This is a genomic window from Marinirhabdus gelatinilytica (assembly GCF_003353425.1).
Lineage (GTDB): Bacteria > Bacteroidota > Bacteroidia > Flavobacteriales > Flavobacteriaceae > Marinirhabdus > Marinirhabdus gelatinilytica.
The window spans coordinates 1-46362 of sequence record NZ_QRAO01000002.1; the positions used below are offsets into that span (position 1 = coordinate 1).

At 42.4% G+C, this 46362-nt stretch carries 42 protein-coding genes and 1 pseudogene; 22 read left to right on the forward strand and 21 right to left on the reverse strand.

Annotated elements, in window-relative coordinates; translation table 11 throughout:
* The coding region (locus tag C8D94_RS15405) for a hypothetical protein (protein WP_211308900.1) at window positions 1-204 on the forward strand (204 nt) is incomplete at its 5' end.
* Between the two features lie 30 nt (window positions 205-234).
* A complete protein-coding gene (locus tag C8D94_RS06100) occupies window positions 235-3546 on the forward strand; it encodes a VCBS repeat-containing protein (protein WP_115123057.1) in 3312 nt (1103 codons plus the stop codon).
* 8 nt (window positions 3547-3554) lie between these two features.
* Here C8D94_RS06100 and C8D94_RS06105 read toward each other — a convergent pair whose 3' ends face one another.
* From C8D94_RS06105 to C8D94_RS06170, 14 genes are all read right to left on the reverse strand, one after another.
* Window positions 3555-3791 carry a DUF6095 family protein gene (locus tag C8D94_RS06105; protein WP_115123058.1) on the reverse strand — a complete coding sequence of 79 codons (237 nt, stop codon included), beginning with the start codon at window positions 3789-3791 and terminating at the stop codon, window positions 3555-3557.
* Window positions 3778-4599, reverse strand: coding sequence for an N-acetylmuramic acid 6-phosphate etherase (gene murQ, locus C8D94_RS06110; RefSeq protein ID WP_115123059.1), 822 nt, complete (start codon window positions 4597-4599; stop codon window positions 3778-3780). The genes C8D94_RS06105 and murQ overlap by 14 nt, the downstream gene beginning before the upstream one ends.
* 36 nt (window positions 4600-4635) lie before the next feature.
* Entirely contained in the window at window positions 4636-5445 is an 810-nt protein-coding gene (locus C8D94_RS06115; RefSeq protein ID WP_245946208.1) for a DUF4249 domain-containing protein, read from the reverse strand.
* 2 nt (window positions 5446-5447) lie between these two features.
* On the reverse strand, window positions 5448-7838 hold the full coding sequence (locus tag C8D94_RS06120) for a TonB-dependent receptor (RefSeq protein ID WP_115123060.1): 2391 nt from the start codon (window positions 7836-7838) through the stop codon (window positions 5448-5450).
* Window positions 7839-7880: 42 nt separating this feature from the next.
* The gene (locus tag C8D94_RS06125; RefSeq protein ID WP_115123061.1) at window positions 7881-10109 is read right to left on the reverse strand and encodes an NADP-dependent isocitrate dehydrogenase; all 2229 of its coding nucleotides are present in this window, start codon (window positions 10107-10109) and stop codon (window positions 7881-7883) included.
* Between the two features lie 649 nt (window positions 10110-10758).
* The gene (rplS, locus tag C8D94_RS06130) at window positions 10759-11109 is read right to left on the reverse strand and encodes a 50S ribosomal protein L19 (RefSeq protein WP_115123062.1); all 351 of its coding nucleotides are present in this window, start codon (window positions 11107-11109) and stop codon (window positions 10759-10761) included.
* Window positions 11110-11227: 118 nt separating this feature from the next.
* Window positions 11228-12334: an alpha/beta hydrolase family protein gene (locus tag C8D94_RS06135; RefSeq protein ID WP_115123063.1), complete on the reverse strand. Its 1107-nt coding sequence runs from the start codon at window positions 12332-12334 to the stop codon at window positions 11228-11230.
* 49 nt (window positions 12335-12383) lie between these two features.
* Window positions 12384-13061, reverse strand: a complete 678-nt coding sequence (gene trmD / locus C8D94_RS06140; RefSeq protein WP_115123064.1) for a tRNA (guanosine(37)-N1)-methyltransferase TrmD — start codon at window positions 13059-13061, stop codon at window positions 12384-12386.
* A 77-nt stretch (window positions 13062-13138) separates the two neighbouring features.
* The gene (locus tag C8D94_RS06145; RefSeq protein ID WP_115123065.1) at window positions 13139-14506 is read right to left on the reverse strand and encodes a DEAD/DEAH box helicase; all 1368 of its coding nucleotides are present in this window, start codon (window positions 14504-14506) and stop codon (window positions 13139-13141) included.
* 160 nt (window positions 14507-14666) lie between these two features.
* A complete protein-coding gene (locus C8D94_RS06150; RefSeq protein ID WP_115123066.1) occupies window positions 14667-15161 on the reverse strand; it encodes a tetratricopeptide repeat protein in 495 nt (164 codons plus the stop codon).
* A gap of 40 nt (window positions 15162-15201) precedes the next feature.
* Window positions 15202-15642, reverse strand: a complete 441-nt coding sequence (locus tag C8D94_RS06155; RefSeq protein WP_115123067.1) for a GNAT family N-acetyltransferase — start codon at window positions 15640-15642, stop codon at window positions 15202-15204.
* Window positions 15643-16932, reverse strand: coding sequence for a DUF748 domain-containing protein (locus tag C8D94_RS06160; RefSeq protein ID WP_115123068.1), 1290 nt, complete (start codon window positions 16930-16932; stop codon window positions 15643-15645).
* A gap of 118 nt (window positions 16933-17050) precedes the next feature.
* On the reverse strand, window positions 17051-18499 hold the full coding sequence (locus C8D94_RS06165; RefSeq protein WP_115123069.1) for a glyceraldehyde-3-phosphate dehydrogenase: 1449 nt from the start codon (window positions 18497-18499) through the stop codon (window positions 17051-17053).
* A gap of 289 nt (window positions 18500-18788) precedes the next feature.
* Window positions 18789-20171: a trypsin-like peptidase domain-containing protein gene (locus C8D94_RS06170; protein ID WP_115123583.1), complete on the reverse strand. Its 1383-nt coding sequence runs from the start codon at window positions 20169-20171 to the stop codon at window positions 18789-18791.
* A gap of 135 nt (window positions 20172-20306) precedes the next feature.
* Here C8D94_RS06170 and dapF point away from each other — a divergent pair, with 135 nt between their 5' ends.
* From dapF to C8D94_RS06195, 5 genes are all read left to right on the forward strand, one after another.
* Entirely contained in the window at window positions 20307-21083 is a 777-nt protein-coding gene (gene dapF / locus C8D94_RS06175; protein WP_115123584.1) for a diaminopimelate epimerase, read from the forward strand.
* Window position 21084: 1 nt separating this feature from the next.
* Entirely contained in the window at window positions 21085-21621 is a 537-nt protein-coding gene (locus C8D94_RS06180; protein WP_115123070.1) for a GNAT family N-acetyltransferase, read from the forward strand.
* A 43-nt stretch (window positions 21622-21664) separates the two neighbouring features.
* Complete coding sequence (mltG, locus tag C8D94_RS06185) at window positions 21665-22708, forward strand: endolytic transglycosylase MltG (RefSeq protein WP_115123071.1); 1044 nt, start codon at window positions 21665-21667, stop codon at window positions 22706-22708.
* A 275-nt stretch (window positions 22709-22983) separates the two neighbouring features.
* Window positions 22984-23616, forward strand: a complete 633-nt coding sequence (locus C8D94_RS06190; protein ID WP_147278503.1) for a hypothetical protein — start codon at window positions 22984-22986, stop codon at window positions 23614-23616.
* Window positions 23617-23881: 265 nt separating this feature from the next.
* Window positions 23882-24541 carry a peptidoglycan-binding protein LysM gene (locus tag C8D94_RS06195; RefSeq protein WP_115123073.1) on the forward strand — a complete coding sequence of 220 codons (660 nt, stop codon included), beginning with the start codon at window positions 23882-23884 and terminating at the stop codon, window positions 24539-24541.
* Window positions 24542-24547: 6 nt separating this feature from the next.
* Here C8D94_RS06195 and C8D94_RS06200 read toward each other — a convergent pair whose 3' ends face one another.
* The 4 genes from C8D94_RS06200 to dnaA form a co-directional block, all read right to left on the reverse strand.
* Complete coding sequence (locus tag C8D94_RS06200) at window positions 24548-25261, reverse strand: SAM-dependent methyltransferase (protein ID WP_115123074.1); 714 nt, start codon at window positions 25259-25261, stop codon at window positions 24548-24550.
* A 6-nt stretch (window positions 25262-25267) separates the two neighbouring features.
* Entirely contained in the window at window positions 25268-26644 is a 1377-nt protein-coding gene (locus C8D94_RS06205) for a PQQ-dependent sugar dehydrogenase (RefSeq protein WP_115123075.1), read from the reverse strand.
* A 54-nt stretch (window positions 26645-26698) separates the two neighbouring features.
* On the reverse strand, window positions 26699-27148 hold the full coding sequence (locus C8D94_RS06210; protein WP_115123076.1) for a low molecular weight protein-tyrosine-phosphatase: 450 nt from the start codon (window positions 27146-27148) through the stop codon (window positions 26699-26701).
* A gap of 135 nt (window positions 27149-27283) precedes the next feature.
* Window positions 27284-28711: a chromosomal replication initiator protein DnaA gene (gene dnaA, locus C8D94_RS06215; protein WP_115123077.1), complete on the reverse strand. Its 1428-nt coding sequence runs from the start codon at window positions 28709-28711 to the stop codon at window positions 27284-27286.
* A gap of 203 nt (window positions 28712-28914) precedes the next feature.
* Between dnaA and C8D94_RS06220 the strand changes: the two genes are divergently transcribed.
* Entirely contained in the window at window positions 28915-29313 is a 399-nt protein-coding gene (locus C8D94_RS06220) for an acyl-CoA thioesterase (protein WP_115123078.1), read from the forward strand.
* Between the two features lie 109 nt (window positions 29314-29422).
* A complete protein-coding gene (locus tag C8D94_RS06225; protein WP_115123079.1) occupies window positions 29423-29782 on the forward strand; it encodes a DUF2200 domain-containing protein in 360 nt (119 codons plus the stop codon).
* A 40-nt stretch (window positions 29783-29822) separates the two neighbouring features.
* On the opposite strand, the gene C8D94_RS06230 is transcribed toward C8D94_RS06225, so the two are convergent.
* Genes C8D94_RS06230 through ribD form a run of 3 tightly spaced genes read right to left on the reverse strand, consistent with a single transcriptional unit; the run spans window position 29823 to window position 32352 of the window.
* Window positions 29823-30440: an IMPACT family protein gene (locus tag C8D94_RS06230; RefSeq protein WP_115123080.1), complete on the reverse strand. Its 618-nt coding sequence runs from the start codon at window positions 30438-30440 to the stop codon at window positions 29823-29825.
* Window positions 30437-31312: a DMT family transporter gene (locus C8D94_RS06235; RefSeq protein ID WP_115123081.1), complete on the reverse strand. Its 876-nt coding sequence runs from the start codon at window positions 31310-31312 to the stop codon at window positions 30437-30439. The genes C8D94_RS06230 and C8D94_RS06235 overlap by 4 nt, the downstream gene beginning before the upstream one ends.
* Entirely contained in the window at window positions 31309-32352 is a 1044-nt protein-coding gene (ribD, locus tag C8D94_RS06240) for a bifunctional diaminohydroxyphosphoribosylaminopyrimidine deaminase/5-amino-6-(5-phosphoribosylamino)uracil reductase RibD (protein ID WP_170134730.1), read from the reverse strand. Before ribD ends, C8D94_RS06235 begins: the two co-directional genes overlap by 4 nt.
* Before the next feature lie 40 nt (window positions 32353-32392).
* On the opposite strand from ribD, the gene C8D94_RS06245 reads away from it, so the two are divergent.
* The 13 genes and pseudogenes from C8D94_RS06245 to C8D94_RS15275 form a co-directional block, all read left to right on the forward strand.
* Window positions 32393-32878, forward strand: a complete 486-nt coding sequence (locus tag C8D94_RS06245; protein ID WP_115123083.1) for a GNAT family N-acetyltransferase — start codon at window positions 32393-32395, stop codon at window positions 32876-32878.
* Window positions 32879-32907: 29 nt separating this feature from the next.
* Window positions 32908-33765 (forward strand): peptide chain release factor N(5)-glutamine methyltransferase, encoded by an 858-nt coding sequence (gene prmC, locus C8D94_RS06250; protein ID WP_115123084.1) that lies wholly within the window; start codon window positions 32908-32910, stop codon window positions 33763-33765.
* 17 nt (window positions 33766-33782) lie between these two features.
* Window positions 33783-34373: an LOG family protein gene (locus tag C8D94_RS06255; RefSeq protein WP_115123085.1), complete on the forward strand. Its 591-nt coding sequence runs from the start codon at window positions 33783-33785 to the stop codon at window positions 34371-34373.
* A gap of 85 nt (window positions 34374-34458) precedes the next feature.
* Window positions 34459-36453 (forward strand): NAD-dependent DNA ligase LigA, encoded by a 1995-nt coding sequence (ligA, locus tag C8D94_RS06260; protein WP_115123086.1) that lies wholly within the window; start codon window positions 34459-34461, stop codon window positions 36451-36453.
* 92 nt (window positions 36454-36545) lie between these two features.
* Window positions 36546-37076 (forward strand): DUF6913 domain-containing protein, encoded by a 531-nt coding sequence (locus tag C8D94_RS06265; RefSeq protein WP_115123087.1) that lies wholly within the window; start codon window positions 36546-36548, stop codon window positions 37074-37076.
* Window positions 37077-37212: 136 nt separating this feature from the next.
* Window positions 37213-38088, forward strand: coding sequence for a 4-hydroxy-tetrahydrodipicolinate synthase (gene dapA / locus C8D94_RS06270; RefSeq protein WP_115123088.1), 876 nt, complete (start codon window positions 37213-37215; stop codon window positions 38086-38088).
* A gap of 105 nt (window positions 38089-38193) precedes the next feature.
* Window positions 38194-39036 (forward strand): outer membrane protein assembly factor BamD, encoded by an 843-nt coding sequence (locus C8D94_RS06275; protein WP_115123089.1) that lies wholly within the window; start codon window positions 38194-38196, stop codon window positions 39034-39036.
* An 11-nt stretch (window positions 39037-39047) separates the two neighbouring features.
* Entirely contained in the window at window positions 39048-39383 is a 336-nt protein-coding gene (locus C8D94_RS06280; protein WP_115123090.1) for a DNA-directed RNA polymerase subunit omega, read from the forward strand.
* A gap of 1 nt (window position 39384) precedes the next feature.
* A complete protein-coding gene (coaBC, locus tag C8D94_RS06285; RefSeq protein ID WP_115123091.1) occupies window positions 39385-40596 on the forward strand; it encodes a bifunctional phosphopantothenoylcysteine decarboxylase/phosphopantothenate--cysteine ligase CoaBC in 1212 nt (403 codons plus the stop codon).
* The gene (gene porD, locus C8D94_RS06290; protein ID WP_115123092.1) at window positions 40589-41479 is read left to right on the forward strand and encodes a type IX secretion system protein PorD; all 891 of its coding nucleotides are present in this window, start codon (window positions 40589-40591) and stop codon (window positions 41477-41479) included. The genes coaBC and porD overlap by 8 nt, the downstream gene beginning before the upstream one ends.
* A 70-nt stretch (window positions 41480-41549) precedes the next feature.
* Complete coding sequence (gene recN, locus C8D94_RS06295; RefSeq protein WP_115123093.1) at window positions 41550-43202, forward strand: DNA repair protein RecN; 1653 nt, start codon at window positions 41550-41552, stop codon at window positions 43200-43202.
* A gap of 48 nt (window positions 43203-43250) precedes the next feature.
* Window positions 43251-44069: an enoyl-ACP reductase FabI gene (locus C8D94_RS06300; protein ID WP_115123094.1), complete on the forward strand. Its 819-nt coding sequence runs from the start codon at window positions 43251-43253 to the stop codon at window positions 44067-44069.
* A gap of 143 nt (window positions 44070-44212) precedes the next feature.
* Window positions 44213-46362: pseudogene (locus C8D94_RS15275) on the forward strand (hypothetical protein); the annotation flags it as partial.

A 46362-nucleotide genomic window follows, 5' to 3' on the forward strand; every position in this document is an offset into this window, starting at 1 on the left:
CCCCCACCTGGTCGCGGCACCCACCAAAAAAAGAACCGCCACCCTCGCCCGCAACAGGGATGGAGCGTATATCCCTTTTGCGCCGGTCTCTCCGCCCAAAAAGATAGCAGCGATAGCCCGGCAGTTGCCATAAAGGGGAGAAGAAGATATATGTGTTTGTATATTGTTCCTTTATTTGAGATAAAAAGTTGCCATATTGAATAGTTTCTTATCTTTGGTGTAAACTGTCTGGCAATGAGAGCTATATATTCTATAATTTTAGTGCTGATCTTTTTAGGATGTGACAATACTAAAGAGACATCTGGAGAAACGTCTGTTTTGGAAAAAGAAACCCCTGAAAAACTTTTTATTGAAAGATCTTCGGATACGACCCAACTGGATTTTAAGAACACCGTTATAGAAACGGAAACAGAGAATTACGATACTTTTCCTTTTATCTATAATGGAGCTGGTGTAGCGGTTGGAGACCTTAACAACGATGGATTGGCAGATATTTATTTTGCAGGTAACTCGGTTGATGACAAACTGTATTTCAATAAGGGTGATCTTGTTTTTGAGGATGTTTCGGCTACTGCCGGCATTTCTCCGCACAAGGGTTGGAGTACAGGTGTAACCATGGTAGATATTAATGCCGATGGTTGGCTGGATATTTATGTGTGCAGGTCTGGGCCCTCAAAAGAAATTTCAAATAAAACAAATAAACTTTTTGTGAACAACCAGGACGGTACCTTTACTGAAAGTGCTGCTGCTTATGGTATTTCCTCTACAGATCAATCTATACAATCAGCTTTCTTTGATTATGACCTAGATGGAGATCTCGATATGTACTTACTGAACCATCCTGCAAAAAAGCGTGAACAAAGCCTCACTTTTTCCCAACATGCTATCAATGTAAAGGCTGGGAAGACCATTACTGATGCTTTTTACGAGAATGTTAATGGGGTGTATGTAGATAAAACGAAAGAGGCAAACCTCTTCAGCTATGGCTATAGGCACGGCATTGCTATAGGAGATGTAAATAAAGATGGGTATCCAGATATGTACATTTCCAGCGATTTTGATGATGCGGACATACTTTACATAAATCAGAAGAACAAAACTTTTAAGAACACTGTGGATAATGCTTTTGGACATATATCCTTTAATAGTATGGGGAATGAATTAATTGACATCAATAACGATTCCCATCTGGATATCTATGTAATGGACATGGCACCCAGTGACCATTTTCGATCTAAAGCGTATATGATGTCCATGGATGTGGATAGGTTCTGGTCTTTAGTGCGCAACGGTATGCACCACCAATACATGTTCAATACCTATCAATTAAATAACGGTAATGGTACATTTAGCGAAGTAGGGCAACTATCCGGCACAGCGAAGACGGACTGGAGTTGGGCACCCCTGTTTTTTGATATGGACCACGATGGGTATAAAGATCTTTTTGTGACCAATGGCATCAAAGAAAATTTTCTATATCGAGATATTAAAAAAGATGCCAACGAAAAATTTGGTAAAGGCAAATCACTTAGCCTCAAAGAATTTTTGGATGTTGTCCCCAGTGATATTTCTGAAAATATCTTTTATAAAAATGTTGACGGGGTTACCTTTAAAAACATGAACAGTACGTGGTCCCCTCCAAGCCTCTACAATTCCAATGGAGTGGCCACGGCAGATTTTGACAATGACGGCGACCTGGATTTTGTAATGAACAACATGGATTCCAGCGCTGTATTGTATGAAAGTACAGCTGCAAATGGTGTAGGGGGAAATAGTATTAAGTTGAAGCTAAAGGGAAGTGAGTTAAACCCTCAAGCTATTGGGGCAAAAGTGAAAGTAACTTCCCAAGGACAGGAGCAATGGCACGAGCTATATATCACAAGAGGTTATCTTTCTAGTGTAGATAGTCCTTTGATATTTGGACTTGGAGAAGCCAACACTGCCACGGTAGAAGTACAGTGGCCTTTAGGTACCGTTTCAACTCTTAAGGATGTTTCGGCGAACAAAACCTATGAAATAGCTTTTACTGAAGCAACTAATTCTGTACCCATGACTCCTATGGGAGGTGATAAGATACTTTCAAAAGTTGAACCGAATGGACTCAATTACAAACACAAAGAAGATGCTTTCGATGAGTATACCGTCCAGATATTGCTGCCGCATTCCCAATCTACTTCTGGGCCTACTATTTCAAAAGGTGACGTAAATGGTGATGGAACAACCGATATTTTTATTGGCGGTGCATCAGGACAAGAAGGCTCACTATACCTACAAAATGGTGATGGGTCTTTTACTGCTAGAAAAGGAGATTGGTTTAAGCACTCCATAGCCGAAGACACCGGAAGCCTATTCCTTGATTTCGATAATGATGGAGACTTGGACCTATATGTGGTAAGTGGTGGTACACAAAAACCCGAGGGCCATTTTTTCTATCAGGATAGAATGTACGTTAACGATGGGAACGGAAATTTTTTATACTCAAGTAAAACCCTACCAGAATTGACTGTAAGTGGTAAAACAGTTATTTCGAGTGATGTGGATAACGATGGCGATATTGATTTATTTGTAGGAGGGCGTGTCATACCAAACGGATACCCAAAGGCGGCTAAGTCCTACTTTCTCATAAATGAAGATGGAACCTTTGTACCAAAAGAAATGAATGTTGGGAATATGGTTTCAGCAGCCTTGTTTTCAGATTATGATGGCGACGGAGATAAAGATCTGCTCACCGTGGGGGAATGGTCTTCAATAAATATCTTTAAGAACGATGGTGGCGAATTTAACCGTGTACACCCACCGTCCTTGACCCAAACAACAGGGCTGTGGTTTGGCCTTAACGAACACGATATTGATAGTGATGGCGATATGGATTACTTTGTGGGAAATCTGGGGGCTAATGCCAAATTTAAAGTTGATAAAGACCATGAATTTCATATCTACGGAAACGATTTTGATGACAATGGAACCTATGATATAGTACTTAGCAGTAATTATCAGGGCAACTTGGTTCCCTCCCGAGGAAGAGAATGCTCTTCACAACAAATGCCTTTTATAAAAGAAAAATTTAAAGATTTTACCTCCTTTGCCAGTGCCAGTCTTGAAGATATTTATGGCGAAAAGTTACTGGAATCCTTGCATTACCAAGCAGACTTGCTCTATAGTGTATTCCTGAAAAACAACGGAAATGGAGATTTCGAAATTATTAAACTACCTTGGCAGTTACAAGTAGCCCCCGTGACCGATTTTGAGTTTGTAGATATAGACAATAACAATGAAACCGAAATCTTAGCCGTTGGAAACCTCTATAATGTTGAAGTGGAAACACAACGGTACGATGCTTTTAAAGGTGCTGTTTTTTCTTATACAGATGAGGGTTTCCAGGTTCACAACCCTCTTGAGACAGGGTTTTTTACCTCTGGAGATGCCCGTGATGTCACAACATTGAAAATTTCAGAAGGAACTGTTATTGTAGTGACCAATAATAATGGAGCGCTTGATATATTTAGGCTACATAAAAAGGAGCCTGAAAATTTGGCCGTGAAATAGCTGGCTTTTTAAAAAAGAGCTTTTAGGATTAATTTTATACCGCTAAACAGCGTATAGATTGTGGCAGCCATCCCAAGTACTGCAAGAGGAAGCACGTAATACATTGGGATGGTTTCCTTATTTAAGAACGTAAAGGTAAACGCATAGGTAGTGAGCACTAAAAGCGGAATCGCAACAGCCAAGCGTTTCAACCCTTTAATAAGTAGTTTTTTATCGGTATGCTTTTGCTCGCTAGGTTTGTTCATTTCTATAAGCGTTAATGGCGTTGCGAACGCTACCGTGTTCTTTCAATAAAGCTGAAGCTTCGTTACTTTCAATGGCTAACTTTTGCATGAGCATTCGGGTGCCTCTATCCACCAATTTATTATTGCTCAATTGCATATCTACCATTTTGTTGCCTTGTACCCTCCCTAATTGAATCATTACTGCTGTAGAAATCATGTTCAGCACCAATTTTTGGGCAGTACCGGCTTTCATCCTAGAACTTCCTGTAACAAACTCTGGCCCAACCACTACCACCACGGGAAACTTGGCGACTTTATGTAGTGGGCTACCTTGGTTGCAAGTAATACAACCCGTCGTAATGCCAAGCGAATTACATTTTTCCAGCGCACCGATCACGTAGGGTGTCGTGCCTGAGGCAGCAATCCCTATTACTACATCGTTTATTCCCACTTGGTGGTCTTTAAGGTCTTCCCAGCCTTGGTTTTGAGAATCTTCGGCAAATTCTACTGCTTTCCTGATAGCTGTGTCACCTCCTGCAATAAGGCCGATTACAACACCATGATCCAAACCAAATGTTGGGGGAATCTCACTGGCATCTACAATGCCCAACCTGCCACTGGTGCCTGCTCCCATGTAGAATAAACGACCGCCATTGTTCAATTTTTCTGAAACAATCCTGGTGAGGCTTTCAATTTGTGGAAGGGACTCTTCAACAGCCAGCGGTACGGTTTTATCTTCGTTGTTGATATTGCTGAGCAATTCTTTTATACTCATTTTCTCCAAATCGTCGTACCGTGACTCTTCCTCTGTTGTTTTCCTGAAATCCATCATACAAAGGTATGTATTTTTGAAAGGGTTGGTTAATTATTGAACGGTATATGATAAAATTGAAACTTCAGAAATCCTGAAATAGCCCAAAGGGAAATTATCTTCGTTGGTCTCGTTCAAAATATTACCACGCACGGTTGCGGGCTGTGTTTCAAAGGGGCCGTCGCTCTGGTCACTACTTTGCTGCAACAGCGTGAACATAAAGTTATAGAACTGCTCGTCTACTCCATGGAGATAAAAGGTTACTTCATCGCCAGGGGCTAGGTCTTCAACAAAATAGAATCCAAAGATTTGATTGCCGTCAAAAAATTCATCAAAAAATGTATCGGCCATATTTCCCCTGGTAGAGCGGCCTTCGAAAAAATAATAATTTTCTACATTGGCAGGGTCTGTAAAAAAAGCTTTCAGCTCTATTTCGTCATTTGTGAAGCCACCTTCATTGTTTTGTTCCACAAATTCAAGAGAGGGAACACTCTCAAAGGTTTCGGTTGCAGTATAGGTCTCATTTTCATGAAGTACCTCTAGGGTATAAGCTTCATTTTCATCTAGGGGAAAATTCTCAAAGAAATAAATTCCTCCACTTGCTTCCTCCAACGTAAGGGTCGTGCCGTTTTCAGAAGTAATGGTAACAAGAGCTCCTTCAACAGTGGTCACTGTGTTTTCAAAGAAAGGTGTTGTTTCACTAAGAATCACTTGTGCCCTGTTTCTGTCTTGCTCTTTAAAATGAAAGATTCCAGCTTCGATCACCAATCTAGGGGCGCTCTCGTCCAGCTCTACATCAACTACATCTTCACAGGCCCAAAAGCTGAAGACTATTGTCATTAAAAACATACATCTTTTCATCATCCTCAAAATTTAAAATTATATGTTATGGACGGGATTATCCCAAAAATAGATAAGCGTACTGCTTCGTTTTGTCCAATATCGGTATTTTCTCTAAAAGAAAGCGAAGCTGCATTCTTACGGTTATATATATTGTAAACGCTAAACACCCATTCGCTTTTCCAACGTTTTGGGTTGTTGGGTTTTGGTGTCCAAGTAGCCGAAACATCCACATGGTGGAAAGCCGATAGCCTACTGCTATTTCTTGCCTCATAGACGGGGATCACAAGATTGTTATACTCGTATTGCCCCGTTGGGAAAGTACTGGGACGCCCAGTTTGATAGATTGCATTGGCCCCAAAAGACCATTTGTTATTGAGCTCGTACTGTGCCGTGATGGAAATATCGTGCGGTTTGTCCCAAGCCGTATTGTACCATTGGCCGCTGTTAATACCTATTTCTTCAGGCGTTCTTCCAGGGGTGCGTTGTTCACTTTTTGAAAGTGTGTAGGCAATCCACCCTTGCAATTTGCCTGTTGTCTTTCTAAGCAATAGCTCCAAGCCATAAGCACGGGCTTCGCCTTTCAACAAAATTTGTTCAACGGCATTGTTTGCTATCAGGTCTGCATCGTCCACATAATCCAGCCTGTTGTTTATTTTCTTATAGAAGGTTTCAGCTTCAAGGGAGAACGCTTCAAATTTTTTGAAATATCCAAAAGCTACTTGATTTGCCGTTTGTGGCTCGATGAATGTTCCGCTGGGTGCATAAATATCAAAAGGCGTGGGAGAGGTGGTGTTACTGATCAAGTGGATGTACTGCGCAGTACGGTTATAACTTGCCTTTAGAGAAGATGTTTCGTTTAATTGATATGCCACAGCCACTCTAGGTTCTAGATTTACAAAGCTTTCCAGTACCTCACTTCTGTTAAAGGATACCGTATCTATTGGCGTTGCCTTTTGATAGATATCCAAAGCTTCGTCATACAGGATAGGGTTGTTGTTTTCATACACGTTCAATTCGTCCTGTCCCAATCTTGCAAAGGTGGAAACCCGTAATCCTGCTTGTACCGAGAGATTATCGGTAATTTCAATTTCGGCATCTGCGTACACTGCATTTTCGGTAGCATATTTTTGTGTGAGCTTAAACGGGTTGATGCCCGAGGTGGGCGTGGTTGGATTTATCTCACCAGGATTGAACTTATAGTAAATACCGTTAAAACCGTACTGGAGTTTCAGGTTGTCTGAAACATAATTGGTCAGATCATATTTTAGGTTGAAATTTTGGATACCGCTGTCAAAATCGAACTCCACAAAACCCAGTTCCAGACCGTAGTAATAATCCGAATAGATAAGCGAGAGGTTACTAAAAAGCTTATCGCTGAACAAATGGTTCCAGCGTAGGTTAATGGTTGCATTTCCGAAGTTATTGCTGAAACTGTCGGCAATCTCAAACACATCTCGCCCAAAGTATCCCGAAAGAAAGAGCTTGTTGTTTTGGTTCAGGTTGTAACTTATCTTGGTATTGAGGTCGTAGAAATAAGCAATATTGTCATTGTCGAAAAGTGGAAGGAAGAGATGCGCATAGCTACTGCGTCCACCCACCAAAAAAGAGGCGGTGTCTTTTTTAATGGGGGCCTCCAGCAACAATCTACTTGCTACCAAACCCACACCACCATTGGCTTCAAACCTTTTTAGATTTCCGTCTTTTTGGTAAATATCCAATACCGAAGAAATACGTCCACCGTATCGCGCTGGGATGCCCCCTTTGTAAAGTGTTAAATCTTTAATAGCATCTGGATTGAACACCGAAAAGAAACCGAACAAATGCGATGAATTGTACAGCGTGGCCTCGTCCAAAAGGATTAAATTTTGGTCTGCTGCACCCCCACGTACGTTAAAACCACTTGCTCCCTCACCAGCATTGGTGACACCGGGCAAAAGTGTAATGGCTTTTATTACATCTTTTTCGCCCAATACAACAGGAATCTTTTTTATGGTTCCAGCGGTCAACCTGTTTACGCTCATCTCGGGTTTTCTAATATTGAGCGCTTCAACATCTGCTTTAATGACCACTTCGTCCAATTGCTGTGTATCCTCGTCCATCCCTACATTCTCTACAGTGTTTTCATTGAGCATAATGGTTTTTTGAACTGTGGTAAAACCAAGATTGCTATAATACACCTCGTACGTTCCTTCTGGAAGGGTTATGGAATAAAAACCATATTCGTTTGTAATGGTGCCGGTTTGCAAGGAGGGAATGATAACATTTACCCCTATGAGGGTCTCTCCTGTGGCAGCTTCGGAAACAACACCGCTAAGTGTGAACCTTTCTTGTGAGAATACAAGGGCGGTAAACAGAAGGCACCCCAGTAGCAGTAAATTTTTCAAATGCAATTTTTTATAAAAATACGGATACATTTTATAGAAAAAAAGCCTTCAGAATTTCTGAAGGCTTTTTCTTTACTCAATTTCGTTCAATATTTCATTGAGTGTTTCACTGGCGCGCATCTCGGCATTAACCCTGTCTTCATTAGGGAAATAATAACCTTGGATGTCCACGGGACTTCCTTGTGCGTTTATAAGTTCTTGTAAAATTTGGTCTTCGTTATCGTTCAATTTCTTGGCGACGGGAGCAAATCTATTTTTTAAGGTTTCATCCTTGTCTTGGTTTGCTAAAGCCTCTGCCCAGTATTTTGCCAAGAAAAAGTGACTGCCACGATTGTCTATCTCGTTAACTTTTCGGGAGGGGCCTTTCTTGTTTTCCAGTAACTTTTCAGTAGCATCGTCCAATGCCTCACCCATAATGATGGCTTTTTGATTGCTATACGTAGATCCTAAATGTTCGAGTGATACTGCCAACGCCAAAAATTCGCCCAAGGAGTCCCAGCGAAGGTGCCCTTCTTCAACAAATTGCTGCACGTGCTTAGGAGCAGATCCTCCAGCGCCCGTTTCAAAGAGGCCGCCACCATTCATCAAAGGAACAATGGAGAGCATCTTTGCACTCGTTCCCAATTCTAGGATTGGGAAGAGATCCGTTAAGTAATCACGCAACACGTTTCCTGTTACCGAAATGGTGTTCTCGCCATTTTTTACGCGCTCCAAAGTGTATTGTGTAGCCTCGGCAACCGATAGGATCTTTATTTCCAACCCGCTGGTATCGTGGTTAGGTAGATATTTGTTTACTTTTTTAATAAGCTCTGCATCGTGGGCACGGTTTTTATCCAACCAGAAAACGGCTGGCCAACCTGTGGCTCTTGCACGGCTTACGGCCAATTTTACCCAATCTTGGATAGGAAGGTCCTTAACTTGGCACATACGCCAGATATCGCCCTCGCTCACTTTGTGGGAAAGTAGTACTGTTCCATTGCTGTCTATCACTTCAACGGTTCCGGCATTTTTTATCTCAAACGTTTTATCGTGGGAACCATATTCTTCGGCTTTTTGGGCCATTAATCCTACATTGGGAACGGTTCCCATGGTTGTTGGATCAAAGGCTCCATTTTCTTTGCAAAATTCTATGGTAGTTTGGTATAGGTCTGCGTAGCTACTATCGGGAATTACGGCCTTGGCATCCTGTTGCTCCCCTTGTTTGTTCCACATTTGTCCCGAAGTACGTATCATGGCAGGCATAGAGGCATCAATAATCACGTCGCTTGGGACGTGTAGGTTGGTTATGCCTTTGTCGCTATTTACCATCGCAAGGTCTGGATTGTTTTCCAATGATGTGTCTATGGCAGCTAAGATCTCATTTCTTTTAGCTTCCGGCAAACTTCCTATATCGTTGAGCACATCTCCAAATCCATTGTTGGGATCTGCGCCTACGCTTTTTAGTTCCTTTTCGTATTTTGAGAAAACATCAGCAAAGAAAACTCTTACGGCGTGTCCAAAGATAATGGGATCGCTAACCTTCATCATGGTAGCTTTCATATGTAATGAGAATAATATCCCTTTGTCCTTGGCATCTTGTACCTGTTCTTTCAGGAAAGATAGCAATGCTTTTTTCTCTAGTACTGAAGCGTCAATGATTTCACCTTTTAATAGGGCAATGTTTTCTTTCAGTACGGTTTCAGTTCCATCGTTCCCTTTCAATATAATATTTACTGAAGTATCATTTTCTATGGTTACAGATTGTTCGTTATGCCTAAAGTCTCCTTTGCCCATCGTAGCCACGTGGCTCTTGCTATCTGCACTCCAAGCCCCCATGCGGTGTGGGTTCTTTTTTGCATAGTTTTTAACGGCCTTGGGGGCACGGCGGTCACTGTTCCCCTCGCGGAGTACTGGGTTCACCGCACTACCTTTTACTTTATCGTAGGCAGCTTTTATTTTTTTCTCTTCGGCGGTTTTTGGGTTTTCTGGATACTCTGGAATATTGAACCCTTTTGCCTGCAATTCTGAAATGGCCGCTACCAACTGTGGCACCGACGCACTGATATTCGGGAGTTTAATGATGTTGGCCTCGGGTGTTTTGGCAAGTTCGCCCAATTCGGCAAGGGCATCGTTCACCTTTTGGTCCTCGGTGAGATAATCGCTCATGTTTGCTAAAATTCTCCCCGCCAGTGAGATGTCCCTTGTTTCAATTTGAATGTTTGAAGGAGCGGTAAATGCCTTTACGATGGGCAGCAACGAGTGTGTTGCCAAAAATGGTGCTTCATCGGTTTTTGTATAGATAATTTTAGCGGTCTTTGTCATGAAGATATTTTTTTCGGTTGAAAATGAAACTTGTCAAGATTTCGAAAATCTTGAATTATGGGTTGCAAAGATACGGATTTATGAGGTGCTTTAAAAGCAGGAGGGTAGTGTATGGGAAAAGTTTAGCAGTTTTTTAATGTTGGGTGAGTAGGACTGTTAGCCTGTAGTTGTTTAGAACAAGAAAAGCCATAACAGCGTGCTGGGCACTATGCTATGGCTCCTTGTGAAAACAGCCGTTACCAACGCATCTTTACGATGTAGTGTAAGTTTATTATACCCTTACCGCTGTGGCCGTATTTCAAGAAAGAAGTATTATTGTCTTTGGTTGTAGGCGATGCTTGCAATTTGCATTGAAGCATACATCCTTCAAAAACTACTTCCATACTTTTCAAAAATCTCCAAAGTAACCGTCCACAAGGAACCGTTAGCCTGTCAAACAATTTTTAAAAAGAAATAAAGAACGTTACTTTATGTTTACCGAACAATATGTGTATTGTTTCGATAGTGCTAATGTAGCACAGAAATCGAAAAAAGCAAATTTTATAACCTTTTTAATATGAACAAGTTATGCACTTGGGTTATCAACAAATGTTCATAAACAAAAAGCGACCCCGAATGGAGTCGCTCTGTTCTGTATGCCGGTAGAAGCTTATTGACGCTTCTCGCGGATTCTCGCTTTCTTACCGGTAAGGCCTCTAAAGTAGTAGATACGCTTTCTGCGAACGCTACCTTTTTTGTTGATCTCGATTTTTTGCAATGCCGGCAAATTCATTGGGAAGATACGCTCTACGCCTACAGTTCCGGACATTTTTCTAATGGTGAAAGTTTGGGTAGCCCCTGTTCCTCTAAGTTGGATAACAACTCCTCTAAAAAACTGGGTTCTTTTCTTTTCACCTTCACGAATTTCGTAATACACTGTTATAGTGTCTCCAGCAGCGAATTTTGGGAATTCCTTCTTGGTTACAAACTCGTCTTGTACATATTTTATTAACGCTTCCATTTGTATGGTTTAATTGTTATGTTACAGCAACGTTCACGAGTCTCGTCAGAGGTTGGTGTAATTGGAGTGCAAAGATACTCTTTTTTTGAAATGGACAAACAGTTGAAGCAAGAAATTACTATTCAAAATGTAAGGAATTAATCCACGTAGAAATTTCAACCAATACATGTGGGGCAATCGTTTGTTCTATCCTGCCATATTCAAAAACTGTTCCTTTTTCACTTTCTTGAAATAGGTGGTTGAGTTTTGGGTAGGATTTTGTGGTGATGTTTTTTTCGGGATAGGTAGCTTTCAGTTTTTGGAGGGCATTTAGGTTTTCTTTGTAAGGAACCTGTGTGTCATTTTCACCATTGAGAGCCAATATAGGGCATCTGGTTTTCTTCAAAGCTTCTTCTGGATTGTAATTTAGCATATTGTAAATCCACGGGTTCGTATAGGAAGAGGTGATAATGTCTAAGTACTTTTCGGCTGTCATGCCACGGGTTTTGGAAAATTCGGGATTGTTTTCCAGATAATTCTTAGTAAATGTTGTTAATGCCTCTGATAGCTCCTCCAAGGAGGTTGTGGTAATGACCTGCATTAATTTGTTGTCGAAGCGTATTTCTTGCTCTATATATTTTTCCGAAGAGCCCATAGCGCGCAACGAGAGTTCCTTTTGGAGTTTCATCACCTTATCACCTCGAATGGTCACACCAGCAAGTAGTACTATAAAACCAATATCCTCTTGGCGGCTGCTGGCTACCATGGGCGCAATGATACCGCCTTCACTATGACCAATTAAACCAATTGCTTCTTGGTTGATTTCGGGTCTGGTTCTCAGAAAATCTACAGCGGCTTCTACATCTCGGGCAAAATCCTGTGAAATAGCCTTGCCAAAATTTCCACTAGATTTTGCAGTGCCGCGGTCGTCGTACCTTAATACTGCTATGCCCTGTTTGGTGAGATAGTCTGCCAACACCCAAAATGGTTTGTGTCCAAAGATTTCTTCATTTCTGTTTTGTGGACCACTGCCGCTTATGAGTATGGCAGCCGGAAAGTTGTTCCCATCTTGTGGAAAAGTAAAGGTGCCCGCTAAGGTGACACTATCTCTTGCATTCTGAAAAGTTACCTCTTCAATTTCGTAATTAAAGGGAGGTGTTGGCGTTTGGGGTCTCCGTAAGAAAGTCTGGCACACCGTTGTGAAAGAAAACAGGAGTGCGATGTAACAGGTCAATGTTGTTTTCATAATTGAAATTTGGTTTGTATGAAAATACGCAACTTTTTGAAAACCTCGTTTATTCGTCCAATAAATCTGGCCGTAGGTCCTTGGTGCGTTTATAGGCTTGTTCTTCACGCCATTCCTCTATTTTTGGGGTATTGCCGCTGGTAAGGATTTCTGGCACCTTCCAGCCTCTATAATCTGCAGGGCGCGTATAAATGGGCGGCGCTAATAAATTATCCTGAAAACTATCGGTCAACGCACTGGTCTCGTCACCCAAAACTCCAGGTAACAATCTAATTACGGCATCGCACACTATGGCAGCTGCCAACTCGCCACCGCTCAACACGAAATCACCCACAGAGATCTCTCGAGTGACAAATTGGTCCCGTACTCGCTGGTCCACGCCTTTGTAATGCCCACATAGGATAATGATGTTTTCTTTTAACGAAAGCTCATTGGCAACACCTTGATTAAGTGTGGTGCCGTCTGGAGTCATATAAATTATTTCGTCGTAATCGCGTTCTGCTTTAAGTTTGCTTATACATTTGTCAATAGGCTCTATCATCATGACCATACCCGCTCCGCCACCAAACTGGTAGTCGTCTATTTGTTTGTACTTATTGGTGGCAAAATCCCGGAGGTTGTGGGTGTGTACTTTTACCAATCCTTTTTCTATCGCTCGCTTAAGGATAGAGGCTTCAAAAGGACTTTTTAATAGTTCGGGGAGTACGGTGATGATGTCTATTCTCATGATGGTATTTTCTTCTCACGGCATTAACGGCAAAGATAGCTTAGATGGTGCGAACGAATTTTTTATTTGTTTCAGTTTCAGAAGGGTTTGCTTCCCTTGTTCTTGTTTCTTCGGTTGAAGTTTTTATCGCCCTTGGTCTTTGCTTTTTTATATTTCTTTTTAATGGTGCGTTTGTAACTTCCTCCTTGGTTGGTCTTTTTGTTCTTTTCGCTTTTTTCGTGGAAACTGTCTCCTTTTTCTTCAGCGATCACCTTGTGCGGATTGTCACGTTCGGTAATTTTGGGTTGTTCTTCCCAAGTGAGTTTTTTTGAAATTTCAACTGTTTCGGGAAGGGGTATCTCTTCAATTTTTAAATCCATCAATGTCTCGATGGCCCGTTTGTAGGGTTGTTCGGCTTCTGTACTCAATAAAATTGAAGTTCCCACTGCCTCGGCACGGCCGGTACGCCCTATACGGTGCATATAATTTTCTGGAAAACGTGGGGTATCCATGTTAATCACATGGCTTATGTTCTCAAGGTCGATACCGCGTGCCATTATATCGGTAGTTACCAGGATACGGGTTCGGTTTTGGTTGAAATCTTCTATGGAGCGCAGCCTATAGTTTTGTGTCTTGTTTGAATGGATCACGGCCACTTCATCCCCAAAGGCTTCCTCTAACAGTACGAAAACCAGATCGGCACTTTTTTTATTGGGTACAAAAACGAGGGCTTTGGTGTAGTTGTTGGAATCGTCCAGTAGTCCTTTCAGAAGATTGATTTTTGTATAAAAATTCGGGACATTATAGGCGTACTGTGAAATATTATCCAAGGGTGTGCCACTCACAGCAACAGAAATAGTTTGTGGATTTCTAAAAAAATTCTTTATAAATTCAGCTACATCCTCGGTCATTGTTGCGGAGAACATAATATTTTGGCGCTGTTCGGGCAACAGTTCAAAAATATTGGTAAGCTGGAACCTGAAACCCAAGTCCAGCATAATATCTACTTCGTCTATTACCAGTTTTTTGATGCTCTTTGGTTTTAACGCGCGGCTCAACAACAAATCGTACAACCGTCCCGGGGTAGCCACCACGATATCTGCTCCTTGCATTACCAATTCTTTGTGCCTGTTTATATTCACACCGCCATACACTCCCGCCACGCGAATGGAACTGTATTTCCCGAATTTTTCGGTTTCCTCTACAACCTGTACCACTAGCTCCCGTGTAGGAACGATCACCAAAATACGTGGGTCCGTCTGTTTTGAAAACTTTAACCCGTTGATAAGTGGGAGCATATAGGCAAAGGTCTTTCCCGTTCCCGTTTGGGCAATCCCAACCACGTCCCGCCCAGCCATAATAGGGGAGAAGGACTGCTGCTGTATTTCGGTAGGGGTGGTAAAGCCTAGGTCGTCAATGGCGTAGTGCAATTGCTTGTTCAGCTTAAAATCTTGAAAGGAGTCCATGACGGAAAAATTTACGGCAAAGCTACGATTTTATGCTGGGACCTATTTGTGAATTCAGTATTTGCATTGAAAATAGCTTTAGGATTTAAAATTTTAAGGAAAGCAGCCCAAGTTCTGGAATTCCCGCTCTTTATTTAAAGCCCAGGAACCTTTTTGCTCTTCAGAAGAGATCTTTTTTCGATTTGCAGCGGGCTATGGAAGATTTTGCACGATCCAACGTGGCTTGGTCCAAAGTGTTCAGGCCTGCGTTACGGTAGTTCTCTATGGCGAGGTCCAGCTTTCCCTGTTGCTCGTACATAATCCCGTATTCGTTATAGATGGTAGCTTTTGTAACCCCAGGGATATTTAGGGCCTTATCCAGCAATTCCTTTAACTCGTCCCACTTGCCCAATGTGGATAATAAAACAGCATAGTTGTAGTAAATAGCAGGATACATGGGCGATTTTTCCAAACACATTTTGTAGAGTGTTTCCCCTTTATCGTATTCCTTGAACTTTACTTCGTACAGATAGCCAAGGTGGTTATAGGCTTTTCCAAAATTGGGGTCTATCTTTATAATTTCCTCAAGGGTGTTCTCGGCTTTTTCGTAGTTGTTGTTCTTTATGTCCATATTGGCGCTGGCCAACATTTCTTCTAATCGGGTGAGGTGGTCCATAACGTGGTTTTAATACTCTAAAAATACAAAATTACCTATTTTAAATTTCCCAGGTGTAATGAAAAACTTCGGTATCTCTTTTCCATCCCAAACGTTCGTATAATTTTTGGGCCGGGTTATCGATTCCTGTTTCTAATGTAACCCCCTTTGCGCCCTGTACAATGGCAAACTCTTTGGCGCGCACCATCAAGGCTTCGCCCACGCCCTTTTTTCTATGTGCTTCTGAAACGAACAGATCGTTCAAGATATAGGTGCGTTGTGTGGAGACCGACGAAAATGAAGGGTATAGTTGTGTAAAGCCCATGGCATCTCCTTCATCTGAAACTGCCATATAAAGTACAGAATCGTTTTGCTGAAATCGTTCCGAAAGAAATGTTTCTGCCCGTTCTATACTTGAAGGTTGTTTGTAAAAAACCCTATACCCATCAAACAATGGAACCAATTGATGTAAGTGAGCCTTTGTAGCTGTGATTATTTCCATTTAGGTGTCATCGGTTTTGTCCTTGTTGTCTTCCTTCTCATCGCTGCCACCAAAAATACCATCGTCCGTTGGATCTGCCCCATCGTCTTCGGCACCGTCAAATAGGCGTTTAAAGAAGCCATCGGTAGTATCGTTCTTGCGATCCTCACGACGTTTTTCCCTTCTCTTTTTTCGGAGCTCGCGTTTTTCTTCCTTGGTAAGATTTGGGTCGTTAAAGGCATCCTCAAAATCTATATCATTGTCTATCTTTCCTTTAAAGGCACTTATCCAAGCGTTCTCAAATATGTTGAATATCGTGGGCCAAACCCCTGCCTGCGCATTGTTAAGGTCGCCTTCAACAGGTACTCTGGTAGCAATGGTGTCGGTTCCTTGGTTTTTGAGGATAAATTTGAAAAACCCTACGAAGCCTTCCCATAAAACACCTAAAAAACCATCTTCCTTTCCAATCATTCTTGAATCTTTCAGCAAGGGTTTTATGTAGCCTTTCAGGTAGCCGTCTGCAATGGCCACTTCGCTGTACACGCTAAAATCGCCTTCCTCAAAATCTATTCCTGCATAGTGTCTTGTAAAAGGGTTGAGCGCCGTAACGTTTGCGTTTTCAAGGCTAAAGTTCATATTCATATCCGGAATTTTCTTGATGAGGTTGATGTTACCGTCCAGCTTTACTGCACCACCCCCAATGGAAACACCTGTAGCGTTAATGGGCGATGGCAATACGCGTTCTTTTTCTTTTACGTTACGGAGGTTGCTAGCGTTAAGGTGAATTTTATCAATCTGTAGGTCTATGTTGGGGTCGCTCTCCAATTCTACAAAAGCAAATTTGCCATCAAAAACCTCAAAATGGTTTATTTCCAGTGGTACCAAGTCAGTCAGGGCTTTGGTCCAATCGTCTATATTGGCTTCGCCCTCGGCCGGGGTTGTTTCTTGGTCTTCTAGGATATAGATTACTTCTGGGCTGGACATAATGATTTCGGCTACGATTTCACCATCGAACAATGCCGCCCACTGCACGGAGATATCGGTTTTCGGGAAATTTAAAAAAGGTACTTTGGTGTCTGCATCTACTTTGTCGAGGTACATGCCTTCAATCACATAAGCGCCGCGGTACAATGCCATGTCAATATCTTCCACTTGGCCATAATAGCCCGGGATATCTGCCAAAACCTTGTTTACATAATCCTTCACCCAATACGGAAGATAGATCCTTGCGGCAATGAGCAGCAACAAAATGATAATGGGGACGGTATACCGTTTCTTTTTATAGGCCTTGCGCTTTTTTTTTGAGGTCATCCTAAAATGTTTGATATATACAAATTTCAGCTATGCCTGTATAATTTTCAGTTAAGGGAGTCATAAAAAAAGCCCATCCTTATTGGGACGGGCTAGCTTTGCTGTTGTCTTTATACTACTAGTAGTACGTATATCTCCTCACGCTTGCAATATATTTTGCCAAACGGATTACCTGGTGGCTATAGCCATATTCGTTATCGTACCATACGTACAACACGGCGTTCTTTCCATCTTCGGTAACTATGGTCGCATTGCTATCGTAAATTGAAGGTGCTGAAGAACCCACGATATCGCTGGATACCAATTCGTTATTAAGACTGTATTTAATTTGCTCTACCAAGTTGCCTTCTAGGGCATATTTTTTCATAATTGAATTGATGCCATCTTTAGAGGTTTTTGCCTCCAATTCTAAATTCAATATTGCCAACGAACCGTTGGGAACAGGAACACGTATAGCGTTGGAAGTCAATTTTCCTTCAAAAGAGGGTAGCGCTTTGCTCACGGCTTTTCCTGCACCTGTTTCTGTAATTACCATATTGAGTGCTGCGGCTCTTCCACGACGGTACTTCTTGTGCATGTTGTCTACCAAGTTCTGGTCGTTGGTGTATGCGTGGATGGTCTCCAAATGGCCATGTACTACGCCCAAGCTGTCTTCTATAGCCTTTAATACAGGGGTAATTGCATTAGTGGTACAAGAAGCTGCCGAAAAGATATCCACCTTAGAGGGGTCATGTTCTTTGTGGTTTACACCGTGTACGATATTCGGGACATTCTTTCCTGGGGCGGTAAGCAATACTTTACTAGCACCTTTTGCCTGCAGATGTCTGCTTAGGGCAACATCGTCTCTAAAGGCACCCGTGTTATCAATAATCAAAGCATTGTTTATTCCGTATTGTGTGTAATCTATATCTTCTGGGGCGTTAGCCGAGATAATATGAACGGTAGTCCCATTAATGATAAGGGATTGGTTCTCAAGATCGGTACTTACGGTTCCGGGAAAATCCCCGTGTACCGAATCGTACTGAAGCAATGATGCTCTTTTTTCCAATACCGTTTGGTCTACTGCGCCGCGGGTCACAATGGCACGCAGTCTCATTTGGTTTCCTTTTCCGGTACGGGTCATCAACTCGCGAGCCAATAACCTTCCTATACGCCCAAAACCGTACAATACCACATCTTTTGGGGTAATATCCTCAACATCCTTTGCGCCTTTCAATTTATCTGATACAAAGGCTAGTGCGTCTTCGTATTTATTATCCTCTAGGTGATACTCATAGGTAAGTTTCCCAATGTCCAACTTGGCAGGGGGAAGATCCAGGCGGCTAATGGCCTGTGCGATTTCAACACTATCAAAAATTGAAATGGGTTTTTGTACAAACTCGCCAGCGTACTCGTGCAAATTGAGAATCTCACTCACGTTGCGGTTTATTAATTGATTTCTAAAAAGTACCAGTTCAATAGATTTATCGTACCAGAGATCGCTCACGGTTTTAATAAATTCTACGGAAGCCTTTCGGCGGTCGGTTTGAAAAGACAGTTCTTTTTCATAAACGTCATCAAAACTCATAGTGTGTGTTGTTTAGGGGCCTTTTTCAGGTTTTAAAAGGCGTGTTAAATTTTGTGCAAAAGTACTCAATTTTCAACTTTGGCGAAATGGTTTTCGGTAAAAAATAATTGTAGGAAAATAACCCCTGCGCTATTTGTTGAAAGTTATTGTGAAATGTGCTTATTTTTCAGTGGAACAGCTACTGGCAATGATTTCGAAATAGTAAGTACTATATGCCCTACAATACAATACGCCCTCAAATAGTAAAACTTGGGGGCGCAGTTTACAGATAAAATTTGTACGCTTCCTTCTATCTGAAAATATAAGAGTTTAATTGTCCGTTACGATCCACAAACGTAAGTTTTACAGGGTCGCCAAAACCATTGCTCTTCATAATCTCTCTCACATCATCAATATTGGTCACGTTCTTGTCGTTAACACGAACTATTACTGCCCCTTTTAAAGGGAGCATATCCTTTGTAGCAGCATTGGACACTACAACGCCATTGTCTACGCCATAGGCGTCCAGTTGAGCCTTATTGGCATTGCGTACCTCAAGACCGGTATCTTCTATGGTAAAGGTTTCCAGTTTTATGAGTGTAACAGGAACCGTCTTGCGAGTGCCCTTTCGGTCTACGGTAACATCTACTACATCGTTTGGTCTTTTGGAGCCTAGGTAGCCTACAAGATCTGAGAATTTTGCGATTTCGTAACCGTCAATCTGCTTAATGATGTCTCCTTCTTTCAATCCTCCTTTGTCGGCCCCGCTTCCTTTTTCAATAGCTGCAACATACACTCCTTGGGTAATGTCTATCCCTTGTTTTTGGGCTAGTTTTGTGGGCAAGGTAGATATACCAAGGATTCCGCGCTGTACGCCTCCAAATTCCATAATGTCTTCAACTACTTTGCGGGCATTGTTGCTGGGTACCGCAAAGGAATACCCAACGTAGCTTCCTGTTTCAGAGGTAATTGCGGTATTGATCCCAATTAATTCGCCTCTGGTATTTACAAGAGCACCCCCGCTATTTCCACGGTTTACGGCAGCATCGGTTTGGATAAAGGATTGTGGATTTCCATCAAACTCGTTGAGGTCGCGAGCTTTGGCACTCACGATACCTGCAGTAACGGTAGAGGTAAGATTAAAGGGATTTCCTACTGCCAATACCCACTCGCCAATTTTCACGTTGTTACTATCGCCAAATGGGACAAAGGGAAATTCCTCATTGCTGTCCAATTTAATTAGTGCAATATCGGTCTTTGGGTCTGTACCAATCAATTCGGCATTGTAGGTACGGTTATCGTTTAGGGTAACCTGTAGTTGCGATGCATTTTCTATAACGTGGTTGTTTGTTACTATGTATCCATCTGGTGAGATAATTACCCCAGAGCCAGACCCCACCATTGGGCGTGCTTGCCCGCCACCATAGAAATATTCCATTATGTTGGACGGTTGGCGGCTTATGGTTGTGTTCTTAACGTGAACCACTGCGTTCACCGTTTTTTCAGCAGCATCGGTAAAGTCGGTATCTATTGCTGCTGTAATGTTAGAGGAATAGTTTGTAGGTATAAAAGATGCTTCATCCTGTGTGGTGTAAGCTACGGTAGTATTGGGTTCAACAAAATATTTGTAACCCCCTAGTGTGAGCGCTCCTGCTACAAGCGCAACCAAAAATAATTTCGCTGTCTGTTTCATATTCTTTATCATGTTTTATTATACTTAGGTAACAATCAATAAGACGATACTATTGTGCAAGAATTTCGCATTTAACGCACATTTAACAGCTATAAAACGTGAGACCAACCCATGGCAATTTGTACATTTGCCGTAATGGAACTTCAGTTTTATAAATATCAAGGTACGGGTAACGACTTTGTGCTCATAGACAATCGTCAGCATACATTCTCCAAAAACGATACCAAACTGGTAGCTAGGTTGTGCGACCGAAAATTTGGCATAGGTGCAGATGGCCTTATACTATTGGAGGAACATCCTGCTGTAGACTTCAAGATGGTATATTACAATGCCGATGGCAACCAGAGCAGCATGTGTGGTAACGGTGGAAGGTGTATTGTGCATTTTGCAGAGTATTTAGGGATGATATCCAAAAATACCACCTTTGAGGCAATTGATGGTTTGCACGAAGCCAAGATTGAACGCGGTTGTGTGCATTTAAAAATGAACGATGTTACCAACATACAAACTGAAGAGGACTTTGCATACTTAGACACTGGTTCGCCGCACCACGTCCAGTTGGTTGAAAATTTGGCAGATTTTAATGTATTTGTAAACGGCCGAAACATACGCAACAATCGTTATGGTAAAGCTGGGGCCAATGTAAATTTCGTTGAAAAACTAGAAGAAAATACTTTCGCGGTTCGTACTTACGAACGTGGAGTTGAGGACGAAACCCTAAGCTGCGGAACAGGCGTAACGGCTGTGGCCCTCGCAATGTTCGAAACAGGAAAAGCGACCTCCAATAAAGTGATATTGCAACAACCAGGCGGCGAATTACAAATACATTTCAATAAGATTGAAAAAGGATATGGCGACATCTATCTAATAGGCCCGGCCACCCAAGTGTTCAACGGAATAATCACGGTATAGGATGCAAACATTACAAGGCGAAAAAATAAACCTAAGGGCATTGGAGCCAACCGATCTGGAATTTCTATACCAATTGGAAAATGACGAGTCCATCTGGCAAATGAGCAACACCACACAGCCATTTTCAAAATATGTACTTAAGGAATATCTTGCCAATTCGCATAGGGATATATATGAAGTAAAACAGTTACGATTGGTTATTTGTACCACAAACAATAAGAAGACCATAGGGTTTTTGGACTTGTTCGATTTTGAGCCAAAACACCGTAGGGCAGGAATAGGAATACTCATATTCAACGTAGAGGAAAGAGGCAAAGGGTATGCGGCAGAGGCCTTAAGGCTTATCGCCAATTATGCGAAAGGCCACTTAAATATGCATCAATTATATGCTAACATTATGGCAGATAACGATAGGAGTATTCAACTATTCAAAAAAGCTGGTTATGTAAAATCAGGCGTGAAAAGAGACTGGATAGTTTCGGCAAAGGGGTTCCAGGACGAGCTCTTGTATCAATTACTTTTAAATGGTGAAGGGTGAGTTTTTCCAGAAATTAAAATAAAGTTAATCTGTAGTTTAAAATATGTACTTAAGAAAAATTTTAGTAGCTGTGTTGTTATTGGGCCTTGCGGGCATGGCCATATTTGCTTGGTATGTGTATAACACTGTCTTGGTGCCCAATACCGCTTTTAATAATACTGAAGCACACGTTTATATACCCACCAATGCTACTTTTAGTGATGTTCTTCAAGAAGTGGAACCACTTTTAGAAGATACCGAAACCTTTACCGCCGTTGCCAAACGTAAGGGGTATGTGAACAATGTAAAACCTGGCCATTTTATATTGGAAAAGGGGATGAACAATAACGACATTGTAAACACCATTCGCAGCAGGAACATACCCGTCCAGGTGAAGTTTAACAACCAAGAGCGTTTGGAGGACTTGGCAGGAGCCATTTCCCGGCAGATTGAAGCAGATAGCATTTCGTTGTTGAACGTCATGCGAGATAAAACTTTTTTATCCGAAAATAATCTAGAGGAAAACACAGTGTTGGGCCTCTATGTGCCTAACACCTATGAGTTTTATTGGAATACCAGTGCCGAAGGTTTCCGAGATAAGATGGCTTCAGAATACAAAGGATTTTGGAACGAAAAGCGTCTGGCAAAGGCAGCGAAACTAAATATGACACCAGCACAGGTCATTTCACTTGCGGCCATCGTTCAAAAGGAAACAGCAAAGGTAGAGGAGCGACCCAGGGTCGCCGGAGTTTATATTAATAGATTGAAACGCGGGATGCTGTTACAGGCGGACCCAACGGTAATCTATGCCAAAAAACGTTCAGAAAACAATTTTGACCAAATTATAAAACGTGTTTTGTATAGAGATCTAGAGATAGACTCTCCGTACAATACCTACAAATATGCAGGAGTTCCGCCTGGGCCCATCACTATGCCCGATATTTCTTCCGTAGATGCGGTGCTTGACCACGAGGAGCATGACTACCTTTATTTTGTGGCAAATGTGCAAAAATTTGGCTACCATAAATTTGCCAAGACGCTATCCCAGCACAACCGAAACAAAGCCGAATATGTTCGCTGGATCTCACAGCAGGGCGTGAATAGATAAACCCCCATAATTACGTTAAACCTTTATTAATCCTGGGGTTAAAGACTGTTAAGAGCTCGCTTTTTTGTCTTGCTGTCCTTATATTGGTAGTGTTGTTTAAAAGGAAGCAACACAACGATATTAAAGTTCATTGACGTATTAATTTCATAAAACCTTTTAGCAAGCATGGATTTGCTAGCTACGAGTTCGTGTTTGTTTTAGGAATTTCCCCATTGCACAAAGCATTGGGGCAATAATTATAACTCTAAAATAAATAGAACATGGTAAATCGTTTTATGAAATTGTCTGTGCTGCCCCTAATCGCTGCATTTGTAGCATTAGGTTTTTCACCTTCTAAAGAGGTGGAGCTTAATAGCAGTTCTATATTTATTTCTGAAACCGTAGGAGAACCTACCTATGTTCCCTACGAGTTTGAAGTAAATATGAACCCAGAAATGGATGTTCCATTTCTTGGGAAGTCATACCTTGGTTTTACGAACGACCTCGGCTTTTCCGAAAGCAGTGGTAACTACAAGGCTGTGAATAGACTGGGTTATGTAGGTAAATACCAGTTTGGTTGGTCTGCCCTTAAATGGGTAGGTGTCAATAGCAAGAGAATGTTCTTGAACAATCCCGACTTGCAAGAAGAAGCTTTTTCAACATTGATTTCTTTGAACAAGTGGGTACTCAAGGACCATATTGCTAAATACCGTGGCCAGCACATAGGTGGTATTCAAGTAACCGAGTCTGGCTTAATAGCCGCAGCCCATCTGGGAGGCGCTGGAAATGTTATTAAATTTCTAGAGTCTAACGGAGAAAACGTGTTCGCAGACGCCAATAATGTACCCATTACGAAGTACATGAAGCGTTTTGGAGGATACGACCTTTCTTCTATCGCCCCAGATAACAACGCAAGGGTGACACTATAATTATTGAAAAAGTCGGGTTGACAAGCCCGGCTTTTTTCATTTTCTTCGATTATTGATTTTTATCATATTAAACTGTAACAAGTTCATAAAAACCGTGTCTTTTTTATCGATACGGTACTATTTAAACTGTTTGTTTGTATATCCCGTATTGCTCAAAAATAGGCTTTAACACAATTTAACACCTTAATAATCAAGTTTATAAAAAATTGTTTATTTTTGCACGCTGAAATTTTAGAAGCATTGAGCTACTATATATTCAACGAATATGAGATTAAAACTTTTAAAAATTGGTGTCCTATTATTGGTGGTTTTAGTAACCGCTACAGGATTTTCAACAAAGGAGGATAACAGTTACAATACCGTATCTATGTTTTCTTCAGAAGGACTAGATCTATACTACTACGTACCTAATTTTGATGAGGTAGAAGTAGCAATTCCTGAAATAAAGGAGAATTATCATTTATTTTTAGGAAAGACGTATGTTGGCTTTAAGGAGGCGCTCGGTTTCAAGGAATCCCGTGGAGACTATGCAACCATCAACAAGTTTGGGTATTTGGGGAAATACCAGTTCAACATCAACACCCTTAAAATGATAGGCGTGCACAATGCAGATAGGTTTATGAAAGACTCAAAACTGCAGGAAGCTGCCTTTACGGCTTATACCTCTCGTAACAAGTGGATTTTAAGAAGGGATATAAAGCGTTATGTAGGTAGAACCATTGGAGGTGTTAAAATTACCGAATCTGGAATACTGGCCGCAGCGCATCTAGCAGGTGCTGGAAATGTTAAAAAGTTTCTGCGAAGTGGTGGTGCCATAGGTTTTAGCGATGCCTTTGGAACCAGCATTGGGTATTACCTTAAAAAGTTTTCTGGGTATGATACATCTTTTATAGAGCCGAATCAAAAAGCAAAAGTGAGGCTATAGCAGTTTTCACTTCTGGATAATGAATATAGTGGGTCTCTTATTGAGATCCACTTTTGTTTTGGCCCAATTGGAAGCAGGCATAGTCCTTATGTATTCGGTAGGTAGCGTAATGTCGCAGGCCACACAAATTTGGGTGTCGGGCGTTACGGTGCTCACAAGGCTTTCCAGCATTTGGTTGTTTCTATAGGGTGTTTCGATGAATAGTTGCGACTGGCCAATTTCGGCAGATAGGCGTTCCAGCCTTTTAAGCTCTTGTCTTCGTTCTCTTTTATCAATGGGCAAATAACCATTAAAGGCAAAATTCTGTCCATTGAAGCCGCTGGCCATCAATGCCAAGAGGATAGATGAAGGCCCTACCAGCGGAACCACACGAATACCCTGCCTGTGCGCTGCCTCGACGGCAAGGGCGCCGGGATCTGCAACACCCGGGCAACCAGCATCGCTCAACACCCCCACATCAAAACCCTCGTGACAGGGGGAGAGCATTGAGGGGATTTCAGACTCGTCCGTAAATTTGTTGATCTGGCTAAAATGTAAACTGGGCTGTGACTTCCTGGGATGAATGCCTTTGATGAACCTGCGTGCGGTTTTTTCGTGTTCAACAATGTAATGGTCAATCTCTTCAATTGCTTTTTTAACCAATAAGGGCAATACTTCCAGTGGTGGTGTATCGCCCAATGTGCAAGGAATAAGATAGAGATTTCCTTTTTGGTTGTCCATAATGGGTTACTGAATCACTAATTTTTTGGTAAATGAATTGTTGCCAGCCGTAGTAGCCTTCAGCAAATAGATTCCCTGCGATAGTGTTGAAATATCTATATCCTTATGTTGTTGGGCTATGTTTTCTTCAGAAAAAAGCACGCTTCCCTTTATATCAAGTATTGAAACCGAAGCGAATGTATCATTTTCAATTTGCAATGAAATCTTTTCGTTTGCAGGGTTCGGGAAAAAACTAAAGTCTGTAGTTGTATGTTCCTCTACACCTATAATGGGAGCTTCAATTATGCGGGATACGGATCCACTATAGTTCACTATAAATAATTCATTATCAATATCTACCCCAAAGGAAGACCATCCGCCGCCAAAACTGCCTAGGTTGGTAAGATTATCATTGCTATCTACATACCCAATGAGCGAGGTTGCAAAATCTGCAAAAAAGTATAGGCCCTGCAACGAGGGCTGCAGGGTGCCATTGTAAACATATCCTCCGGTTATTGAGAACCCTGTGGGGTGGTTATATTCCGCAACGGGAAAGGTTAGATCTCCCGCAGGCGGACAATTAGTTGTGTTAAAAGGTTCGCTGCCTTCGTAGCATCTCCAACCATAATTTAATCCTGCCTCACTACCACCAACACGGTTTATCTCTTCTATTTCTCCTTGGCCCACGTCTGCAATCCATAAGTTGTTCGTAGCACTATCAAAGGAAAATTTCCAAGGGTTTCTAAGTCCGTACGCCCAAATTTCCTCACGATTGGAAGGATCTCCCGCAAAGGGGTTGTCGGCTGGGATGCCATAATTGGTAGCTCCGGGAATTGGATTGTCCACATCTATGCGCAAGATATTTCCTAGAAGGTTTGTAGTGTTCTGCGCGAGATTGTTGGGGTCACCACCGCTACCACCGTCGCCTGTTGCAATGTATAAGTATCCATCCGTCCCAAACTGAAGGCACCCGCCGTTGTGGTTGGAGAAGGGTTGCGCTATCTCAATAATCGTTACCTCACTGTTGGGATCTGCTAGGTTTGGGTTTCCGGAATCTACCGTAAATTCTGAAACTCTGGTGTCTCCATTGGTTTTGGTATAATTTACATAGAACTTGCCGTTATTGGCATAGTCTGGATGGAAAGCAATGCTCAACAATCCTTGTTCGCTCCCCCCAGATACATCTCCCGAAATATCCAAGAAATCGTTTGAGAGTACAATTCCATTACCGTCAATGATTTTTATGGTTCCCCCTTGCTCGACCACGAACAAGCGATCATCACCAGCATTTTTAAGATCCACAGGTTCGGAAAAGCCAGATGCATAGGGTTCCAGTTCAATTTCTTGGGCAAAGGTGATATAGCTTATAAGTAGTGTGGCAAATAGTAATGTAATATTTTTCATAGCTTGATTTTTTTGATATGTCTAAGATACTCAAAAGATACCGAAAGTAAAAAGCTACAGTCTGGCAGCAATTTTCTCGCAAGCTGCATCCAGCATTGCATACACCTTGTCAAACCCTTCATCCCCCCCGTGATAGGGGTCTGGGACGCTTCGTTGTTCGCCAGGGTAGAGCTCGTCCAAGATAAGTTGTACTTTCTCTTTTTCAGCTTCATTGGCAGCCAGTTTTACTACATCCCTGTAGTTACTGGTATCCATCACAAAAATATGGTCGTAGATCTCAAAATCGTAGGTGGAGAACTGTTTCCCTCGCTGGTCTGTGATGTCCAGACCGTTTTTTTGGGCCACGGCAACACTTCGTGGGTCTGGTTGCTCATCTACATGCCAGCCGCCTGTGCCCGCCGATGAAACTTCAATCTTTTCGGGATCTACTTTTGCTTTTAACAATCCTTCTGCCAGCGGGGAACGGCAAATGTTACCCAGGCATACCATCAATACTTTTTTCATATAGAATTTGTTTTTTAATACAATCCTAGCGGATTTCTACTAGTTCTTATTTTCAGACTAACACAAAAATAACAATAGATTATATATGCAGTCAATACAAATAAAAAATCCCGCTTTTTGGCGGGATTATCACTATTAAATAGTCAATTTTTTCTGAAGGTCCTCCACATATTTTCGGAACTGTTTATCGGTACTGGAAAGATTGTCCACCGTTTTGCAGGCGTGCAATACCGTAGCGTGGTCACGCTGGCCAATCTGTGAGCCAATGCTAGCAAGGGAGGCCTTGGTAAATTTCTTTGCAAAGAACATTGCAAGTTGCCTAGCTTGAACAATGTGGCGTTTTCTGGTTTTAGATTGTAGGGTCTCCACGTCCATCTGGAAATATTCGCTCACCACTTTTTGTATGTAGTCTATAGAAACTTCACGCTTGGTGTGTTTCACATAGTTGTCCACAATTTTCTTGGCAAGGTCTATCGTGATGTCTTTTTTGTTAAAGGAGGAATGCGCAATCAAAGAAATAATGGCGCCTTCGAGTTCGCGGATGTTGGTTTTTATGTTATTGGCCAAAAACTCAACAATATCTTCTGGCATCTCTACGCCGTCCCGGTATAGTTTGTTTTTTATAATGGCAACACGGGTATCGTAGTCTGGGTGGTTCAGTTCGGCCGAAAGTCCCCATTTAAAGCGGGATAATAGGCGTTGTTCAATATCAATCATATCCACCGGGGCCTTGTCGCTGGTAAGAATGACCTGCTTTCCGTTTTGGTGCAAATGGTTGAATATGTGGAAGAAAACATCTTGTGTTCCGGCCTTTCCGCTCAGCAACTGTATATCGTCCACGATAAGCACATCAATAATCTGGTAAAAGTGGATAAAGTCGTTACGGTTGTTCTTTTTTACGCTCTCAATATATTGTTGTGTAAACTTTTCAGCTGAAATATACAGCACCGTTTTTTCTGGATACTTATCCTTGATCTCTACACCAATGGCATGTGCCAAATGTGTTTTTCCCAATCCTACGCCTCCAAAAATCAATAAGGGGTTAAAACTGGTCCCCCCAGGTTTATTGGCCACGGCCATTCCGGCAGATCGTGCCAAGCGGTTGGATTCTCCTTCCAAGAAATTCTCGAAATTATAGGACGGGTTCAACTGAGACTCGATCTTTACGTTTCTAATTCCGGGAATCACAAACGGATTCTTCAACTCTGGGTTCTTGTTCTTAATGGGTACATCAACTTCTTGCGACTGCATGTTGCTACGGTTGGAACTTGGAATTTTTTCGGTAAAGGGCTGCTTGTTGCCGTACGTGTTCTCCATACGTATCACGTACACAAGCTTGGCCTGGGTGCCCAATTCCTTGGTAAGGGCAACTTTTAGGATCTTTACATAATGTTCCTCCAGCCACTCGTAGAAAAACTTGCTGGGTACCTGGATGCTCAAGGCATTATCGGTAAGCTTTACTGCTTTAATAGGTTCAAACCAAGTTTTGTAAGCTTGTGAAGTTATATTATCTTCAATAAAGGACAAACAATTGTTCCAAACCGATTTTGCAGTTTTGCTCATAATTTAGTGTCGAAGTATAGTTAGTTAATGTTGGGTGGTCAAGAAGTAGAAAAGAACTTTTCTAACGATTTCTTAACACTGCAAATATGTGAACAAAAAAATTAAAAAAAAAACGCTTGGGGTATTGAATTTCTAGTTTTTTTTCCTCATACTGTCCTGAAACCAAACTTACGAAAAACTTCCCCCTTTTCCTCATTAAACTCATGAAAAAAAATCTTACAAAATTAAGAGTACGCTATGCCGAAACCGACCAGATGGGTGTGGTGTATTACGGAAATTATGCACAATATCTCGAGCAGGGAAGAACCGAATGGCTCCGTGAATTGGGCTTTAGCTACAAATGGATGGAGGAGAACCAAGTGATGCTACCCGTTACAAACCTTAATGTTAACTTCAAGTTACCGGCACGTTATGACGATGTTATCACGGTAACTACCGAGCTAAAGAAAATTCCTACTTTCAAGATTGAGTTTTATTACGAAATCCACAATCAAGAAGACCAACTTTTGGTCACTGCCGAAACTACTTTGGTGTTTATAAATTCAGCCACAAAAAAAATAATAAAAGCACCAGGTTATTTGTTGGAAAAACTTACCGATTAGTTAAACAAAACAGATGCATTTTTTCTCTGTATTCCTGTCTCATAAAATAAGGGTATATTTATAGGATATCCAATTTTTGAAATTTCTAATCAATTCCCAAAAAATAACAATGAAAGCAACTCCGGAACATAACGAACGAATCGCAAAAATGACCTTTGCCTCGGTATACCCACATTACGTTACCAAAGTTGAAAAAAAGGAACGAACCAAAGACGAGCTGCACCAAGTTATAGAGTGGCTTACGGGTTTCGATACAAACGACCTTAAAAAATTAATTGATGAAAAGGTTACCTTCAAAACTTTTTTTGAAAGGGCAACCCTAAACCCCAATGCACATTTAATTAAGGGAGTCATCTGTGGGTACCGAATCGAAGAGCTAGAAAACCCGCTTACACGGCAAGCTCGCTATATGGACAAACTTGTGGACGAACTTGCAAGAGGAAGAAAAATGGAGAAGATTTTGAGGTAATTTGCCCAAAGCTCAAAGCTCAGAACCCACAGCCTACAACTCACCCAGCCCTTTTTATTGTCACTTTATACGTATTCTCAAAGAGTTCAAAAATACGGGCCGCATCTTTTTTTCGTACCGAAAGTGTTATCTCGCAATCCAGTTCCAGTTTTTGGGAGACAATCTTCAGGTTTTCGTCCTTCACAATGCGCATCACGGTGTTCATCTCGGGATAGTCAAATTTCAGTACAAATTTTTCATCAATTGTGCGCAGTACTATTTTTGAAGCCTCCAGTGCCAGTTGTGCCGAGGTTTTGTAGGCCTGGATCAATCCGCCAACGCCCAATTTGGTGCCCCCAAAATATCGTACCGAGACCACCAAGACATTGGTTACGTCAAACGCTTGCAGCTGCCCATATATAGGCATACCTGCACTATTACTGGGTTCGCCATCGTCATTGGCGCGATAGCTCTCGTAGTTTTTTCCCAGTTGCCAAGCATAGCAAAAATGACGAGCGGTGTGGTGCTGTTTTTTCAGGGTTTCGAGACATTCTTTAACGTCATCTTCAGAAGTCACGGGAAAGGCATAGCCAAAGAACTTGCTGCCACGATCTTTAAAAAGGGTTTCCTTCCCAGGCTTCAGGATGGTTTTGTAGGTGTCTTTTTCTTTTGGAGTCATACTATTTTTTCCAAAGCGATTAAAACTATGCTCACTACGGCAAGCCCTATACCCAGCCAGTTTTTGGGGAGTAATCGTTCTTTAAAAAACAAAATCCCTACGAATGTTGAAAGCATCACGATGGCAACATTGTTTACCGTAAAAATGCCCGAACTCTCAAAAAGCCCGCTGCGTAGTGCCTTTACCAAAAAGTAGATGGAGAAATAATTGGGCACCCCCAACATAAGACCACCCAAAATGTTTTTGAATTGAAACCGAAATTTCCCCCGTATTTTCTGAACAACCAATACTACAATCCCAATAGTAAATGCCGCCGAAAAAATGGTTGCCGAGAACAGAGGTACGTCATGTTCGGCAACAAAAGACCCTTCTAAATATTTTATGCTGGTGTCAATAATTCCACTGCCCAAAAAGACGAGTACAGGAAAAATTAAATTTCTGGGCTTAATTTTTAAACCCTCTTTTTTCTTTACCGAAGCAAGATAAACCGCCACTAGTGCCAATAAAATTCCTATGGTCTTGAAAACCCCTAGACCGTCCTTGTAATATAGGAGTCCAAACACCACGGGAATCACCACGCTCATTTTTGTAGCTACCGAAACCACCGAGAGACCACTGCGCTGCGTGGTAATGGCCATTAAGTTGAAAACAATGATAAACAAAGCTCCTAGTGCCAAGGTGAAATAAAACCAATCGTACGTTGGTAGTTTGGCAATTTGTATCTCGCCCTCAAAAGCTATGATACCGCTAACGCAGGCCACGAAATAATTTACCACAATGGCGTGCAGGGTGTTCATCTTAAACTTGCTGAAAAGCTTGAACACCACAAAAATTAGGGTAGAGGCAAGAACACTTAGTAGTAGGTAGATCACGCGCTGGGGTTTTTATAGTGTTGCAGGACGTCTTGGACTATTTGGGTCTGACGAACCAAGGTGCCTGAAAATTTTGGGGCTTTTGTGCCTTTTTCAAAAAAACTAGCTCCTTTAAAAACATACGCCTCGTCCCAGAAGTTTGTGTCAATAAAGGTTTGTAGGGTTTGGGAGCCACCCTCAACAATAAGACTTTGCAGGGAATGTTTGTGGGCAATAGTACAGATTTGCATTGCAATATTTCCTGAAAAATCTATAGTTTCAAAAATGATATTTCCCTCGGTTTTTTGTTGCGTTTCAGTAATAAAGATAGTGTTGGCTTTGGAGTTGTACACTGAAGCTCTTAAATCGATTCTTAATTTCCTGTCCAGAATAATTCGTGTTGGATGTTCTCCAAACCAATCCCTGGTGGTAAGCGATGGGTTGTCGTCCAACACAGTGGTCGTACCTACTAAAATAGCTTGTTCCTCGGCGCGTAATTTATGCGAAACTTGTCTGGAAAATTCGTTGGTGATCCACACCGGTTTTTGTTCGTCACGGCTCTCGGGGGCAATAAAACCATTGGCTGTTTGTGCCCATTTCAGAAAAATATAGGGTCTTTTTTGTTGTTGAAAGTTGAAAAATCGCTTGTTCAGCTCGTTGCATTCATCCTCTAGAACGCCAACCATAACATCGCATCCAGCTTCCATTAGCTTTTTAATGCCCTGTCCGGCTACCTTGGGGTTTGGGTCTATAGTGCCAACAACCACTTTTTTTATGTCTTTTGAAACGATAAGACCTGCACAAGGGGGTGTTTTTCCAAAATGGCTACACGGCTCCAAACTCACGTAAATAGTTGCGTCTTTTAACAATGAGCTGTCTCTAACAGCGTCTATAGCATTCACCTCGGCGTGGGGTTGCCCTGCTTGGTGGTGCCAGCCCTCGCCAATAATCAGGTCGTTGTGTACAACCACACTGCCCACCAACGGATTGGGATAGGTGGTTCCCAGTCCATTTTTGGCAAGCTGTATGCAGCGCCTCATGTATTTTTCGTGTATCTTCACAGTTTTAAAACAGATTTCAAAAATACAAGGAATAAGTTAGATGCACGAACCTAAAATCCGCCCCATCCAGAAAGAGGATAACCCAGAGGTTGCAGCGATGATTCGTTCAGTTTTAATGGAGTTAAATGTTCCAAAAACAGGCACGGTCTTCGAGGACACCGCACTGGATGGCATGTTTGAAACCTATAGCACGCCAAGAGCTGCTTATTTTGTACTTGAGGAAAATGATGTCCTTATTGGGGGTGCTGGCATTTCGCAGCTGGACAATTATGAGGGCAATGTGTGCGAGCTTCAAAAAATGTACTATCTACCCCGGGCAAGAGGTCGGGGTATAGGTGCCAAAATGATAGAAAAATGTCTGCAAAGAGCAAAGCAGTTTGGCTATGAGGCTTGCTATCTTGAAACCATGCCGTATATGAAAGCCGCACAAAAACTGTATGCCCGCAACGGATTTGAATATTTGGACGGCCCTATGGGCGATACCGGTCATTTTTCCTGTCCTGTGCACATGCTCAAAAAATTATAATCACCTTTAGCTGCTTCCTGCTGGATATCATGACGTTACAACAGTTACAGAGCAACTTTAATAACCAACTCAAGAGCATTTATCCCAAAGAGGAGATTGGCTCTTTTTTTCAATGGTTGGCAGAGGCTTATTTGGGCTACTCAAGATTTAAGGTTTCAGAAAAAAAGGACGAAGAAATTTCAGAAAAAAATGAAACACAATTTCTTAGTGCACTAACACGGTTGATGCACCATGAGCCCATTCAATATATTATTGGTGAAACCGAGTTTTATGGGCTCCCCTTTAAGGTAACTCCCGCAGTATTGATCCCGCGTCCAGAAACCGAAGAACTCGTGGCGTGGGTACTAGAGGAATTTAAAAATCAAGAACCTGAAAATAGTATTTTGGATATAGGTACCGGTTCTGGCTGCATCGCTATTTCGCTAGCAAGATATCTTGGGAATGCTACAATTTCGGCCTTGGATATTTCTGAAGCAGCTATAGAAGTGGCTAGGGAAAATTCAGTTATAAATAAAGTGGATGTTAATTTCTTTCAAGCTGATATTTTAAATGCGGAAACGCTTCCGCAGCAATATGATGCAATCGTGAGCAACCCGCCATACGTTCGGCAACAGGAGAAAAGCAAAATGCAGCCCAACGTATTGCAGCACGAACCCGAAGTGGCGTTGTTTGTTTCAAATGAAGATCCGTTACTGTTTTATCGGGCCATTGCACGATTGGCAAAGAAGCATTTAACCAGTGACGGCACCCTCTACCTCGAAATTAATGAGTATCTTAGTAAGGAAATGCAACAGATGCTCCAACAAGAAGGCTTTGCTGAAATAGCACTAAAAAAAGATATTTTCGGTAAATTCAGGATGCTGAAATGTAAATTATACTCTTACTAATGCTCGCATAACAAAGAATGGGTAAACTCGAAAAAATATGCGTCTTCTGCGGAAGTAGTGATGGGAACGACCCCCAGATCACCCAAGCTGCCGTGGAGCTTGCCCAGACATTCGCCCAGCGTGACATTACCCTAGTGTACGGTGCCGCAAAAATTGGAGTTATGGGAACCTTGGCCAAAACTGTGCTGGACAACCATGGCGAAGTAATAGGTATAATCCCCCAGTTTCTAAAAAAGAAAGAAGTTGCGCATTTGGGACTCACCCAACTCATCACCACCCAGAATATGCACGAACGCAAACTGCAAATGCAGGAAGTGAGCGACGGTTTTATAGCATTGCCCGGTGGTTTTGGAACGCTGGAGGAACTTTTTGAAATCATCACCTGGTTACAATTGGGATTGCACACCAAACCCATTGGGCTGCTAAATGTAAACGGTTTTTATGACGATTTACTCCAGCTGTTGGAAACTATGGTGCGCAAGGGGTTTCTCTCTATGAAAAACTATGAAATGCTCTTGGTGGATACTTCCGTAGAAAAATTACTCCAAAAAATGACCGAATTTAGACCACCAAGAATCCCCCAATGGCTCAAGCCCGAACGTACTTGATTTAACCAGCTCCTAAACATAGAAATTTATCAATTCGCAAAAAATCACTGAGCCACAAACTCACCAGTTCGTTATATTTGTGGATATGAATACTGAAGAAAAAATCAACCAACTGCGCAACCAACTGCGTGAGCATAACTACAACTACTACGTTCTTGACAACCCTGCCATTTCAGACTACGATTTTGACGTATTGCTGAAAGAATTACAGGGCCTGGAAAACGCCCATCCCGAATATTTCGACCCTAATTCCCCCACACAACGGGTAGGAGGTGAAGTAACCAAGAATTTTGAGACCGTTGCGCACGAATTCAGGATGTATTCGCTGGACAACAGTTACTCCAAAGAAGATTTGGAAGACTGGGAAAAGCGCATCAAAAAAATGGTAGATGGCCCCGTACAGTACACCTGTGAGCTTAAATACGACGGAGCATCTATGAGCCTCACCTACGAAGAAGGAAAATTGGTGCGTGCCGTGACCCGTGGAGATGGCTTCCAGGGCGACGATGTAACGGCCAATGTAAAGACAATTAAATCGGTCCCGCTGCAGCTCAAGGGAGATTATCCGCCCAAGTTTGAGATCCGTGGTGAGATTGTCCTTCCGTTCGAGGGTTTTACAAAGATGAATGCCGAGCGTGTTGCCAATGGTGAAGAACCGTACCGAAATCCAAGAAATACAGCTTCGGGTAGTTTGAAGTTGCAGGACAGTGCCGAGGTGGCCAAACGCCCATTGGAATGTTTGCTCTACAGCCTTAAAGGAAACAATCTACCAGTGACCACACAGTTCGAAGGCTTGGAAAAAGCCCGCCAATGGGGTTTTAAGGTGCCAGAGGTGGCTGTGCTGGTAAACAGCATCCAAAAGGTGCTGCAATTTGTAAATCATTGGGATATACACCGCCACGAATTGCCGTATGAGACCGATGGCGTGGTGGTAAAAGTGAACAACCTGCAGCAACAAGAAGAATTGGGACATACCGCAAAAGCACCCCGCTGGGCCATGGCCTATAAATTCAAGGCCGAGCAGGTCTCAACAAAACTGGAGCATATTACGTATCAGGTGGGACGCACGGGAGCCATTACCCCTGTTGCAAACCTAGAGCCCGTGGAATTGGCGGGAACCATCGTAAAACGTGCTTCCCTGCACAATGCAGACCAGATTGAGAAGCTGGATATCCGGGAGGGCGACACCGTGTATGTTGAAAAGGGAGGGGAGATCATTCCCAAGATCATTGGGGTAGATTTTACCAAGAGAGACCCCAATTCACAACCTACGAAGTACATTACTGAATGTCCCGAATGTAGTACAACTTTAGTAAGGACCGAGGGCGAGGCCCAACACTATTGCCCCAATACCGAGGGCTGCCCACCACAGATCATTGGCCGTATACAGCACTACATTTCCCGAAAGGCAATGGATATTGAAGGTCTGGGCGGAGAGACGGTGGCTCTTTTGGTAAACAATGGACTTATTAACAACTATGCAGATTTATATACCTTACAGGTAAAACAATTGCTACCATTAGAGAGAATGGCACAAAAAAGTGCAGACAATTTGATCGCTGGAGTGGAAGCTTCCAAGAAGGTTCCGTTTGAGCGGGTATTGTTTGGGCTGGGTATACGCTATGTAGGTGAGACCGTGGCGAAGAAACTGGCAAAACACTTCAAGGGTATTGATGCGCTAATGGTGGCTTCGTTTGAAGAACTGGTAGCTGTAGACGAAATAGGTGACCGCATTGCCGAAAGCGTCATCGAGTTCTTTTCTTCCGAAGAAAATAAAACTACCATTGAGAGGTTAAAGGAGTATGGGGTGCAAATGCAACTCTCCGAAGAAGCCATGGCAAACCAGACCAATACTTTAGCGGGCAGCGCCTTTGTGGTTTCCGGAGTATTCCATAAAGTTTCCAGGACCGAGCTCAAAAAACTCATTGAGGACAATGGTGGCAAAGTATCGTCTTCAATATCAAGTAAGACCAGCTATGTAGTTGCAGGGGACAAGATGGGCCCAAGCAAACGCACTAAGGCTGAGGGGTTGGCAATCCCCATTATTTCTGAAGATGATTTTTTAGCGATGCTTTCATAATTTGTGCTTCGGACGGTCTTACTGAAAAAGGCACCTAATTTCAATAGGAATCTATAGAGAAGACCTTATTTTTGTGGTAGCTTACTACGCTTATGATTTTTAAGAAACTGAAACAGAAGTCCCTGCGAAAGGGACTGGACGCGCAACTGAAAAAAAGGGATGCCTCGGGCCTCAATGCCCAAGTGAAAACTATTGGTTTTTTGGTAAATGAGGCGCATTTTCAGGATTTTGAGAAATGCTACGATATATTCAAAGACCTTTCACTACAACCCAAGGACGTGAAGGTGTTCTCCTACATAGAGAGTAAAAAGAAATTGCCAAGTCTTAGGCAAAACCAAGTGCAGAACAAGGATTTTGACTGGAAAGGAAACCTGCACAACCAGAACGCCCAGGAATTCCTGGACAGGGATTTTGACGTACTCGTGGGCTATTATCCTAAAAAGCACGAGATTCTGGATCTGCTCGTGGCAAGTAGTAACGCCAAGTTTAAGGTGGGTTTTTATGGTGGTGATGAGCGTTTGTTCGATTTGTTACTGGATGTTCCGTTTCAGGATTTTTCGGTTTTTAAAAAAGAGCTGAAGAAGTATTTACAGGTTTTGGGGAAAATAGCAACGTCTACATGAAGCTGAAAAGGGATGAATTTTATAGTTTCAAAACAATCCCAAAAAAAAATTAAGAAAATCATAGCATTTCAGAATTTACAGAGATTAGAATCGTAGTATCTTTGTACTGCTCATTTAGCTTAAAAAAATAGATAGTATGAAAGAACTCATAGGAACCGGAGTAGCCCTAGTAACACCCTTTACCACCGAAGGTAAGGTAGATGTGGAAGGATTGAAGAATGTTGTGAATTTTCAAGTGGACAATGGTATAGATTACCTTGTCGTTTTAGGGACCACGGGAGAAAGCGTAACCCTCTCAAAAGCTGAAAAGCAACTGGTGATAGACACCGTGGTTGAGGCCAACGCAGGAAGGTTGCCATTGGTCTTAGGAATAGGCGGGAATAACACTGAAGAGGTGGCCCAAGAAATGCAAACACGCAATCTGGACGCTTTTGCCGCAATACTCTCAGTGTCCCCTTCATACAATAAACCTACGCAGGAAGGGATTTACCAGCATTTTGCCGCTTTGGCAAAGGTAGCCCCAAAACCTATCGTTCTATACAACGTCCCTGGAAGGACTGCCAGTAACATGTTGCCCGCAACAGTTGCACGTCTGGCAAACGATTTTGAAAATATAGTCGCCATAAAGGAAGCCGCAGGAGACCTAGTGCAGGCCATGCACATGATAGATAGCACCCCGGAAGGATTTTTGGTAATAAGTGGGGACGATATGATTGCACTCCCCATGACCTTGGCGGGTGGTGCTGGAGTGATCTCGGTGATTGCCGAAGGTTTTCCAGAGGATTTCTCAACGATGATTCGATTGGGGCTGGAACGACGTGTGGACGAGGCATACAGCCTTCACTATAAAATAGCGCCATGTATAGATTATATTTTTGCCGAAGGTAACCCAGCAGGAATAAAGACCGTCTTACATTCTCTGGATATTTGTGGCGATACGGTGCGATTGCCCTTGGTGGGGGTGGGCAAACAATTGCGCGACAAGATTGAGGCCTTTGTCACAGCATATTAATCTTGTAACAGTGTAAGTAAAGCTACGTCTTTACCGTGTAGCTATGCACAATATTTAGTTGCATAATATGTTTTGTAATCACGTATAATTCACTACTTTTGCACGATGTTTTTGAAATACCTTACAACTCTTTTCCTTAGCTTATTGGCCGCCGTTATGCTGTCTTCTTGTAGCAACTATCAAAAGATTCTTGCTTCAGACGATACTGCAGCAAAATATAACGCAGCAGATTCCCTTTACAAAATAGGGAAATATAGGAAAGCCCTTAAGTTAATGGAGCAGATTGTACCTGCCTACCGTGGAAAACCACAGGCAGAACGATTGATGTTCATATATGCCAATACATTCTACAATTTGGAAGACTTTTACTTGGCGGGATACCAGTTTGAGCGTTTTGTAACATCGTACCCAAAGAGCGACAGTGCAGAGGTTGCTGCCTATAAGGGAGCTACGAGTTATTATCAATTGTCGCCACGCTTCTCCTTGGACCAAAAGGACACGCGTATAGCAATGGAAAAACTGCAAGAATATATAAACACCTATCCCAATTCTCCATATCGTGCTGAAGCGAATGGTCTTGTAAAGGAATTGCGGGAAAAGCTGGAGAAAAAGGATTTTGAAACTGCAATGCAGTATTTGGATATAGCCGAATATCTAGGCTCTTACGTGCCTGCCATTGAAGCTTTTGAAAATTTCATCCTGGATCATCCGGGTTCAAAATACCGTAAGGAAGCTTTCTACGGAAGGTTGGAAGCTGGTTACCAGCGTGCCATAACAGGAGTGCCTACAGAGATGCAGCAAAGGCTCGTTACGGCAAAAGGCTACTACAACGCCTTCAATAAATATTATAAGAACGATACTTCTGAATACAAGCAGAAAGCCGATGATATAGCCCAAGAAATTGAGGCAAGGACAACCATCGAAACCGAAGAAGAAACTATTAAGTAATTACAACAGTTATGAGCGATATTAAAAATTCTGAAGCGCCTATCAACACTACTACCATAGACAAGAACAAGGTAGATGCTCCCACAGGGAATATTTATGAGGCAATCTCAATTATTTCAAAAAGAGCAACCCAGATCAATGGCGATATTAAAAAAGAGCTTTTGGAAAAGCTCGATGAGTTTGCTACCTATAACGATAGCTTGGAGGAAATTTTTGAGAACAAAGAACAGATCGAGGTTTCCAAGTTCTACGAAAAGCTACCAAAACCACACGCACTAGCGGTGCAAGAGTGGTTGGACGAAAAAATATACTTTCGTAACACAGCAGACGAAGAAATAGAAGAATAATATGTCCGTTTTAAGTGGTAAAAAAATACTATTGGGCATCACTGCCGGTATTGCCGCTTATAAAACTGCATATTTGGTTAGGCTCTTTGTAAAGGCAGGCGCTGAGGTAAAGGTTGTGATGACTCCTTCAGCAAAAGAATTCGTAACCCCGCTTACCCTTTCCACACTCTCAAAGAATGAAGTACATTCCTCTTTTATCAATGAGGAAGATGATAATGCCCAATGGAACAACCACGTAGCGTTGGCCCTTTGGGCAGATTTGTTTGTAATAGCGCCTGCTACGGCAAACACACTGTCTAAAATGGCGCATGGTACCAGCGATAATTTATTGCTTGCGGTGTACCTTTCGGCGAAATGCCCTGTGTACTATGCCCCAGCTATGGATCTGGATATGTACCAACATCCATCTACCAAGGCAACATTTAAAAAACTGGAATCTTTCGGAAATATCCAGGTACCCGCCACCCACGGCGAACTCGCGAGCGGGCTTGTAGGGAAGGGCCGTATGGCCGAGCCTGAGGATATTTTAGCTTTTCTGGAACATGACATCGCGAAAAAACTGCCCTTGCGAGGAAAGAAGATACTCATTACCGCAGGCCCAACTTATGAGGCCTTAGATCCCGTTCGGTTTATAGGGAACCACAGTAGCGGTAAAATGGGATATGCCATTGCCGATGAAGCTGCCAATATGGGCGCAACGGTTGTTTTGGTTTCAGGGCCTTCCCACGTAGCATTGCAAAACCCTTTTGTTGAAAAGATTTCGGTCACTTCGGCCAAAGAAATGTACCATGCGGTCCATCAACATTTTGAAGATTGCGACGTAGCCGTCTTAAGTGCCGCCGTGGCAGACTACAGGCCAACAATGGTAGCTTCAGAAAAAATAAAGAAGAAAGAGGGGGAGTTAACCCTTCAATTGGAGAAAACCGAAGATATCCTAGCTTCAATTGGCGCTATTAAACACAAGCAGTTTTTGGTCGGTTTTGCGCTGGAAACACAAAATGAGCTGGAAAACGCAAAAAATAAATTGCAAAAAAAGAATTTAGACTTAATTGTATTAAATTCGCTAAAGGATAAAGGCGCAGGTTTTAAGGGTGATACCAATAAGGTGACATTTATAGGAAAGGACAATAAAGTGGTACCTTTTGAAGTTAAACCCAAGACAGAAGTCGCCAAAGATATTTTACAATACATCACACAACATCTTCATGTATAAACACATACTTACAGCAGTTTTATTCATTACAGGCCTTAGTGTACAATCGCAAGAGCTCAACGCCAGTATTACTATTGACGCCGAACAAACCGGGCAACCCAATATGCAGGTGTTCAGGACGCTGGAGAGCCAGTTAACAGACTTTGTGAACAATACCCAATGGACCAACCGAAAATACCTGAACCAGGAGCGTATAGACTGTAACTTCACGTTGATAATTAGTAGTTACGAAAATGACTCGTTTAGCGGAACTCTTCAGGTACAGGCCTCGAGACCTATTTATGGATCTACGTATGACAGTCCTGTGTATAACTATAACGACAAGCAGTTTTCTTTCGATTATGTGGAGTTTCAACCATTGACCTTTAACATCAATAGTTTCGATTCCAACCTGATGTCGGTTTTGGCATTCCATATTTATACCGTTATAGGCCTGGATGCCGATACTTTCGAGCAAGAAGGTGGTTTGGAGTATTTTGAAACTGCCAAGCAAATTGTAAATACAGCAGCAGGTAGTGGCTTTTCAGGCTGGAAAGCTACAGACGGAACCCAATCCCGCTTTAGGTACAACGATGCCCTCTTGAGCAATGTATACCGAGAATTCCACGAAGCTATGTACGCCTACCATAGGCAAGGGCTGGACGTTATGGCTACCAATCCCAAACAGGCAAAAACCGAAGTAAAGAACGCCATCACAAAACTGAAGAGCATCAACGACCGTAGACCCAATTCATACATTCTACGTACCTTTTTTGATGCCAAGAGCGACGAGATTGCCGCAATTTTTAGTGGCGGACCACAGGTAGATATCGTTCAGTTTATTGAAAATTTAAACAGGATGGCTCCCACGCGCCGTAGTACGTGGGCAGAAATAAAATTCTAAAAAGTAGGTAGTTTTTTTGCTTGTAGAACCTTAAACTTCTACTATATTAGTGTACATAAACTAAACCACTTTGCTCACCTCACTTTCCATAAAAAATTATGCCTTGATCGAAGATGTCAAGGTTGCCTTCCAGCAGGGACTCACTACTATTACGGGGGAGACAGGTGCGGGAAAATCTATCTTGTTGGGCGCACTTTCGCTGATCTTGGGCAAAAGGGCCGACAGTTCCAGCGTAAAAAACCCAGATAAAAAATGTATTGTTGAGGCAGAGTTTCTGGTAGCCCAGTACAAGCTCCAACTCCTTTTTAAAGAGCAGGACCTGGATTATGAGGATCATACCATCATACGCCGAGAGCTATTGCCCAGCGGGAAGTCCAGAGCCTTTGTGAACGATACGCCCGTAACCTTACAACAATTGCAACAATTGGGTGATAGGTTGGTAGATATACACAGCCAGCACGAGACCAGGTCGCTGCTTTCTGAAAAAAACCAATTGGAGGTGTTGGACGCCGTAGCAGGTAACGATATGGTACTGAAACAATACAAAGAAGGTCTTCAGGAATACCGAAAGCTCCAAAAGGAAGTTCAAGATTTGGTGGCTGAAAAGGAAACCGCCGCCAAGGAACTGGACTATCACACTTTTTTATACAACGAATTACAGGAAGCTTCCCTTTCAAACATCCATCAACAAGAAATTGAGGAAGAATACGAAAAGCTTTCCAATGCCGAGACCATACAAGAAGCCCTAGCAACGGTACTCAATCTTTTTTCTGAAGAACAAGCGGGAACTTTGGAAACCGCTAAGGAAGCCCGTGCTCAATTGGCAAAACTGAAAACTTTTTCTTCAGAATATGAAAACTTTTGGCAACGGTTACAAAGTGTTATCATAGAACTAGACGATCTGGAACAGGAAATTAACACCGCAACCGAAACACTCGAAGCAAGCCCAGAACAGCTATTACAGCTTCAAAGTACTTTACAGAACTTGTATAAACTTCAGCAAAAACACAATGTGGCATCTGTGGAGGAGCTGTTGGAGATTCAAGAGGAATTGGCAACAAAATTAGATACCACAGCCACTCTGGATGACCGGATAGCAATGTTGCAAAAATCTGAAATTTCAGCAAAAGAGCATATCGAGGAAGTTGCGCAAAAGTTGCACGAAGCACGGAAAAAAGTGGTGCCAAAAATTAAAAAGGAAATTGAACAACTATTGAACAAATTAGGCCTGCCCCACGCCCAAATTCAATTTACACTGGAGGAGGTTCCTGAATTGCGGGAACACGGGAAAGATGCGTTGGAGCTTCTGTTTACAGCGAATAAGGGAACCGGTTTGGGGAACTTGAAAAAAACAGCATCGGGAGGAGAATTAAGCCGTATTATGCTTTCCATAAAAGCTGTGCTGGCAAATCATAAAAATTTGCCCACCCTTATCTTTGATGAAATAGATACAGGAGTTTCGGGAGAGATTGCCCAACAAATGGCCAATATTATGGAAGCTATGAGCAAGCACATGCAAGTATTTAGCATTACCCATCTCCCGCAAATAGCAGCCAAAGGAGACCAACAGATAAAAGTGTACAAAGAAAACACGGGAGGCACTACCACAACAGAGCTAAAAACCTTGACGGAAGAGGAACGCATCGTGGAAATTGCCCAAATTATAGGAGGAAACACCCTTACAGAGTCGGCTATGGCACACGCAAGACAGTTGCGTAATTAGCCTTATATTTGTAATAACTTAAAAAATTAAAACACTAAACAAACCATCATGGCATATAACTTACTAAAAGGAAAAAGAGGAATTATTTTTGGCGCATTGGACGAAAACTCAATCGCTTGGAAAACTGCAGAGCGCGTCCATGAAGAAGGTGGGACATTTGTCTTGACAAACGCTCCCATCGCCCTAAGAATGGGCCAAATTAAAACACTGGCCGAAAAAACAGGCGCAGAAGTAATCCCCGCCGATGCTACAAATATTGAAGACCTAGAGAATCTTGTTGAAAAGTCCATGGAGCTATTGGGCGGCAAAATAGATTTTGTACTCCACTCAATCGGAATGTCCGTAAACGTAAGAAAAGGAAACCATTATACCGACCAAAACTACGACTGGACGCACAAGGGTTGGGACGTTTCTGCAGGTTCTTTTCACAAAACCATGCAAACACTCTACAAAAAGGATGCTATGAACGAATGGGGAAGTATCGTGGCACTTACCTACATGGCCGCACAGCGTGTATTTCCAGATTATAATGATATGGCAGACAATAAGGCTTATTTGGAATCTATCGCTAGAAGTTTCGGGTATTTCTTCGGAAAGGACAAAAAGGTACGTGTAAACACCATATCCCAATCGCCAACCCCTACAACGGCAGGTCAGGGTGTAAAAGGGTTTGATGGATTTATAGCGTATGCCGAAAAAATGTCCCCACTGGGCAACGCCACGGCCGAGGACTGTGCCAATTACACCATTGCCATGTTCAGTGATTTGACCAAAAGGGTGACATTGCAAAACTTATTCAATGACGGTGGTTTTAGCAATATGGGCGTAAGTGATGCCGTGATGAATGCTTTTGTGGACGGCCAATAATCACTTCCGAAACTTAATATTAGTAAGATTTTTCTTTCTAAAGTTGCTCGTCGTTTAAATTCTTCTTTTAGACGATTTGTTGTGGAAGTCTGATTTTTTTTGGATATTTTTAAGAATTAGTAACAATTAATCTTAAAATTATTATGAAAAAAATTACTTTCATGTGGGCTGTGCTGTTCTGTACAATCGGAACGGTCATCGCCCAAACCCCAACTGAATTACAAGAAATTCAGATGGCGAACGCAACTGCTGCACCTACAATCAATATACAAGACCTTTTGGATAGGTTGGCAGCCGCGGGCGACTCTGCAGAGTACGACAACCTGATGTTTACGCAAGAAGAGCGTATTGCCCTGCAACAATATTTCAAGCAGCAACAGTCTAGCGCAACTAGAATGGCAGATATTATTCCCAATGCCGGTGCAACGGAGAGTTTTGGGGTTGTTGTTGGAGATTTCTTTTACGATCCCGTAGATGGTACTGGCCAAGGTGGACCTGGAGGGGATTGTAGCGGTCCCAATACAGGTGGACCCATTCCTGGAAATTATCCAAACTGCGGTTGTACTACTGTAACTACCTTAACGGGAACAGATTTGGCTGTAGAATTCTTATCCTTTAATATTTTTGGGACTTTCGATGTTCTTAATATATACGATGGTCCTGATACATCATCTCCACAGATATATGACAGTAACCTAAATGCAGAAACTGATAACCTAGCTGGTATGATCGCTGCAAATGGTTCTGCCGTTTTTGAATCTACTTCTGGAGCATTGACCTTTGAATTTTCAGCAACGGCTGTTGTAGATTCTTGTGGTTGGGAGGTTGAAGTCGTGCCACCTGGCGGTGGCGGCGGTGGCGGCGGTGGAATGACCGAGCGCGTATTTGCCTTTGATGCTGGATTCTGTTCAGATGAAATGGGAACTTTTGATGTTGCCGGACCATACCTGATCAATACCGTAGGAACTTCTACACTTGCAATTTTCAGTGGAGATTATGATGGTTCTGGTACATTATATGCGATGGACAACGATGCATTAACATTGCTCACCGTCGATACCGCAACAGGTGCTACAACAACCGTTGGCCCCCTTACCAATATCGTACCTGGTGACGCTACCCGCGGTATGGCTTGGGACGAATCTACCGGAACGATGTATTTGATGAGTGGTGCTGGTACAGATTATACCATTTACACTGTTGATTTAAGTAACGGTACTTTGACCTCTGTTGGAACTAATGCTGCAGGAGGTGGACTTCCTATTTGGTTGGCTATTGACGATAGTGGAAATGCATATATGGCCGATCTTACCGATGACAGTCTGTATAGTATAGATCTTTCGGATGGTAGTAATGCGTTGATAGGTGCACTTGGAATTGATATCAATTTTGCACAAGATGCCGATTTTGACCCAGATACCAATACCCTATACATGGGAGCATATATTGGTGGAGGTGCTAACCAATGGGCCTCTGTAGATGTTACTACTGGAGCTGCCACAGGTTTAGGAATGGTAGATACTAACTCTAATCCAGGTTGTGGGGCAGAATTAGGAATTGTGGCAATTGAAGGGACTGTTGTGATAAACCCAGACGATTGTACCACTGCACAGCCAGTGGCTTGTGACGATGTAATCGTAGGAGATACGTCTGACAATACAGATACAGGTGGTGCTAATGCCTCACCAGACGAATGGTACTCGTTTACAGGAACTGGATCATCACAAATTGTAACAGTTTCTTTATGTGACGGAGGTACTAGCTACGACTCGTTACTCACGGTATTTGATAGTTGTGGTGGAGCTGTAGTGGCTGGTAACGATGATGCTTGTGGACTACAGTCCGAATTATCGTTCCTTTCTGATGGAACCTCAACCTACTATATTGCTGTAGAAGGCTTTGGAACCAACGCAGGCGCATTCAGTATGGCAATAACCTGTGTAGACCCGTTACCAAACGATATGTGTGACGGTGCCGAACCAATTGCTTGCGGAGAGACCATTACAGGATCTACAACTATTGCAACTCCAGACGCTATGTCTCCAGACTGTGGAGGTGGTAACGATTCACCTGGAGTTTGGTACGTAATAGACGATACCTCTGGACTGGTAACCGACTATACGGTTTCACTTTGTGATGGCGGTACTACGTACGATAGTAAATTGGTAGTGTATTCAGGAGACTGCGGTACACTGGTATGTGTTGCTGAAAATGACGACTCCTGTGGGTTGCAATCTGAAGTTTCCTTCCAAGGGGACGGTAGCTCGACATATTATATACTCGTGAACGGGTT

What these genes read in the sequence shown, in the direction of transcription:
- C8D94_RS06100 (WP_115123057.1), top strand. Translation starts at nt 235, where the DNA reads ATGAGAGCTATATATTCTATAATTTTAGTGCTGATCTTTTTAGGATGT.
- C8D94_RS06105 (WP_115123058.1), bottom strand. Translation starts at nt 3,791, where the DNA reads ATGAACAAACCTAGCGAGCAAAAGCATACCGATAAAAAACTACTTATT.
- murQ (WP_115123059.1), bottom strand. Translation starts at nt 4,599, where the DNA reads ATGGATTTCAGGAAAACAACAGAGGAAGAGTCACGGTACGACGATTTG.
- C8D94_RS06115 (WP_245946208.1), bottom strand. Translation starts at nt 5,445, where the DNA reads ATGATGAAAAGATGTATGTTTTTAATGACAATAGTCTTCAGCTTTTGG.
- C8D94_RS06120 (WP_115123060.1), bottom strand. Translation starts at nt 7,838, where the DNA reads ATGTATCCGTATTTTTATAAAAAATTGCATTTGAAAAATTTACTGCTA.
- C8D94_RS06125 (WP_115123061.1), bottom strand. Translation starts at nt 10,109, where the DNA reads ATGACAAAGACCGCTAAAATTATCTATACAAAAACCGATGAAGCACCA.
- rplS (WP_115123062.1), bottom strand. Translation starts at nt 11,109, where the DNA reads ATGGAAGCGTTAATAAAATATGTACAAGACGAGTTTGTAACCAAGAAG.
- C8D94_RS06135 (WP_115123063.1), bottom strand. Translation starts at nt 12,334, where the DNA reads ATGAAAACAACATTGACCTGTTACATCGCACTCCTGTTTTCTTTCACA.
- trmD (WP_115123064.1), bottom strand. Translation starts at nt 13,061, where the DNA reads ATGAGAATAGACATCATCACCGTACTCCCCGAACTATTAAAAAGTCCT.
- C8D94_RS06145 (WP_115123065.1), bottom strand. Translation starts at nt 14,506, where the DNA reads ATGGACTCCTTTCAAGATTTTAAGCTGAACAAGCAATTGCACTACGCC.
- C8D94_RS06150 (WP_115123066.1), bottom strand. Translation starts at nt 15,161, where the DNA reads ATGGACCACCTCACCCGATTAGAAGAAATGTTGGCCAGCGCCAATATG.
- C8D94_RS06155 (WP_115123067.1), bottom strand. Translation starts at nt 15,642, where the DNA reads ATGGAAATAATCACAGCTACAAAGGCTCACTTACATCAATTGGTTCCA.
- C8D94_RS06160 (WP_115123068.1), bottom strand. Translation starts at nt 16,932, where the DNA reads ATGACCTCAAAAAAAAAGCGCAAGGCCTATAAAAAGAAACGGTATACC.
- C8D94_RS06165 (WP_115123069.1), bottom strand. Translation starts at nt 18,499, where the DNA reads ATGAGTTTTGATGACGTTTATGAAAAAGAACTGTCTTTTCAAACCGAC.
- C8D94_RS06170 (WP_115123583.1), bottom strand. Translation starts at nt 20,171, where the DNA reads ATGAAACAGACAGCGAAATTATTTTTGGTTGCGCTTGTAGCAGGAGCG.
- dapF (WP_115123584.1), top strand. Translation starts at nt 20,307, where the DNA reads ATGGAACTTCAGTTTTATAAATATCAAGGTACGGGTAACGACTTTGTG.
- C8D94_RS06180 (WP_115123070.1), top strand. Translation starts at nt 21,085, where the DNA reads ATGCAAACATTACAAGGCGAAAAAATAAACCTAAGGGCATTGGAGCCA.
- mltG (WP_115123071.1), top strand. Translation starts at nt 21,665, where the DNA reads ATGTACTTAAGAAAAATTTTAGTAGCTGTGTTGTTATTGGGCCTTGCG.
- C8D94_RS06190 (WP_147278503.1), top strand. Translation starts at nt 22,984, where the DNA reads ATGAAATTGTCTGTGCTGCCCCTAATCGCTGCATTTGTAGCATTAGGT.
- C8D94_RS06195 (WP_115123073.1), top strand. Translation starts at nt 23,882, where the DNA reads ATGAGATTAAAACTTTTAAAAATTGGTGTCCTATTATTGGTGGTTTTA.
- C8D94_RS06200 (WP_115123074.1), bottom strand. Translation starts at nt 25,261, where the DNA reads ATGGACAACCAAAAAGGAAATCTCTATCTTATTCCTTGCACATTGGGC.
- C8D94_RS06205 (WP_115123075.1), bottom strand. Translation starts at nt 26,644, where the DNA reads ATGAAAAATATTACATTACTATTTGCCACACTACTTATAAGCTATATC.
- C8D94_RS06210 (WP_115123076.1), bottom strand. Translation starts at nt 27,148, where the DNA reads ATGAAAAAAGTATTGATGGTATGCCTGGGTAACATTTGCCGTTCCCCG.
- dnaA (WP_115123077.1), bottom strand. Translation starts at nt 28,711, where the DNA reads ATGAGCAAAACTGCAAAATCGGTTTGGAACAATTGTTTGTCCTTTATT.
- C8D94_RS06220 (WP_115123078.1), top strand. Translation starts at nt 28,915, where the DNA reads ATGAAAAAAAATCTTACAAAATTAAGAGTACGCTATGCCGAAACCGAC.
- C8D94_RS06225 (WP_115123079.1), top strand. Translation starts at nt 29,423, where the DNA reads ATGAAAGCAACTCCGGAACATAACGAACGAATCGCAAAAATGACCTTT.
- C8D94_RS06230 (WP_115123080.1), bottom strand. Translation starts at nt 30,440, where the DNA reads ATGACTCCAAAAGAAAAAGACACCTACAAAACCATCCTGAAGCCTGGG.
- C8D94_RS06245 (WP_115123083.1), top strand. Translation starts at nt 32,393, where the DNA reads ATGCACGAACCTAAAATCCGCCCCATCCAGAAAGAGGATAACCCAGAG.
- prmC (WP_115123084.1), top strand. Translation starts at nt 32,908, where the DNA reads ATGACGTTACAACAGTTACAGAGCAACTTTAATAACCAACTCAAGAGC.
- C8D94_RS06255 (WP_115123085.1), top strand. Translation starts at nt 33,783, where the DNA reads ATGGGTAAACTCGAAAAAATATGCGTCTTCTGCGGAAGTAGTGATGGG.
- ligA (WP_115123086.1), top strand. Translation starts at nt 34,459, where the DNA reads ATGAATACTGAAGAAAAAATCAACCAACTGCGCAACCAACTGCGTGAG.
- C8D94_RS06265 (WP_115123087.1), top strand. Translation starts at nt 36,546, where the DNA reads ATGATTTTTAAGAAACTGAAACAGAAGTCCCTGCGAAAGGGACTGGAC.
- dapA (WP_115123088.1), top strand. Translation starts at nt 37,213, where the DNA reads ATGAAAGAACTCATAGGAACCGGAGTAGCCCTAGTAACACCCTTTACC.
- C8D94_RS06275 (WP_115123089.1), top strand. Translation starts at nt 38,194, where the DNA reads ATGTTTTTGAAATACCTTACAACTCTTTTCCTTAGCTTATTGGCCGCC.
- C8D94_RS06280 (WP_115123090.1), top strand. Translation starts at nt 39,048, where the DNA reads ATGAGCGATATTAAAAATTCTGAAGCGCCTATCAACACTACTACCATA.
- coaBC (WP_115123091.1), top strand. Translation starts at nt 39,385, where the DNA reads ATGTCCGTTTTAAGTGGTAAAAAAATACTATTGGGCATCACTGCCGGT.
- porD (WP_115123092.1), top strand. Translation starts at nt 40,589, where the DNA reads ATGTATAAACACATACTTACAGCAGTTTTATTCATTACAGGCCTTAGT.
- C8D94_RS06300 (WP_115123094.1), top strand. Translation starts at nt 43,251, where the DNA reads ATGGCATATAACTTACTAAAAGGAAAAAGAGGAATTATTTTTGGCGCA.